Genomic DNA, 57,671 nt, shown 5'->3' with positions numbered 1-57,671 from the left:
CATTCGTCGTGGCCTCAACAAACGCGTTAAATTGTTCCTCTGTTGCGCAGAAAATATGATCAGTGGCAAAGCTTACAAGCTGGGCGATATCATTACTTATAAAAATGGTCTTCGTGTCGAAGTTGTGAATACCGATGCGGAGGGACGACTCGTGCTTGCCGATGGCTTGATGGCCGCAGGTGAAGCAGGTGCTAAACAGGTAATAGATGCCGCGACGTTGACTGGTGCCGCGCAAATGGCGGTGGGCAATGAGTTTAATGCGGTGTTTAGTATTGATGAACAGGCAGCGGCTCGCGCGCTGAACTGCGCAGCTCAAGAGAACGAGCTATTATGGCGTTTGCCTTTAGCAACATGGCACATGGAAAATACGCCTTCGCCTTTTGCCGACTGTGCTAATAGTCGTCCGCAAAAAGGTGGCGGTGCAGGTGGTGCGAGTAATGCGGCAGGCTTCTTACTGCGTTTCGCACCGAATGATGGACACGGTTGGTTGCACTTCGACTTGGCTGGCGCATATCAGAAGTCGTCAACCCCCATGTGGGCTGCGGGTGCGACAGCGATGGGCGCGCGCACGATTGCTGCTACGCTATTAGCTGATTAATAGGTGGTAAATAAGACGTCGTGTTAAACCTACCGATTGATGCAATTAAGCAACCTTTACTCGAGCGCTGTCCAGGCGCTCGAGTTGTTATAGAAGCGCCACCGGGAGCGGGGAAATCGACGGCTTTACCCTTACATTTATTGGCTTCTAATTCACTTCATGGGAATGATGAAGGGCTCATTGTTCTTCTACAGCCGCGACGAGTAGCGGCCTTGTCGATAGCACATTTTTTGGCGCAACAACTCAATGAACCCGTTGGTAAATCGGTAGGCTATAGTATTCGCGGCGACTCTAAACGGAGCCGCGAAACACGTCTAATGGTTATTACCGAGGGTGTATTTACACGTTGGCTACAGCAGGACCCAGAGCTTAAGAATGTCTGCACAGTGATCTTCGATGAGTTTCATGAGCGCAATATTCAAAGTGACTTAAGTCTCGCCTTAGTATTAGATTTGCTGCCATTACGCCCCGAGCTTAATCTACTGTTAATGTCGGCGACACTGCCGGGAGAAGCGCTGAAACGCTGGTTGAGTGATACCACAGCTGAGTATTTTGAGTTGCTAACGGTTGACGTAAAGCGCTTCGAACTCGATATTCAATATCGTCCTCCCTCTCGTATTGAGCGTTGGCTGGAAGAGAGCGTGTCTGTCATTGCGGAAGCTTTTCATCAAGCACGTAAAGGAGTGTTAGTGTTCTTGCCCGGAATGCGTGAGATCAAGTATGTTGAGCAGCGTATACAGGAAATACTAATAGGTGAGGATGTGTCTATTTTGCATGGTAGTCTAGCCGCCGATTTGCAACAGCGGGTTATTCGTTCGGGCGCAAGCAAACGCGTTGTTCTAACTACCAATATTGCTGAGACGTCACTCACGATTGATGGCATTGATACTGTGGTTGATACGGGACGAGAGCGACAGTCAGTGTATCAGCCTCAATATCGAGATAGTATTCTCACGACGGCCATGATCGCCAAATCCAATAGCGAGCAGCGAGCTGGTCGTGCTGCGCGGCAGCAGCCAGGCAGAGCCTACCGATTATGGAGTCGAGATACTCAGCAACGTCTAGCAGCGTTTAGCCCACCCGATGTAGCCACTCAAGAGTTAACTGATTTAGTTGCCCAAGTTAAAGCATGGGGAACAGAAGTAGATGAGCTCAATTGGTTTACTCCACCGAACGACGCGTTGGTCGAGGCTGCCAAAGAAACGCTGGCTGATATGGGGGTGTTGAAAGAACAACGATTAACGCCGATCGGACGGGAAGTCGTAGGCTTTGGGGCCGATATCAGACTGGCGTGCATTGCTTTACACGCACGAAACAATTTGACCGAAGCGAAGCAAAGAGCGCTCGCACAATGGTTAGCGACGTATGAACAAGCTGATAAACGTTACAGTGATAACAATGATATCGTCTCTACTCAACAGCACGCGCGCACCATGTCACACGGAACCATGTGGTGGAAACGCTTTGCGTATTGGTGCCAAGTTTTTGCAATCGATACGCAAGGACCGACGCAGTTTGAGGGTATTGAAGACGCCGTATTATTTGGGTTTGCTGATCGCATTGCGTGTCAAGATAGCGTTGATGAGGCGCAATTGATAAGCGGTGCGCGTATTTACAATGTAGAACACTCGCTCACAAATCGACACAGCACAGCCTACTTTATTGTTACTCAACTCAGCTTAAATGAAAAGCAACGGCATAATCGGTTGGTGGGTTATTTACCTATCGACAGACACTCGCTACTTGGTCATCCGGCGGTTCGTTTGGTCGAACGAGTTACTTACAATTGGACTAAAGATGGCGAGCGGCTCATTAAAGTCAGTGAACAGGTGTGTGGAGCCCTGATTTTTGATAGCCACCAAGAACCCGCCGAGTTAACAAATGAGGCGCTAACTGATGCGTTGACTCATTGGTTGCGGGCTGAAGGTCTTAAGGCCGTAGGCTGGAACGCGACCACCGATGGATTATTAGCCAGACTACAATTTTTATATCGCGCACGACCTGAACTGTTCAATATCGTCCCACACGAAGCTGAGCTGCTTGAGCACTTATCCGATTGGGCATTGCCGTATTGGCATGGCATGAAGAGCTTAAGACAATTAAGGATATGGCAACCGAATGAGGCGTTACTCAATACCTTGACTTACGATGGACAGCAATTATTGCACACAGAGTGCCCAACGCACTGGTTGGCTCCGAGTGGTCGACGCGTAGTCATTGATTATCCAAGTGGTACCGAAGCTGAGCGTTCGCCTAAGGTTGCAATAAAATTGCAAGAAGCTTTTGGGGAAGTTGCATCACCTACCGTGCTCAATGGACAAGTCGCGATTGCCTTAGATTTGCTCTCACCGGCCGGTCGTTTACTGCAACGAACACATGATTTAGCCTCGTTTTGGCGCTCTGGCTATCAGGAGGTTAAAAAGGAGATGCGCGGACGGTATCCCAAGCATCCATGGCCTGATGATCCGACGCAAGCGATTGCGACTGTTAAAACTAAGCGACAACTGAATGACAAGTAAACCTTGGTTAAACTACATTATTAAAACCGGCCTAAAGCTGGGGCTAATTGTGGTCGTTATTGCGACCTTCTACTTGATCTATCTGGATGCCACGCTCACACGAGTATTTGCTAATCAGCGCTATCAAGCACCGGCGCTTGTGTATGCGGCGGAGAAAACACTTCGTGTGGGCGACTCGATGAGTCAGCGGCAAGTGATTGATGTACTTGAACGCTTAAGCTACCAGCGCAGCGGCTCAACCGAGGCAACGGGTTATTTCTCGGTCTCAGGTGACAGGCTTATGGTGCATCGGCGACCTTTTGACTTTGCAGACGGCCCGAAAATGTCACAACGCGTTGAACTGAATTTTCACCGTGAAAAAATTGCAACAATCGTGAGTTGGCCCGATGGGCGCCAACTCGACAGTATTCAACTCGAGCCTCAGTTAATTGGGCGAATTAACTCGCTTAGCAATGAAGATCGCTTGTTGGTGGGTTTAGAGATGATTCCCAGCTTGATGACTGAGACATTGCTGTTGGTAGAGGACAAAAACTTTTACCATCACTCAGGCGTATCGCCGCTCTCGGTATTGCGTGCATTGGTTGCGAACATCCGTGCAGGACGGACAGTGCAGGGCGGTAGCACGCTGACCCAACAGCTTGTTAAGAACCTTTATCTTACGCGCGACCAAACATTATGGCGTAAATTTCACGAAGCGATGATGTCATTAGTGATAGATTATCGCTTTGATAAAAATACAATTTTAGAAACCTACTTCAATGAAGTGTACTTTGGACAAGACGGACGCCATGCAATCCACGGTGTTGGCCTTGCTAGCCAGTACTATTTTGGCCGTCAAGTACAGGAGCTCACAGCTGATCAGGTCGCGATGCTGATAGCGATGGTTAAAGGACCATCCTATTATGATCCGCGGCGGTACCCGGAGCGCGTACGAGAGCGCCGAGATTTAGTACTAAGATTAATGTACGAAAACAATTTGTTGTCTAAGTCTGACTTTATCGCTGCGATTGAGACAGATATCAAAGTTCGCGCTTCACGTCGATTAGTAGAAGATAGCTTTCCGCATTACCTCGAACGCGTAAAAGAAGAGCTCAGTCGAATCAAATTACCACCTAATTGGCAGGAAAACGGACTGAAAATTTTTACTGCATTGGATATTGAAGCTCAGCATCAGGCCGAACGAGTGATGGCGGATGGCGTTCCTGGAAGGGATATTAAGGATTTAGAGGGCGCGTTTGTCGTTAGCGATTACCGCAACGGCACGTTAGTGGCTTTAGTCGGAGGACGCAATGCTAATCAAGTGGGCTTTAATCGCGCGATTAAGGCCCTACGACCCATAGGCTCATTGATCAAACCGATTATTTACGCGACTGCGATGAGCGAATCTGAATCCATGGGTCTTAACAGTCATGTGGTAGATGAAGCCGTTACACTGAGCGATGAACGAGGCAAGCCATGGAAGCCACAAAACTACGATAGTGAGTTTTGGGGCGACATGACGATCTACGATGCATTAGTCTATTCACGTAACTTGCCCGCAGTTCGTATTGGCTTGCAAGTGGGCATTGAAACGCTGATCACGCAGCTCAGAAAGATGGGGGTGGTGACACCGATCCGAGACTATCCCTCGCTTACATTGGGCGCAGTTGAAATGTCACCGCTCGCGGTTTCACGCGTTTTCTCAAGTATTGCAAACGATGGTGTATTTCAGCCATTGAAAACCATCAACGCCATTACTACACATGATGGACTCCCTGTTTATGATAACCCTCAGCAAGTTAAAAAGCGCGTTTTGAGTGCTAAGGTTGCTTATCTGACCCGTTATGCGATGGCCGGAGTGGTGAGTAAGGGCACTGCACATGCCTTAGGTGAAGCGTTTCCAGGTACACCGATGGCCGGCAAAACTGGTACAACCAATGATTACAAAGACAGCTGGTTTGTATCGATAGATGGACGCTATGTGGTGACCGCTTGGCTTGGCACTGACGATAATCAAACGACATGGCTAAGCGGCAGTTCAGGCGCATTACCAATGGTGTCACGCTTCTATCAGCAGGTGAAACCAGAGCCGTTATCGTTGATACCCGTTGAAGGACTCACGTTTCAGAGTTTCCATAAGGAACAAGGGACTCGAATTCCGGATAGTTGCCAGCAAGCGGTGATTTTACCAGCACCGCCGACACCGCTTACCAACAATATGAATTGTGACGCTCAAGTAGAAGAGAAAAGCTGGCTCGAGCGTCTATTTGGTGGTTAAGCTGGGAGTTCGCTGAATGCGATCTTAGCGGCTGCCAACGTGTCTTCAATATCCTGCTCAGAATGAGCGGCAGACATAAAGCCACCCTCAAAAGCTGACGGAGCGAGGTACACACCTTGCTTAAGCATGCTGTGATAAAACGCTTTAAAGTGGGCCATATTGCATTCAGTCGCCTGCTTATACGAAGTGACTTGTTTCTCTTTAGTGAAGAAGAAACCAAACATCGAACCCGCGCGGTTAGTGGTAAACGGGATACCCGCTTCGTCTGCGAGTTGTTGCATGCCATCGAGTAATTGGTCAACACGCGCGTACAATTGCTCGTAAAGTCCTTCCTGACTCAATTGCGAGAGCGCGGCCAGACCTGCTGACATGGCAACTGGATTGCCTGACAACGTACCTGCCTGATAGACCGGCCCCGTTGGCGCGATGTGGTCCATAACTTCTTTTTTACCACCGAAAGCACCGACAGGCATGCCACCACCAATGACTTTACCTAAGGTAGTTAGATCGGGCGTTACGTTGTAACGCTCTTGTGCGCCACCTGGGGCTGCGCGGAAGCCACTCATAACCTCATCAAAAATAAGTACCGAGCTGTACTCGTCACAAATATCGCGTAAGCCCTCTAAAAAGCCAGGCACTGGTGGAATACAGTTCATATTACCGGCGACAGGCTCAACAATAATACAAGCGATTTGGTCGCCATATTGAGCAAAAATATCCTTAACCGAGTCAATATTATTGTACTCTACCGTGAGCGTGTGCTTTGCGAAATCCTCTGGGATGCCCGGTGAATTTGGGACGCCTAGTGTCAGCGCACCTGAGCCCGCTTTCACAAGGAGTGCATCGGCGTGGCCGTGGTAGTTACCTTCAAACTTGAGGATTTTATCGCGACCCGTATAACCGCGCGCCAAACGAATCGCTGTCATGGTTGCCTCGGTGCCAGAGTTCACCATGCGTACTTTCTCGATGGAGGGTACTAGCTCGCGGATCTTCTCCGCCATGGTGATTTCTACTTCAGTCGGTGTTCCAAAGCTTAAACCACGTTGCGCTGCCGTGATGGTGGCGTCTAATACGACTTGATTATTATGGCCTAGGATCATCGGACCCCAAGACCCCACGTAATCAATATAGCGCTGACCATCGGCGTCAAACATATATGCACCATCGGCGCGTTCAATAAAAATAGGGCTGCCGCCCACACCGTTAAATGCTCGCACAGGCGAGTTAACGCCACCTGGGATACTGATTTGTGCTTGCGTAAATAATTGTTCTGAACGACTCATGAACAGTTCCTTAAACTTGTTTGACAGATTTAACGCTTATCGCTGTACCAATTTACCGGACACTCATATTGATCGACCTGATCGACAACACCCAACGTGAGTGCGAACAGTGCCATCCGAATTAGGACACCATTGTCGGCTTGTCTGAATATCGCTAAATTCGGATTTTGGTTCAGATCATTATCTAATTCGTTTGCTTCCGAGCGTGAATCACGCGGTAACGGGTGCATGATGACGGTATTAGGCTTGTAGTGCTTAGTGTAAATATCTTGGTTTAACCGAAAGCGACCACGATACTGATCCGCATCTTGTGGCGACGCGAATCGCTCTTGCTGGATCCGCGTTTGATAAACGATATCCGCATCGACGATACCTTCCATCGTTTCTGTAATATGGAACGCATGACCTGCATTGTCGAGTGCGTCGAGCACTGACGTTGGCATCGATAACTCGCGTGGTGATATCAAAGTAAAGCGGACATTTTTGTACATGGTTAACAGTTTTGATAGCGAGTGCACTGTACGTCCATATTTGAGATCGCCGATCATACAAATGTGCATGTTATCGATAGTTTGGCCATGATAAGCCAGTTCTTTCTCTATGGTATACAAATCGAGCAAAGCTTGGGTTGGGTGCTCATTGGCGCCATCGCCACCATTAATCACCGGAACACGGCTGCCCTCGGAAAATTCAGCGACTGAACCTGATTTAGGGTGTCGCATTGCGATAACATCGCTGTAGCTACTCAATACGCGGGCTGTATCGTAAAGTGATTCGCCTTTAGCAATGGCTGAGCTCTCCATACCAGTCGTTTCGCGTACTTCACCACCGAGCAAGTTGAATGCCGTACCAAAGCTGACCCGCGTACGTGTTGAAGGCTCAAAAAATAAGTTACCAAGGATAGCGCCCTCAAGCACTTTCGTACGCTTTTGACGTCGTGCGTAGGGTTGCATTTTATCCGCAACGGAGAAAATGTATTCGACACTGTCGCGATCAAATTGGTTGACCGAGAGGATGTTGGAGCCGGTGAAATTCATATCTTATTAAGCCCTTTGCCAGCGGAAGTCACTGGACGCTCAGTATACCAGATATTGACTGCAAAAAAATCAGAACGGCTTGACGATCGCTAAAATGACGATGGCAAATAGTAATAGTACGGGGAATTCGTTAAACACCCGATAAAAGCGATGGCTGCGCTTATTACGATTATTTTTAAAGTCACTCAATAATTTAAAACAATACCCGTGATAGCCATACAGTAACGCGACCAGTACAAGTTTAACGTGCAGCCAACCGGATGCGGCGACCCATGCGCTGCCATACATCACCATCAAGGTAATACCAAAAACCAGCGTTAAAATAGCAAAAGGCGTGACAAAAAAGAGCAGTTTTCGCTCCATCACTTTAAATTGGTCATCGACCGCGGGTTGATTGGTCATCGCGTGATATACAAATAAACGCGGCAAATAAAATATCCCGGCAAACCATGCCACCATAAAAATAACGTGTAAGGCTTTAATCCAAAGCAAAGTGGACATAATGGGTACAACTCCTATTAAGCAAGTTCTCGTTGCAGAGCACGACGCACGATTTCCCAGGTGATAATACCGCAGGGCTCGCCATTATCTTGATCAAAAATATACACAGCACCTCGACGTTGACCACTGAGCTCATCCCATACTTCAGATAACGTCGAAGTGACTTTAAGACCTTTAATGGGCATGTAATTGAGAGAAGGGCTGTCGCCTGCACCAATATCGTAAGTCACGATACGGTATTGTGGCAGGTTGTCTTCATCGACATTCATTACGATGACGGTTTGATTGCTCGCTTTCTCTAGTACATCTAACAGCTCATTTTGGGTCGGTTCGAGCAATAATTTAAATTGTGTCTCCATGACGTGTTCGACACCCGTTTTTTGCAATGCGACCGCCACAGGGGGAATTTGATAAGGCAGATCTTGTAATTCTAACTGTGCAATAAAAACAGACTTTGACCTAAACAACTGGGATGAAATCAAATACGCAGGGACGATCACCAACATGGCCGGCACGATAATTTCAACACTGCCTGAGAGCTCCACGATGGCGAGTAGAGCGGCCATGGGCGCGTGAATACATGCTGCCAGTATACCCGCCATGCCGAGCAAAATATAAGAATCTAAATGTTCAGCCCCAATCAACTGATATTGCACGAGGATATTAACAAATAGTGCTGCGACCGCTGCGCCTACACCAAATGCGGCACCGATTAATCCACCTGGCGTTCCCATACCAAGAGCGATGGCACTTGCCACGAGCTTGGCTAATAGCAACGTAAGTAAAACAGCTTGCTGATCTTGAAATTGAACGACTTGTTGGATGGTGGATAGACCCGGACCCAAACTACTCGGGATGATCACGGCAAGAAATGCGGTAATGAGTCCTGCGAATAGCAGTCGGGTGAGCATGGCCGTGTCTTTTACTGTATCCATGACATCTAACATGAGTTTCTTAAATAAGACCCCGACAATCCCAACTGCTACGCCCAACAATATGACAAAACCGAACTGCGACTCAGGTAGTTCTTGACCTTTTAATAGGGTGAGCTCTGTCGCAGGACCGAAAATTTGATCGGTAATTATCGAGCCGGCGACCGCAGCGAGCATAACGGGAATAAAGATATGCACTTTATATTCGCGTAATACGACCTCCATCACCAATACCATCGCTGCGAGGGGGGTATTGAAAGAAGCGGCTATCGCGGCCGCAATCCCGCACGCAGCGAGCGTCCGGACGGCATTTTTAGGGGTATCAATATGATACCCTAACCAAGTACTTGCGGCTGCGCCTAAATGCACCGCAGGTCCTTCGCGGCCGACACTATAACCTGCAACGAGTGCGATGATGCCGCCAAAAAACTGATTGACCGTACTGCGCCACGGTAGCATGCCATATTGCTGCTTCATGCGATGAATAACGTAAGGAATGCCAAGGCGAACCCGTTTCGCCCGTGACAGTTTAAATAAAACGAAGAGCGCCAGTGCAGCACCGACAGGTAGGGCAAAACGAGAAAAAGTCGGTAAAGGCTGTTGCCAGTGAGTCACATTCCCGACAAGATAGGCACTTTGATCGATAGCAAATCGAAAAACGACAATGAACAATGCGGCAGCGATACCTCCGAGTAAGCCTAGTACGCAGATCGCGACAGTCGTTGTCGGGGCAGCGAGTTGTTTACGCGCCTTTTTAATTATCGCTTGCCGAGAAAATTGCATGTTCTATGGTCCTACACGCAGCTAACCGTTTGGTTTGTCAGTCTTATTATCTAACATACCACGATTGCTAAGAATAAACAGAAGTTAACAAATATGAAGCTTGGAAATTTGCTAAAACGACTGAAACAGCGTGTCGGCGCGCTGGCTTTCTATCTCGGTGCCATTTTGCTGCTATGTGTGAGTATTTACTTCGCTTATTGGGTCGGTGGACAGTCAGCTGAAGTTAAAGATAAAACGCTAGTACAACAGGACGAACGGCTGGACCAGCTCTACCAACAGATTGAGGCGTTGGAATATCAAACTAACGTACTGAGTGTAGAACTTGATATCGAGCGATCAGCAAATGAAGAATTGCAAGCGGAGTTATCTGAGTTACAAAATGATAACTACGCATTGCGACGTGATGTCGCCTTTTATCAGAAGATCATGGCACCGGAACTCGAGCAAGGTGGAGTGGTGATTGAGTCATTTGCGTTGACGCCTAATGCAAATAAGCGGCATTTCCACTTTTCTCTCGCCTTACTACAAATCGAACAGCGCCGACAGTTTGTGGAAGGTCATATCACCATCGAACTGCAGGCGCGAACTGGTGAAAAAACCGTTAAGCGTTACAATTTACTTGAGTTAGCGAATATTGAACCCCACCCTCATCACTTCTCAATGCGCTACTTCAGTTTGCTTGAGGGCGATTTTATTTTACCGGAGGGCGTACTTCCTGAGCACGTAGATGTTAGAGTTACGCTCACTGAGGGTGGACGAGGACAATTAGAACGTCGGTTTTACTGGACACAAAGCTTACGTCAAAACCGGTCGCTCGAATTAGAAGCGAATCAGGATTCTTGACCTCACCGCCCGATTTAAGCGAAAATTGCGTATTGAATACGCTCACCAAGGTGATGTTATGGCAGTAGAGCAAGCGATGCCGATCGAGTTCTCTGAACAAGCGGCGGCTCAAGTGAAAAAATTAATTTCCGAGGAAGAAAACCCTAACCTGAAGCTACGTGTTTATGTGACGGGGGGTGGTTGTTCGGGGTTTCAATATGGCTTTACCTTTGAAGAGCAGATAAACGCGGGCGATATGCAGATTGATAAGGATGGCGTTACACTCGTTGTTGATCCTATGAGCTTACAGTACCTAGTGGGTGGCGTTGTCGATTACGAAGAAGGTCTGCAAGGCTCGCGCTTTTTCGTTAATAACCCCAATGCAACGACCACCTGTGGTTGCGGCTCAAGCTTCTCAATATAACGAATAGGCTGAATTCATTTCAGCCTTTAGGTAGAATGCTCCCATCCATTCCGATTTGAGGGAGTATTATGAGTTTATACGCAAAGCATTTAGAAACGGTAACGCAGCGCTTTGATAAAGCGTTAGAAGACAATCAGTTTGAGTCTGTATTAGTTTATGCAGGCCAGCCGCGCGTTGCCTTTTTAGATGACAACCCTGCACCTTATAAAGTTAATCCCCTATTTAAGTACTGGGTGCCGGTGCTCGAAAGCCCTAAAAGTGCTGTGTTTTATAAAAAAGGTACCGGTAAGCCTACCGTTTACTTATTTCAAGCACGCGACTTCTGGCACTCGCAGGCCAAAATTCCAGAAGAAGATTGGCAACAACACGTTGATTTGAAAATCATCGATAGTTTGGATGCCATGGTCGCCGATCTTGGCGATGGACTTGAGAAGTCTGCATTTATTGGCGAAGACTTTGCTGAACCTGTCTGTAACTGGAATGTTAAAGCACGCAATCCACAAAGCTTAATTGACCACTTGCACTTTCATCGCGCGATTAAAACCGAGTGGGAAGTGAACAACCTACGTGAAGCCAATAAGCTTGCTGCTAAAGCGCATGTGGCAGCTAAAGAAGCCTTCTATGCGGGCAAAAGTGAACTTGAAATTCATGCGGACTACTTAGCCGCCATGAACTTCCGCGAGTCTCAGGTTCCTTACAACAGTATTGTCGCATTAAATGAACATCCTGCTATCTTGCACTATGATGTTTACGATACTGAAGCGCCGGCTGTGAGCCGTTCATTTTTGATTGATGCGGGTTCGTTGTATAAGGGCTACTGTGCAGATATCACGCGTACGTACGCAAAAGAAGAAGGTTTCTATGCCGATCTCATTAATGCCGTCGATGCTGCACAACAAGAACTTCTGACGGAAATCAAACCCGGCGTGAGCTATTACGACTTGCACGTGTCCATGCACCATAAAATCGCAGCGATTCTCGAGCAGTTTGAGTTCATCACTATTGACGCAGCGTCAGCTTATGAAAAGGGCATCACCAGTGCCTTTATGCCACATGGTTTAGGGCACTTTATTGGGTTACAAGTACATGATGTCGGTGGCTTCTTGAAGAATGATAAAGGTGATAGTTACCCGCGTAACGAACGTCATCCATTTTTGCGCTTGCTTCGCGATGTGGAAGTAGGGCAAGTGTTTACTATTGAGCCGGGCTTATACGTTGTGGATCAGTTGCTGGAGGAGTTCGATGGTAGCTCAGATATCAACTGGCAGCGTGTGGATGAGCTTCGTCCATACGGTGGTGTACGAATCGAGGACAGTATTGTGGTTGGCGAAAGCGACAACGAGAATTTGACGCGCGATGCGTTTAAAGCTCTCGGTGCTGAGTAATACTAAGCGTTAACCCGCTTTCCTAAAACGGCCAGTTGACTCGCCCCAGTTACAGCGGGCAGGTTAGCTGGCTTTTTATTGTCAAAACACCAACCCAACCAAGCAAAAGCCATCGCCTCAACGTGCTGAGGATCGACACCGTACTCAGCGCTGTCAGCGACTGTAACTTGATCGGGCAAGCATTGTGCGATGCGTTCTAACAAAAACGAATTAAATGCACCACCACCACATATAATTAACTTATCGGGGCATTTGGGAAGCCACTGAAAGCTGTTTGCTACGCTTTTTGCGGTCAGTTCGACGAGTGTGCGTTGCACATCTTGTGGACGGTAGTGCTCATCAATAAACGAGTCTAACCAGGCTAAATTAAAGTGTTCTCGGCCACTACTCTTGGGGGGTGAAATGCTAAAAAAGGCGTCGTTGAGTAACCTATTCAGTAGCTCGATGTTCACCTTGCCCTGTTGAGCCCACTGACCGTGGTCATCAAAACGTTGTCCTTGGTGGCGTTCGATCCACTGATCGAGCAAGGTGTTTGCAGGACCTGTATCAAATCCAATAGCAGTACCACTTTGGGCATCTAAATAGCTGATGTTAGCGATACCACCGAGATTTAACACGGCTATCGGCGTTTGAGCCGTATCGGCAAAAATAAACTGATGAAAAGCAGGTACTAACGGTGCTCCTTGGCCGCCTAATGCTAAATCTCGTGCTCGAAAATCGAAAATAACCGGTATGCCGACTCGGGCTGATAACCAATCGGCATCATTGAGCTGTATACTGTAACCAATATCGTTGCGCTGCTTAGGAGGCGCATGCCAGAGGGTCTGACCATGACTGGCAACGGCAGTGATTGCCTCGGGCGAGATCTGAGTGTTTTCTAGCAGTTGCAAGGTCACCTCTGCACATAACGCTGCGTATTCTCGGGCGAGGTTTTGATAATCGGTAACGGATAAGTCAGGACGACAAGCGTGTTCGAGCCGACTTTTTAGTTCGTCTGGAATGGATACTGCGTGTGCATTAATAAATTGAACTTCATCGGGCTTGATGTCGCACAACACGGCATCGATTGCATCCATGCTGGTGCCGGACATCAAGCCGATATATAAGCTCATTAGCGCATAGCCAGGTAGATTCGCTTGTTGTCGTTGAGTACGGCGACCAGCTGTTGGGCATGCGTTCTAAATGCCGGTAGCTCTGACTCTGAAAGCGACTTAGCTTTAGGTAATTCCACTGTGCGCGGGTTACGGTGCGTACCGTTAACCAAAAACTCGTAATGCAAATGCGCGCCAGTCACGCGCCCCGTTGAACCCACACGTCCAATGATCTGACCCTGTGATACACGATCACCCGTTTTGACGTGTTTACGACTCAAGTGCAGGTACTTGGTGACGTAGCGCTCACCGTGTTGAATAAAAACATAGTTACCATTAAGCGAGTTGTAGCTGGCTTTGATAACTTTTCCATCACCTGCGGACATGACTGGTGTTCCCACCGCGGCCACGTAGTCTGTCCCGTTATGAGGACGCACCCGACCCGTAACAGGGTGTAAGCGACGCGGGTTAAAGTTAGAACTTACATACGTAAAGTTGACCGGCGAGCGTAAGAACGTTTTCCGCATTGCACGGCCTTCTGGCGTGTAATAACGACCATTCTCAGTATTCAAAACTGCTTGGAACAACTCGCCTTGGTTAACAAATTCAGCAGCTAAAATCTTGCCGTAACCGACGAACTCACCGTCGACAAACTCACGCTCGAAAAGCACGCTAAATTCATCGCCCTTACGAAGATCTAAAGCAAAGTCGATATCCCAGCCAAAAATATTTGCCACGCTCATGATTTGGTTATCGGTCATGCCGGCACCCATTGCGGCATTCCAAAAGCTACTATCGATAACTGCATGAGCGAACTCGGTACGAGTTTCGACTTCACGTGTTTCAATTTCAGACACAAAGTCATCATTTTGTCGGGTGATAATGAGTGTTTGTAGACCACTGATATGATGAACCAACTGCACCAATTCATCGTTGTCATCTGTCGCAATACGCAGCTCATCGCCCGGGTGCATGTTGCGTAGCTTTTTAGCTTCATCGCCCGAGTTAGTAACTCGATATAATTGTTGCGCTGAAAAGCCGAGGGTATCGAATATTTTCGCTAAACTGTCACCACTTTTGACAACGTAGGTTTGCCAGAACAGCTCAGGTTGTTGGTTGTCGACCTGCTGTTCCGGTTCAAATACCAGCTCAAGCTGATAGCGTTGTCCGGGTAGGAGCTCTTCAGGTTTAGTGCTATTTTTTGAGGCAGTCGCCTGCTCTGTCGGCACAAACAGCAATAAGAATAACAGCGCGCTCACAGAGCTAATAAGCACTCTATGAGAACGCGGTAAATCAACAATAAATTGTTTGATTTTGTGTACTACTTGAACATTCATTTGGGTGCGCACTTCGTTATTTGGTTAAACATCGCCCAAAGCGATTTTCTTGAGGATAATATGAAAAATTCAAGAATACCAGTATTAAAGAGGTTAAAACAGGGCTATAAATGGCGTAAACTAGCACTTTTACACTTTATTCACGACGTAGGAGATTGGCTCAATGACCCCTCAGGTGGCCGAAGCTTTAGCAGAAATTACACGCGGTGCCGATGAAGTCCTTATCGAGAGTGAACTTGCTGAGAAGCTAGAGCAGGGTAAACCTCTGATTATCAAGGCTGGCTTTGATCCGACAGCACCGGATTTACACTTAGGCCACACGGTCTTAATTAATAAACTGCGGGTATTTCAGGATTATGGTCACAAAGTGATTTTCCTGATCGGTGATTTCACTGGCATGATTGGGGACCCTACGGGTAAGAATGTTACACGTAAGCCTCTCACCCGAGAGGACGTGTTGGCTAATGCTGAAACTTATAAAGAACAGGTTTTTAAAATTCTCGATCCGGCGAAAACAGAGATTCGCTTTAACTCAGAATGGATGAACAACCTTGGTGCAGACGGAATGATCAAGCTCGCGGCACGTCAGACCGTGGCCCGTATGTTAGAACGCGATGACTTTAAAAAGCGTTACCAAGCCAATCAATCGATCGCTATTCATGAGTTCCTTTATCCGCTGGTGCAAGGCTGGGATTCTGTTGAACTGAAAGCCGATGTCGAAATGGGCGGAACCGACCAGCGCTTTAACCTGTTGATGGGACGTGAACTGCAGAAAGAAGAGGGTCAGCGCCCGCAAACGGTCATCATGATGCCGCTACTCGAAGGGCTCGACGGTGTTCAAAAAATGTCAAAGTCGCTGAATAACTATATTGGTATCACCGAGCCAGCCAATGAAATGTTTGGTAAAGTGATGTCAGTATCGGATGAGCTTATGTGGCGTTATTTCGAGTTACTGAGTTTCCGGCCATTAGAGCAAATCGAGGACTTCAAACAACAAGTCGCTAATGGGGAAAATCCGCGTAATATAAAAGTATTGCTCGCTAAGGAAATCATTGCACGCTTCCACAACGAGGAAGCAGCGGATAAGGCCGAGCAGGACTTTATTCAACGCTTCCAGAAAAATGCGATTCCGGACGATATCGAAGAAGTAGAGGTTGAAGCAGGCGATCAAGGTATTGCGATCGGTAATGCATTGAAAGCGGCTGGTTTGGTGTCATCGACATCGGATGCGATGCGCATGATTAAACAGTCGGCGGTTAAGCGCGATGGTGAGAAAATCACTGATACCAAACTGATGTGCACCAAAGAAGATTCAGGTGTATATCAAGTCGGAAAGCGCAAATTTGCTAAAATTATCTTTGTTTAATTCGCGATGGCGATAAAAAAAGGCTTGCCCAGAAGGCAAGCCTTTTTTGTGTGCGAGCACCTAATTTAAACGGTGAAGCTCTTAATGGAGTCTTGTAACTCATCCGCCAACTTAGCGACCTCATTAGAGGCTTGCGCAGTTTGTTTAGAACCCGACGCAGTTTGCTCTGCAATCGAGACAATCGCTTCAAGGCGTTCACTGATGTCGTGAGCCGTGCGGCTTTGCTCTTGTGCCGCGCTGGCAATGTGGTTACTGCTATCAGCTGCTTGGTGAACCGATTCGGTAATAGCATTCAATGCTGAGGCTGCGTCATCCGTCTGCTGTACGCTTTGCTCAGCTTGTGCACGACCACGTTCCATAACCTCAACCGCGCGTTGAGAGTCGGTCTGAAGTGATTCGATCATACTTTGGATCTCTTCGGTTGACTCTTGTGTCCGGCTTGCCAAGGTCCGTACTTCATCGGCAACCACCGCAAACCCGCGACCTTGCTCGCCTGCACGTGCCGCTTCAATTGCCGCGTTAAGCGCCAATAAGTTGGTCTGGTCTGCAATGCCCCGGATAACATCCAAAATGCCACCGATGTTTTTGCTGTTTTCCGAAAGCTGGTTAATAACCGACGATGCACCTTCGATTTCTTTTGCCAATTGTTCAATCGTTGAACGGTTTTGCTCAGAAATGCCCCGTACACGCTTGGCCTCCTGATCAGAGTGTTGAATCTCTGCCAGAGCTTGGTCAGCACCGCTCGCCATCTCGCTTGCTGTACTGTTCATTTCCTGAGTGGCCGTCGCGACTTGCTCGATCTGGCTACGTTGTTCTTCTATAGAGCGCGTGGTTTGGTCTGATACGCTCGAAGACTCTTCCGCGGCAGTCGCGAGCTGAGTTGCACGGTTAGCAATACCCTCAATCAATTTGCGCAGGTTGTCAGTGAGCTTGTTGGTATTTTCGGCCAATGTGCCAAACTCGTCCTGTGAGTCATAAGAGACACGCTCAGTTAGGTTACCTTCGGCCATGATATTGAGCATGTGGTTAACTTTGCTGAGTGGGTTGCTGATACTGCGTACTGTTATCCACGATATGATCACGGCTAATGCGATAGAGACCACAGTCAGAATACTGTTGATCCAGCTAGAAGTAGAAATAGAAGACTCAACGTTAGTACGGGTCTCGTCCGCAATGTTGCGCACTGCCGCTTGCAACTCGTTTGCAAGCTCGATTAAACCATCTAACTCCTGTTTTGACTTAGCGAGTGTTTGCTCTTCCGTCGCACGTGTTTTTAGGCGGTTCACGATATTATCAGGATAAGAACCTGCACCTTGAAGGTTGCCGAGCGCTCCGCGGATAAGTTCAAGCCCATCGGTGACCAATTGCTCGGTATCAGCGGTTGCAGCGGACTCCAGACTTTCTAAGCGAGGGCGTAATGAATCGATGTTAATACCAATTTCGCTTTGAATCACTTCGGCACGGTCAATCGCATCAGCTTTACTAAGGTCATACATGAGTGTGACCAGTGAGGATAAAGACGACTCTATTGAGCGAGCAAGCTGTTTTACTTCGGGAACCTCTGACATATCAGAGGTGTCTAGCATCATAATAGAAGCGTCGTCGATATTGAATGCGATTTGGTCTAACTGATCGTTCGCCGTTTGCTCGAGTTCAAGGTATTTACGTTGTTGAGCAAACAACGTATCAATCGAGTCTACATAGCGGCTCGCATCGGCTTCAAGCTGCTCAACCAGTTTGGAGTAGCCCTCACCCCGAATCAAGCTCATGGTTTCATCTAAGGACGTTGAGAATTGTTGACGCGTGCTATCGAAACTCTTTGTATGAGTGTTCAATTGGTCAATGGTTTCATCGTAATAGGTCTCGCTTTGCAAGGCGCCTAACTGAAGTACATCCACTTTGAGTCCGGCAACGCTCTCGAGTGCTGGAACGGCTTTATCATTAAGACGTTCAACCGATGAGCCTATGCTGTTGATATTGAACAACGAACTCAAGCTGATAACGAGCAAAAGCAAGGTAATAAGCGCGAAGCCACCAATAACCCGCATTGCGACAGTAATTTTCATAAGACAATCCTCAGCATCGCTATAACTACGATTGGGATTGGGACGGTTGTGTGTAGTATCTTTGTTGTTCTAAATGAAACAGCGTCATGTACTGACCCCATACGCAACCGGTGTCCAACCCAACATATTTCGTGTTTTGAGTTTCTCCCATCAGTGCTGCCCAATGTCCGAAGACAACACGCTCACTCCTCTGGGACAATTCAAACCATGGTTTCCACTGAGCATCCGTGTCTTGTTGTGGATGGTTTTTACGGCGAAAATCCAGTTCACCGGTATCGCTGCAATAGCGCATGCGCGTAAACGCATTGATTATAAATCGGTATCGGTCAAATCCGCTGAGACTTGAGCACCAATTGTTTGGTTGATTAGAAAACATGTGTTCAACCAAGCTTGGCATCGCATCACTTTTGAGTGATTGCGTAACTTCTGATGCCAATGTTTTGGCTTGCGCGGTAGACCAAAAAGGATAAATACCTGCATGACTCAATAACGTATTGTGCTGCTCGAAATGATGCAGCAAGGGCTGCTCTCGTATCCAGTCGATATAGTCTAAGCGACGGGTAGATGAGACGATCGCATTGAGTTTGTCTTTAGGGTTAACTTCACGTGAGCCCATTAACACAGCGAGCAAGTTCAGATCGTGGTTACCTAGCACGGTATTAACCGCGGCACCGCTATCTACAAAAAAATCTAAAGCAGCCTTAGAGTCCGGACCTCTAGCAACAATATCTCCGACGCACCATAGTGAATCCGTTTTGCTGGAGAAGCCGACTTCATCAAGAAGCTCCATTAGCTCTGCGTAACAGCCTTGGATATCGCCAACTAAATAGGTCGCCATTACACTAGTGGATAATATTTGGAATAGCTAGGCGAAATGACGGAATAGCTACTTTGAACTGTTCGCCGTGCTCAGAGAGCATTACATAATGGCCTTCCATCATCCCAACGGGGGTCGCTATCACAGTGCCGCTGGTGTATGTGAACGAGTCACCTGGGGTGATGCACGGTTGTTGACCAATAACGCCTTCGCCTGCGACTCGAGTTACTTTACCCTCTGCGTCGGTAATGCGCCACTCGCGGCTTTTCAGGGTAACGTCATGAGCAGCATTGTTGCTGATGGTAATGGTATACGAAAACACGTACTGACCCTGGCTCGGGTTTGATTGTGCCGCGATATATTGTGTAGTAACTTCGATTTGAACCTGTGTTTTTACCGTCATAGGGACTTCTGGTTATCCGTCAGCCAATCAGAGATTCGACAATAGTCTGCAACCGAAAGTGTCTCGGGACGAGCACTTGGGTTTATTCCGAGTGTTTCTAATTGCGTATCATCAATGAGCTTTTTGAGATTGTTTCTAATTGTTTTACGTCTTTGATTAAAAGCTGTCAAACACAATGATTGTAATTGACTGACGTCTTTAACTGGATGAGGACTCACAGAATAAGGACGCAGCCTAACCACCGCGGACTCTACCTTGGGTGGCGGTGTAAATGCCTCGGGCGGTACATCCAGTACCTTTTGTACCTCGCAACGCTGTTGCACACTGACGCTGATGCGGCCATAGGTCTTACTGCCAGGCTCCGCTGTTAAGCGATCCACAACTTCTTTTTGCAGCATGAAGTGCATATCTTCAACATGATCACTGAACTGTAGTAAATGAAATATTAGTGGTGTGGAGATATTGTACGGTAAGTTGCCAAAGACGCGTAGCTTATGTTCGGGAGAAGCGAACTCTTTAAAGTCGACTTTCATGGCATCAGCGCGAATCACTTCTAAGTGTTTGCTGAGAAACGGATGCGACTCTAAACGATCCGCCAGATCACGGTCGAGTTCGACTACACGTAAATGCTCACAGCGCTCAGCAACAGGTTCCGTCAAGGCCGCAAGACCGGGTCCAATTTCAACTAGGTTTTCGCCATTCAGCGGATGAATCGCATCGACGATCGATTCAATGATGTTCTCGTCATTTAAAAAGTTTTGACCAAACCGCTTACGCGCTCGGTGCCCTAAGTGAGTTTTGCTCATAGTTTTGAGTTATTTACCATATCAATTGCTGTCTGAATCGCGAGCTGACAACTGCCCGGATTAATGTCTGGGCTGCCCGCCATATCCAAAGCAGTGCCGTGATCCACTGATGTGCGGATATAAGGCAGTCCTAAGGTGATGTTCACGGCTTTACCAAAGCCCTTATACTTTAACACAGGCAGCCCTTGATCGTGATACATAGCAACAACCGCCGAAGCTGATTCTAAGTATTTAGGCTGAAATAATGTATCAGCAGGGTAAGGGCCCGAGACGTGCATACCATCTCTTTGAAGTTTTCTGATTACTGGCGCAATAATGGCTTCGTCCTCGTGACCGAGATGTCCACCTTCACCCGCATGCGGATTTAAACCACACACTAATATATTGGGTTCCTGCTCACCAAATTTCTGCTTCAAATCATCATGTAAAATACTGATGATTTTCTCCACGCGCTCCGCTGTGATGGCTTTTGCCACGTACGCAAGAGGAATGTGAGTGGTTACTAGCGCTACGCGAAGTCCCTCTGTTGCAAGCATCATAACAACGTCAGACCGGTCGGCCTTGTTAGCAAAGAACTCAGTATGACCTGAAAAAGCGACACCCGCTTCATTAATAATGCCTTTATGTACGGGGCCGGTAACGATAGCGTCAAATTCTCCAGTTAAGTTGCCATCAGATGCAATCGTTAGGGTTTCTACGACATATTGACCGTTGGCAACATTTAACTCACCAGCAATAGCCGGCGTGGCCAGCGGAACATGTTTAATAAACAGCTGACCAGGCTGCATGGGTGAGGTAGGTCGAGTCCCGTCGTAGGGCACCAAAGTCAATGGTAAGTTGAGTTCCGTCGCTCGCTGTTTCAGCAAGTCGCTATCGGCTATGGCAACAATATCCGCATTCCAATCCTGTTGCGCGATCATTACGGCTAAATCGGGGCCAACCCCGGCGGGTTCGCCGGGGGTAAAGGCAAGCAGTGGACGCATGTTACTTAGCTACTACGCGAACGTATGCACGATCACGCATTTCTTGGCGCCAGGTGTCGACTTCCTCACGATACTTACGAGAGAACAGCATTTGATAAGCTTTGTCTCGCTTACTTTCTTGCGTCGCGTCAAGGGTACGACGATCCATCACTTCGACAATGTGCCAACCAAATTGAGTCCGGAAAGGCTCGCTGATGACGCCCTTCTCAAGTGTACTGACTTGTTGTTTGAACTCTTCAGCGTAACGATCAGGACGTGACCAACCTAGGTCACCACCTCGTGATGCAGAGCCCGGATCGGCAGAGTGCTCCTTAGCAAGTTCAGCAAAGGTCTTCTCGCCATCCATGATTTGCTGACGAAACTCGCTTAGCATCTCTTTTGCTTTATTATCCGACAAAATCACTGATGGCTTGATGAGAATATGACGTGCTTCAACTTCTTGCACTTCAACAACTTGTTCACCACGTTTATCCGCGACACGTAAGATATGGAACCCGACGCCACTGCGGATAGGACCGATGATCTCGCCTTTGCCTTTACCTTTGACAACTTCAGCAAACAGCGTTGGCATCGTGTTTTCAGTCATCCAACCTAAGTCACCGCCGTCCAAGGCATTTGAGCCTGATGAAGAGCGGATAGCCAGTTGCGAAAAGTCATCACCTTCGTTTAAACGGTCGATGACGGCTTCCGCTCGACGTTTAGCCGCTTCTTGCTTTTCACTCGACGCCTCAGAATCAACGCCAATCAAGATCTGCTGCAAACGGTACTCGGTAGGTGACGAGTTATTTTGTTCAATTAGATTAACTAAGTTTTCGACTTCTTGCGGCGTAACCGATACGCGACGTTGTACCGAGGCACGCTCAACCTGACTGGTGATAATTTCAGTTTTAATCTGTTCACGGAAAGCTGGCCAACTTTGGCCCGATGCAACCGTGGTCTCACGCAACTCATCAACACTCATACCACGGTCTTGTGCAACACGTGAGATTGCTTGATCGAGTTGTGCTTCAGATACCTCGATACCCATACGTTCAGCCATCTGCAGTTGCAGTTCTTGCTGAATTAATCGCTCGGTTGCTTGGGTACGCAACACTTCGTCCGAGGGTGCATTAGCCGCTGAAAAGTTGTCTGATTGTTTGACTTGTTTTATTAACTGCTCAATCTGGCTTTCCAAAATGACACCATCATCAACGATAACGGCTACGCGGTCTAACACTTGCTGTGCTTGAGCCACCGTTGCTGTTACGCACATCATCAAAGCGATGCTGATTGAAGTGCTGAATTTAACTAACTGTTTCATTATTTGTACCACTAGTTACTTAAGTAAAAAGGTCGTCTGTAGCCGTAAATGCTTTTTTCAAGCATTTCGATAAGACTGCTTCCGTCGCTTGAAAGGCCGCTGATAATAAACTGTAAGCTGACACCATTGTCAAACTCTGGTGCCGCAAATGTGTTTTGCATCATGCCAGCGTTAGCGGTGCCAGCCATTGCCGGTTCAAGATTAAGGTTAATACGACGATACGCACTAACTCTTAATGCCCAGCAACAACTGCTATATTGAACACCTAAAATAGCGTCGTTAGTACGACTATTAACTAAATCGTAGTAAACGTTGGCTGCGACCTGCCATTGATTGTTAATTTCCCAAACCGCTTGCGCCCCGACTTGCTCAATATCGCTGTTCAAGATATTCGTTGCTTTGCGATGATTAATCTGGACGAGGTTTTTATTATCAAAACGATACTCTACAGCGGTCTGACTCTTTCTCGTCTGGTTTAGTTCCGTGTCGTACTGTATTGCGCTTTTCACACTCCAGTTGGGTGTTATCGCCCAAGTTAAGTCGGCAACCCATTCGGTATTGCTCGAAGTGCGCGCGGTGTTCTGTTCCAACAGTTCGGTACGGCTTTCATCAAAATAGTAGATTTGACCAAACGCAAAGCGTAACAACTCACGTTCACGCTGATCAAAGATACTTGTGGTGGCACCATAGGTGATCTGGTTGGCTTCTGCAATGCGATCTAAGCCCGAGTATCGCTGCGCCCGGAAAAGACCATAATAGTCATCTTGCATCAAGGTTGTATCGTAAATGCCAATATCTGACTGGTCTTCGTACGGTACATATAGATACTGAACTTGAGGTACTAAAGTTTGGCGATACGATCCGTCGTCACCATCAAAAAAGCGCTCAAGGTGCAAACGACCGCGAAGTCGTGCGCGTGGAAGCGAGCGTGAGACTGAATCTGACAACTCAGTGCTCGGGCGCTCCTGACGATAGTGCGTGTAGAGATAGGAAAATTCGGCTTCACCATCATAAGCTGGCGCTTCGACCGAATAACTTAAGCTCGGCTCAAGGTGCGCACGCGTTGCGTATTGATTAGCGTCATCTTGGTTTTGAAAGTAAGTGAGCTCGCTTTCGACAGCCCAATTAATCCCCGTATAGCTACCTTGGTCGTAACGCATCGATAGTTGCGGGAGGGTTCGGAACGGGCTTTGATACTGGCCGAGCAACTCATAATCTTCAGTGCGTATACGGGCAAAGAAATTGTCGTTCAAGTAATCTACTTGTGCGACACGGTACAAGTGTGTGTCCGCTCTACCTGCAAAATCGCTCCCAAAGTCATTGAGGTAGTTATCATCAGAAATCTGAGTTGCGTCGACATAGGCGCGCCAGTGATCGCCAAATTGTGCTTGCTGATCGATATGCCATAAATAACGGTCAGCATTATCGAGTCGTAGCGAATCATTTTGTAAGTATTCTAGATTAATTTGACCACCGTAATTATCAGTCAGGAATCGATACTCTGACTTCAACATCGTGCCGCGTTTACTGATATAAACAGGCGCTAAGGTGGCGTCCATGTTGGGCGCAATATTAAAGTAATAAGGCACCTCGACCTCTAAGCCATTAATAGACGAGGTGTCTATCGTCGGGTAGAGAAAGCCTGTTTTGCGTTTGTCGTTCACCGGGAAGGTAAAATACGGTAGATAAATCACCGGGATATCGAAAAGCTCAACTTTAGCACCCCAAGCCTCGCCAAAGTCTTCATCTTGGCTGATCTCAATACGATCCGCTGTGAGCTTCCAAGCGGGATCATCGGTTGGGCAGGTGGTAAAGCTCGAAGAAAACAGGTTGACATGTTGCTCTGATAAACGCAGCAACTGAGCTTGCCCCCGCGCTTGCGTACTTTTCATTCGATATTTAGTATCACGTAACTCTGCGGTTGATGACACACCGTTGTAGTTGAATGAGTTACCTTTTACTTGAATATAACCATCTGAAAACAACACGCCTTGATTGGCATCAATGGTTTGTTTTTCTTGATTAATCCGTGCAGACTCCGTGAGGAGCCATTGACCGTCCTGACGGATGCTGACGTTGCCGGTGAACAGAGCTTCGCCGTTGTTACTGACGTTCGAGTTATCTGAATGCACTAAGATGCTGCCCGGCAGTTGCTCGGAAACGTCAAATTTGGGTTCCTCGAAACTCCACTGACTATAACGCGCTGAGCACACACTCGTGAGCGCCTGCTGAGCAGAAACTGATGCGCTGAAGAGTGTAAATAAGACAGCGGATGCTTTGGCAACTTTGTAACGCAATGGCAAGATACTAATCCGTTTTTAGTTGTTAATTAATGATTAGGCATAAGCTTGGTATAATAAAGCAAATCTGCGTATTCTGCTATTTTAGTAAGATTAATTTGGCACTTATTTCGCCAAATATTGGCATAGAGAGGGGGCACTTTGGAAGATTCTCGTGAGATTGGACTGGCAGCATGGTGTGAGGCGCAGACAGGACATCCGCAATCACAACTTGAAGTGGTTTCTGGCGACGCGAGTTTTCGGCGGTATTTTCGCGCATCAGATGGTCAACGTAGTCTCATTGCGGTCGATTGTCCTCCTGATAAAGAAGATATGCGCCCATTTTTACTGGTTGCCGATGCGTACCAAGCCGCTAATATTCCTGTCCCTACGGTGCTCAATGTTGACTTGAAGCAAGGCTATATGCTGCAAACGGACTTCGGTCACACCGTGTTACTATCAAAATTACAGCAACGCAATGCGCGTCAGTACTATCAACAAGCATTAGCCATTTTGCCTCGTGTGATGCAGGTCACCGAAACTGCCGAGGGGGCTTTACCAAAGTTTGATCGAGCCTTGTTGGATCGTGAGTTGGCATTATTTAAAGATTGGCTGTTAATGCAGCATATTGATATCGACTGGAATGATCAGGACGATGAGATCTGGCAGCAATTCTGCGAGCAAATGGTCAGTAATGCATTTGCACAGCCACAAGTCGGTGTGCATCGAGACTATCACTCGCGCAACCTGATGGTGACCCCACAGGGGCTAGGCGTTATTGACTTCCAAGATGCTGTGATAGGACCGATGACCTACGATGCGGTCTCGCTGTTGCGTGATTGCTATATCGAGTGGCCAGACGATTTAGTCAGTGAACTTGCTGAGCAATTGAGAGTCGACTTACAAGCGACTGGGCAGTTAGCATCAGACGTTACGCCTCAACAATGGCAACATTGGTTTGATTGGATGGGACTCCAGCGGCACACCAAGGCAGCGGGTATTTTTGCTCGACTCGCACATAGAGATGATAAAGCAGGCTACTTAAAGGACGTGCCTCGTACTTTGGGATATTTACAAAAAGTAAGTGCCAAGTATGCTCAGCTTAATGAATATCACCACTGGTTAACGCAACGTATTATTCCCGCGTGGGAGCAAGCATGAAGGCGATGATTTTAGCGGCAGGGCGTGGAAAGCGGATGCAGCCGTTAACCAACTTAACACCGAAACCACTGTTAAAAGTCGCCGGTAAACCACTCATTGAACACATTATTGAGAAACTGGTCGACGCCGGGATTACCGAGATTGTGATTAATCATGCTTGGTTAGGCGATCAACTTGAAAACAGCTTAGGTGATGGCTCACGCTGGGGCGTTAAGATCGACTATTCACCCGAGCCGGAGGGCGGTTTAGAAACCGCTGGGGGTATAATCAAAGCGTTGCCTTTACTCGGCCGTGATCCCTTTTGGGTAATCAACGGTGATATCTTTATCGACGCTGACTTACGTGACTTACCAACAGAACTCGCGTCTGGTGACTTGGCTCACTTAATGCTTGTAGAAAACCCTGAACATAACCCAAAAGGTGATTTTGCATTGAAGGACGGGCGTGTGAGTGAAAAAAAACCAGAGGACGACGGTTACACTTTTGCAGGTATTGGACTTTATTCGCCCGAACTTTTCGCCGACTATGCAGCGGGCTTTCGGCCTCTCAAGCCTTTGTTGGTGCACGCGATGAGTAAGCAACAAGTGTCCGCCTGTGTATTAAAGGGACGTTGGACCGATGTGGGAACACCCGCTCGATTAAGTCAATTAAACCAAGAAGTAGAGGACAAACAATGATTTGGGGAAAGGTGATTGGCGGGTTGGCTGGCTACCTATTTTTAAGATTGCCAGGTGCTATTATCGGCGTACTGATTGGTCATTGGTTCGACCGAGGAATGGCGCAAGACTTTGCTAGTCGAGGTGGTTTTGGTCAATTCATGTACGGCAAACGGGATGCAGGGAAAGACGCATTGTTTCTTTATACCTTATTCGCCGTCATGGGTCACCTTGCTAAAGCAAAAGGACGAGTAACCGAGCGTGATATCGCACAAGCCTCAGAATTGATGAAACGCTTTAGACTCGATGCTGAAGCCAAAGAAGAAGCGCAAGAAGCGTTTCGTGAAGGCAAGCAGTCGACTTTTCCAGTGAATGACACGATGAAGCGTTTCCGCGAATCATTCTACGGTAATCGCGAAGTCTCTCAGCTGTTTATGGAGCAGTTGATGGCATTGGCGCTCAATGACGGCGTATTAGATCGCGCTGAACATGAGGTGCTTATCAACGTTGGTAAGGCATTGGGCTTCCGACGGTTTCAAATTGACCAGTGGTTAGCCATGCAGAAAGCGGCTTTTCGCTTTCATCAGCATCGCCAGCAAGGTGGTACAGGAAAACAACAGTCAAAGCCGTCGCGGAATGAGTTGCAGGATGCTTACGAGGTACTGGGTGTGAAAGCCGAACAGCCCGATGCAGAAATAAAAAAGGCATACCGTAAGCTAATGGCGCGTCACCATCCTGATAAGTTAGCTTCAAAGGGGTTACCCGAGCATGTGATGAAGGAAGCACAGAAGCGAGCTCAAGATATTCAGCAGGCTTACGAGGTTATAAAAAAGCACCGCGATATGCGTTAATGACTAAAACCCCTGAAACTTGAGCCATCCTTTTATAACACTGTGCAGTTCATGAGTCGCTTCGGGCACTTGGGTGAGTAAAACCCGAGGACGATAGCTAAGTTGTTGGTATTTGTTGCTCATGGTCTTATGCATGGGCCATTGTGCAGTAACCCAACGGTTCGCTGACGCTGTCTTTATGTCTAAAACCGGAAAGGGCAGTTTTGCTATTTCGGTGCTTAACAACTCGTTCAGGCGTAGCTGTGGGATGTAGACATCGACCAGAATGACAGCGTCGGGAGCGGCAGAAGCGTTTTGTTTAATCCAATCAAGCCAGAGCGCGCCGCTGATACCTTCAACTATCCACACTGTAAATCCCGGTTGTTCGCTTACCTTGTCATATATTGCGTCAAGGCGCTTAAACAGTAAGTTGCGATAAGGTTGAAGCGCATTCTCGTCGGGTTGGTAATAACCTAAGTCAGCGTTGTAATGGCCCAAAGAGTCGGGCTCAATCAGCGTCTCAGGTGGCGTAATAGCCCAGCTGCGCCAACCCATTTCTGCGGCTTGATGATAGCTCGATTTAATCAACGGTGACTGAAGCGGGTGTAGCCCCCAGGCAGGAAGTGCAACAAACTGTCCTCGCTCGAAGCTTTTTAATGGCTCGCGCTGTAGCGCTAAATACGACACATCATTGGTTTCAGAATCGGTCAACCAAACGACTTCGTGAGGAGGGACAAAACGGGCACGGTCATCCTGTCCGTAGCAAACCGCAGACCCTAACACGACCACTAGGCATATGACGAATCGAAGTATGTTCATACACCTTTATCGTCAGCAGTGGTCAAGTCTTTAGGTGTTTAACCAAATGGACTGGGGCTGCTAAAAGTGACCGGTTGTTCTGTGAGCGGATGAGCTATCTTCAACTCAAATGCGTGTAGTAATAATCGCTCGGCGGCATCGAATGCTGCGGAGTGAGCGTAAAACTTATCACCTAGAATAGGACAGTCCAACGCGAGCATATGCACGCGTAGTTGATGCGAACGACCCGTATGTGGAGACAGCTTAACTAAGCTAGTTTGCGACTGTTGCGCTAATACTTGATAAAACGTTTGGCTCGCCTTGCCGTTAACAAAGTCGACTTGTTGTTTAGGTCGGTTTGGCCAGTCACAGCTGAGAGGCAAATCGATGCAACCATGATTGCCCGGCAAATGCCCCCATACCTTGGCGAGATAGGTTTTTTGTGTTGTGCGTTGTTGAAACTGTTTGCTGAGATGGCTTTGTGACGCTTTACCGAGTGCAAATACCATCACACCCGAGGTCGCCATATCCAGCCGATGTACGACTCGTATCTCTGGAAAAATACGTGCTAAGCGCGTGTACATTGAATCCCTGTGTTCGATCGCTTTGCCAGGTACGCTCAGTATTCCCGCTGGTTTATCGACCACAACCAACGCATTATCTCGATATATTATCTTGAGATAAGGGTCGGTTGGTGGCTGATAATGAAGTAACGCCATTAATGGTGATTAACCAAAATACGCACTGCAAACAATGAAAGCTGCGGTTGCTCAAGTGCTTCTAACAACGTTTGCTTGCGCAGTTCGATGGCACGAATTTCAGAGTCACGTACCGAAGGATTGCGCTGCTTAAGCTTGGTCAAACGATCAAGTTCCTTTCCTAAACTTTCGTTAATACGCGTGCGAATTGCAGCACTTTGTTCCACAAGCCATGCCTCAGCAGAACTGCGCGCGACCTCCAAATGCGACTTAGTCACGTCACGCAGTTGTTTTAATATCTGACGCGAGGTTTTTTTATCCATAAAGTCAGCCTGCTTGGTTAACGCATCGCGAGGCACTTTGCTGGTCAATTCGCGTCCTTGGCTATCGAGCAGTATACGGTGGTTTTGCAGTGGGAAGAACTCCTGTGCTACCGCATTCTGAGGCGCGTTAATGTGCGCGCTAAAGTCTACTTCCATGAACCAAGCCCCCTCTGGAAGGGCTTTGTTATTCAGCTTAGTCACGCACACGCTACCGAAGTCTTGCTGAGTCACGATATCCAAAGCTTCTTGCACATGCGGATGATCCCAACTTAAGAATTCGACGTCCTCGTAATTAAGTGCGGTGGTGCGGTCAAAGGTGATAGTCATCCCTTCTTCTTGCAAGCCCGGAATGGCCTCGACACGCATATGCTCGCTTGGTTTGACGAAGGTTCGCGTCTCGTCGAGTTCCTCGGCGTCAATTCCAAAGCGTTCCCAAAACGTGGTCATAAACTCGCTCAGGTGCGCTGTATCGCTCGTTTCCTCGATTGCCGAAATAACGGCTTCGGCCTGTTGGGGGCGACACGCATTCAATTCTTGTAGCTTATCGCGCCCTTTTTCGACTTCACTCATTAACTGCTGATGAAGCTCGGCGCTCTGCTGCAGTATCTCTTGCGGGAGCGGTTGGCAACTGAGTAACGACTTTTTAATTGGTTGAGCAAACTCATCGTACATGCGCCGACCCACCGGGTTGCATTGTTCGAATGCATTCATCGTGTGATACCACGGCAGTAAAATACCTTCGTCGGAATCCTCTAAGTACGGCAAGTAAATTTGGATGTCTTGAGTCTGTCCGATACGATCAAGCCGACCAATGCGCTGCTCCAATAAGTCTGGATTCCCAGGTAAATCAAAGAGAACAAGCTGATGTACAAATTGGAAGTTACGACCTTCACTGCCAATCTCCGAACATAATAGAATTGGACTACCGTTATCGTCGTCGGCAAAAAATTCAGCAGCGCGGTCGCGCTCAAGTAATGACATCCCTTCGTGGAATACAGCAGCGTTAATCCCTTCGAGCACACGCAATGCTTCAGCGAGCTCATTCACCGTTTTCGCGCTGTGACAAATAAGCAATGTTTTGTCATCACGGTTACTTTTTATATGATCGATAAGCCAGGTAACACGCGGGTCGCCTAACCACCAAGGCTCACGCATGTCATCCTCGGGTTCAGGTAATTTTACCGAATGAAAATGGCGTGCCGGGAATCCGCCTACATTTTGGCGACGGTTTCTAAACATCACTCGTCCAGTACCGTGCTCATCAAGGAGTTCGTCTAATGCCTCACCGCTCAGGTTATTTGCTTGCTCGGCGAGTTCGCGATAGTGGGTTTGCTCTTCTTCGAACGCGTTGAAATCGTTAAAGCGGTCTGGATCAAGTAACTGCAGACGCTTAAAGTGACCTTCGTTACCTTCTTGCTCAGGGGTTGCTGTCAATAACAATAAACCGGGGATGGCTTTCGCTAGTTGAGCAAAGTGCTCATAGCCTGGTGTGTTGTCATTAAGGTGATGGGCTTCGTCGACCACCAACATGTCGAACTCGGCCCCCATGAGTGCGTCATGCCACTGCTCATCGTGTAGGATCTTGTTGTTGATAATCACTAATTGTTCAGTAGAAAATGGATTATCACTATCGAGTTGCGCTTCTCGGATTCTGGCTTCATCAAATACACTGAAATCGAGTGCGAAACGGCGCCTCATTTCAACTAACCATTGGTGACGAAGGCTGTCAGGAACCGCTACGAGCACGCGCCGACTGCGTCCAGTAACATGCTGGCGCTTGATAATCATGCCGGCCTCAATGGTCTTACCAAGACCGACTTCGTCAGCGAGCATGACGCGTGGATGATAGCGGTTGGCTACGGTGGAAGCGACATAGCATTGGTGCGGTAACAAATTGACTCGCGCACCGAGTAAGCCGGTAACGGTACTTTGTTGCCATTGAGCAAGTTGTTGTTGACCTTGCATGCGCAGAAGATAGAGATCGTGTCGGTCGGCTTGACCGGCAATAAAGCGAGTTAAAGCTGGATTGGTGTCTATTTGATGGGCCAACTGAGACTCTGGCACCATCACTTCTTCACCTGAATCCAAGCGCTCACCAAAATAAATGGCTAAGCCTTGGTGTTCTTTTGCCTCGGTGACTACAAAACGCCACTGGTCAGCGTGTGTTGCTTCTTGTCCTTCATTCAGCACAAATCGAGCGAGCGGTGCGTCGGATTTAGCGTACATTCGTGTTTCACCCGTGCTGGGGAACATCACGGACACCTGGCGTCCATCCACGGCTGTGACTACGCCAAGGCCTAAATCTGTTTCAGTTTCGCTTAACCAACGTTGCCCTAAACTAAACTCGCTCACTTCGTCCTTCCTATGCGCTAACTTTAAAGGTCGGCAATAGTAATGGGGAGATTAGAAAAAAACAATGCGACTGTCATCCCTGTGTCACGAATTTTGGTCTACGCTTTAATCAAACGATAACAAAAGGTGTACGCTATGACCGCAAATGTTAGTCAACCCTCCCAAGCTACTAAGTACTTCGTTTTAGATACCAATATTCTGTTGCATGACCCGCTTGCCTTTCTAAGCTTCGATGAGCATAACGTCGTTATTCCCATGGTCGTGTTAGAAGAGTTAGACAATATTAAGGATCGCAACAAAGACGTGAGTCGAGATGCGCGCGTCGCGATCCGATCACTGGAGGAGGTGCTGAAAGATGCAACACCTGAGCAAATTGTAGAAGGCGTGCCATTGACGCAACTCAGTGGCGATCACCAAGCGAACGGGACACTCGCCATTTTTCCAGATTATGAGCTAGAGCAAAGCGCGTCGGCTTTGGCGCTGAACGAAAATGACCACCGCATTATTCAAGTGGCGTTAGAACTGCAAATTAAGTTTGCGGGTAGCACCGTTACACTGGTGACAAAAGATATCAATATGCGCTTAAAGGCGAAGGGCGCAGGCGTAAAACATGTTGAAGATTATCGCACTGACCAATTAATTGACGATATTCGCCTACTTACAAAGGGTTTCTACCAGTTTGAAGGGGACTTTTGGCAGCAAGTAGGCGACGTTAGTACGTTGCAAGAGGGGCGAGATGCTTATCATACGGTCTCGCGCGAACACATGCCGCAAATCTTCTACAACGAATACTTTATCGATGAAACAGAGCATTTCGCAGCACGAGTGGATACCTTTGATGATACCTCTGTAACGCTTATGGACTTGGGACATGAGCGCTTGATGGGCTACAGCGCTTGGGGAATTCATCCTAAGAATATATATCAAGCGATGGCGATGCACGCGCTACTTGATACAAGCTTAGACATGGTTATTCTGACCGGCCCCGCGGGTAGTGGTAAGACGTTATTAGCGCTGGCCGCAGCCTTAGAAATGGTCGTCGAAAAGGGAATCTACGAAAAAATAATTGTTACGCGCAATACGCCTGAGATTGCTGAGTCGATAGGCTTCTTGCCAGGTACCGAAGAAGAAAAAATGGCACCTTGGTTATCGGCTATAACCGACTCGCTTGAGGTATTGCATAAAAATGATGAAAGCATGGACTCGAGTCTTAATTACATTATGACGAAGGCGAATATCCAATTTAAATCATTAAACTTTATGCGAGGGCGGAGTATTCAAAATGCGGTGGTTATACTTGATGAAGCTCAAAACTTAACGGCATCACAACTAAAAACCATCATTACTCGGTGTGGGGAGAATACAAAACTCGTTGTTTCAGGAAACTTAGCGCAGATTGATAGTTACTACTTAACTGCTGTCACCTCAGGACTCACCTTTATCGTGGAACGTTTTAAGGATTATCCAGGCAGCGCTACCATCAACTTAAATGGTGTGGTCAGAAGTAGTCTCGCTGAATACGCCGAAGAGCATTTGTAATTTAGTTAGCGGGTACCACGGTGTATTGCTGGGTATCGATAAGAAACTGCACATCGTTCGAGAGCTGTCCCGCAGGTGATACTGCGGGACCTGCGACATCCAGTAAGATAAACTCGGTACCATCGTGCGAGAGCTTAGCATCATTAGGCTGCCTTGCCATTTGGATACCAAAAATGGCGTGCTTGGGTAAGTACACAACAATCATTTTAGCTTGTGGAATGATTTGCCGAAGTAAGGCTAGCGTTAAGCTGACCTTGCTATCGCAGTCTCCACGATTATTAAGCAATAGGTGGTTGGGAGGAGTAAAGCCGTCGCCGCGACTCGATAAATCATCTTCTAAACTATCGTAAGGGATCGCTTGCACAAAATGAGCGACATAATTTACATAACTGCGTCGGCTGTTGTCTTTTAATTGGTTGCCGATGGCAACAACGAGGCTGCTCAGTAGTGGTTGTGTTTGCTTAGCGATAGCAACAGCATCAGGGATGATACCTGTTTCTCCAGGCGGTAAGGTCAGTGAACGATAGGCGTTGGCAGACAGGTAATCTTGCCATTGCTCGGTAAAGAATTGTTGTGCTTTTGCGAGTTGTTGCTGATAGCGTTTTTCTAACTGTTCGTTTCGTGCTGTGCGCGCTTTTATGGTCATTTGCTCTTGTCGAGGAGAAAGAAAGGCTTGCACACCATACCAACGTTGTCTTTGTATATACTGATTGACTCGGTAGTTTAGCTCTCGCAGCGCTCGTCGACGGTCATAATTGCGGAACTTGGCAAAAGGGCGAATGAAGGCGTGTCGGTCGACGTTAAAGGATAATGACGCGGTTTGATTATTAGGCATTTGCCATTGATAAGCGAAACGGAGTTCGCCATCATTTGACGACTTCTCGAAGCTTAACTGCTCAGCAAGTACGGTATGCGAATAGGATGCACAGAGTATCGTCAAGAGAGCGAAAAGGATGCCGTGGGCAAACTCTGACACTCTCTTGCCAATACCGGTTTTCATTAGAACTTCATTTCAGTGATGGGACTTTCTTGGAACTTCAGGTCAACCTGATACTCCACGCCGCCTGCTCTGATGAAAAAGTAGGTCTTGTCGCGCTTGAAAATCTCTTGCAGAGAAATGACGCGCACGCCAGGCCGACGTTCGGCACCCCAGTCGCTCATCTCTACGCCAGAGCGCGATACAAGGATATTTTTATAGCGGTCACCAGTGACTAGCAGCAACTTTTTGTTCTCGTTGCGCAATAAAATGGTATTACCTGTGACTGAAAACGGTTCTTCATTGCCTAGCACGACACTCTCCCAAGCCTTCTATTTTTAGTGATCACTATAACGAATTATAATGATTTGGCAACATAGCTACTGTGAGCGTAAGTAGTCTTCAACGATGAGGAGAGCGGCCGCACTATCCACTTTACCTTTTTCGAGACCACGGTAACCTTCTCGCTCGAACAGCGCTTCTCGAGCGGCCGTAGAGGTCAGACGCTCGTCCTGGAAATCGACAGGAATATTAAAGCGGCCGTGAATACGATTGCCAAACTTTTTGGCGCGTTGGGTGAGCGGCTGCTCGGTGCCATCCATATTGAGCGGTAAACCAACAACAATTCTTTCAGGCTGCCATTCTTTAAGCAATTGTTCGACGACATTCCAATTGGGAATGCCGTCCTGTGCTTTTAGCGCTTTTAATATCGAAGCAGTTCCAGTTATCGACTGGCCGACAGCCACACCGATACTCTTAGTGCCAAAATCAAAGCCGATAATTGTCATGCGTGACCTACGTCCGGTCCTAGCTTCCAAATATCAAAGCCGAGCTGTTCGGTGGCCTTCTCCCATCGCTGGTTGATAGGGGTGTTAAACAGTATTTCGGGGTCGGCGGGTATCGCCAACCATGAATTTTCAGCTAGCTCTTGCTCTAGTTGTCCCGCTTCCCAGCCAGCGTATCCAAGCGTCAGCAGAAATTGTAGAGGCGCTGCTGACGAACCCAAGGCCTCCAAAATATCACGTGACGTGGTGACCATAATCTCGTCGCTCAACTTAAGACTGCTGCGCCAGTTTTGTTGTGGCGGATGAATCACAAAGCCTCGCTCCTGACCCACTGGACCACCTTGATAGACTGGACCTTTAAGGCTATCCGCGCTATCCGGGTAAACAATTTCAAGTTTGTCGAGTAACGAGTTAACCGTTAGCTCTGCAGGTTGATTGATGATCAATCCCATCGCACCGTCTTCATTGTGCTCGCAGATATAAGTCACGCTACGACGAAACAGCGGATCATTCATACTGGGTGTAGCAATTAAAAAATGATTTTGTAAGCTTTCCATAAAGCACTCCTCACTCACGATACGACTTATATCGGGGTTTATTCAGCAAATTCAACGACGCTGCTGTAGATCGTGCTCAATAGCTGCGAAGAGTTGCGCTGCGATATTGATGTCGTAGGCGTTTTCGATCTCTCGCATACAAGTTGGACTCGTCACATTGATTTCTGTAATACGTTCACCAATGACATCGAGACCAACGAGATATAAACCTTTTTGTTTAAGTGTTGGACCGATAGCACGCGCAATGCGTTCGTCACTTTCGCTCAACGGTTGCGGACGCCCACTACCGCCTGCCGCGAGGTTGCCGCGTGTCTCACCAGCAGAAGGAATGCGAGCCAGTGCGTAAGGCACAGGTTCACCATTAATAATTAGAATCCGCTTGTCGCCGTCTTTAATCTCTGGCAGATATTTTTGTGCCATGGCATAACGTTGACCTTTCTCAGTCAGTGTTTCGATGATGACACCTAAATTTGCACCGTCTTCGTTCACTTTAAATATTGATGCACCACCCATCCCGTCTAGCGGTTTAAGAATAACGGTACCGTGCTTCTTGTGAAACGCCTTAAGTTGCTCAGCATTGGCAGACACCAAACTATCGGTGATAAACTCAGGAAACCAACTGGTATAAAGCTTTTCATTACAATCTCGCAAGCTTTGCGGGTTATTCACTACCAGCGCACCTTCAGCTTGCGCCAAATCAAAGATGTGGGTTGCATAGAGGAACTGACTATCAAACGGCGGGTCTTTGCGCATCATGATCACATCAAAGTCGCCGAGCGGTAGCTTCTCCACATCGCTTAACTGATAAAAGTCTGTCTTTTGGTCTTTGACGGTGATCTTACGTGCCATCGCATAGGGGCGACCTGAATCAATGAGTAGATCGGCCATCTCAATATAGTAACTCTGGTAACCCCGCGCTTGTGCTTCGAGCAAGAGTCGGAAACTGGTGTCCTTTTCAGTTTTTACGTGTGCGATAGGGTCCATAATCATGGCTAACTTCATGGCAGTGTTCCTTATTCGTTGCTGGCGTTAAGATCACCAAATTCATACTGGATGGCTGTTAAAGCAGTCATCGCAGCGGTTTCTGTTCGCAGAATACGTGGTCCTAAACGAATCGGTTTAAAGCTGTGGTTGCGCGCGTGCTCCACCTCGATATCAGTGAAGCCTCCTTCAGGACCAATAATCAATTGGATGCGTTGGGCTGTGCGAGCGCCTTGAATCTGATTGAGAGGTACCTGCGCATAGGGATCGAGAGTTAAGCGTAAACCGTCAAAAGGTGTCTGTACAAAGTCATCCACTGACACCGCGGGAAGCACGGTAGGGATATGGCTGCGACCCGACTGCTCACAAGCAGAAATGACAATTTTCTGCCATTGTTGCTGCTTCTTCTCGAGTCGGTCGCCGCTTAATTTTACGCCGCATCGCTCACTGAACAGCGGGGTGATGGCATTAACACCGAGTTCCACCGATTTCTGTAGCGCGAAGTCCATTCGGTCGCCCCGTGAGACGACTTGGCCTAAGTGAACATATAAAGGCGATTCTGTTGTATTAGCTTTTGCATCAATAATTTTAACTTGCGCGCTTTTTTTGGCGACTAAAGTGAGTACCGCAGTGTAATTAAACTCATCGTTACAGAACAACTCGAGCGCTTGGCCCTCTTGCATGCGAAGCACTTTTACTGTGTGCTGAAAGGCGTCGTCACTGAGTGAAACGGTGCTGTTGACCACGAGTGGTTCGGGATGAAAAATACGTGGAACTCTCATACGACTCAATTGATTCCTTATTTATAAACAGACTTTTGGACGTCTAGAAGTAGAAATTTTTTTGTTGATCGGTTAAATTACGCCGTCAGTACTAGTTATTTTAATCAAAATAAAGGAATGGTAGGCATATGTCACGTCACCTGTTTACTTCTGAATCGGTTTCAGAGGGCCATCCTGATAAAATTGCGGACCAGATTTCTGATGCCGTACTGGATGCAATTTTAGCAAAAGATATCCGCGCCCGTGTGGCGTGTGAAACCTATGTCAAAACTGGCATGGTGTTAGTGGGCGGGGAAATATCCACTTCAGCTTGGGTCGATATTGAAGATTTAACCCGTCAAGCCATCCGCGATGTCGGCTACACGCACTCGGACATGGGCTTTGATGCCAACTCCTGTGCGGTGTTGAACGCGATTGGAAAGCAGAGCCAAGACATTAATCAAGGCGTTGATCGTGAGTCGCCTGAAGCGCAAGGCGCAGGTGATCAGGGCTTGATGTTTGGCTATGCATCAAATGAGACATCGGTATTGATGCCTGCCCCTATTACCTATGCTCACCGCATTGTTCAGCGCCAGTCAGAGATGCGAAAAAACGGCACCTTAGATTGGCTCCGCCCGGATGCCAAAAGTCAGCTGACGTTTGTTTATGAGAATGGTAAACCGGTAGCGATTGATACAGTTGTCCTGTCTACCCAACATCGTGAAGACATTGACCAAGCCACATTGCGTGAAGCGGTGATGGAAGAAGTCATTAAGCCAGTACTCCCCGAGCAATGGGTTAGCCGTGACACTAAGTTTCACATTAACCCAACGGGTCGATTCGTAATTGGTGGCCCAATGGGTGACTGCGGTTTGACGGGTCGTAAAATCATCGTCGATACCTACGGTGGTATGGCGCGTCACGGTGGTGGTGCGTTCTCCGGTAAAGATCCGTCGAAGGTCGACCGAAGTGCAGCCTACGCGGCTCGTTACGTGGCAAAGAATCTAGTTGCTGCAGGTTTGGCGGAGCGTTGTGAGATCCAAATTTCGTACGCAATTGGCGTGGCCGAGCCGACATCAATTAGTATCGAAACCTTCGGTACATCGCCGCATAGCGAGGAAAAACTGATTGCATTGGTGCGCCGACATTTTGATCTGCGTCCTTATGGATTAATTCAAATGCTCGATTTAGAACGACCTATTTATCGTGCTACATCGACCTATGGGCACTTCGGTCGAGATGAATTTCCGTGGGAAAAAACAGATAAGGCCGGTGCATTAAAGCAAGATATCTAATGCACGGGTGTTGAATTTTTCGCCCATAAATTTGCTTGAAGCCCCCGAATTGTGGACAATACGCGCACCAACTATGGTTCATCTAATTGCGTGTCACCAATCGGGGGTTTTTCATGTCTGAACGTCGTCATCTCGCCAATGCTATCCGTGCCTTAAGTATGGATGCAGTCCAACAAGCCAACTCAGGTCATCCTGGTGCACCAATGGGCATGGCAGATATCGCTGAAGTACTGTGGCGAGATTATTTAAAGCACAACCCAAACAACCCCAATTGGGCCGACCGCGATCGCTTTGTGCTATCAAACGGTCATGGCTCGATGCTCATCTACTCGTTGCTTCACTTAACCGGTTACGACCTCAGCATCGAGGACATCAAGCAATTCCGTCAGTTGCATTCAAAAACTCCAGGCCACCCAGAGTATGGCTACACGCCGGGCGTAGAGACAACGACAGGGCCTTTGGGTCAAGGCGTCGCGAATGCGGTAGGCATGGCGCTAGCGGAAAAGACCTTGGCGGCACAGTTTAATCGCGATGAACATAATGTAGTTGACCACTACACCTATACTTTCTTAGGTGATGGATGCTTAATGGAAGGCATTTCTCACGAAGCGTGTTCATTAGCGGGTACGCTAGGCTTAGGCAAGCTTATCGCATTTTACGACGATAACGGTATCTCGATTGATGGTGAAGTCGAAGGCTGGTTTACAGACGATACTGCAAAACGTTTCGAATCATATAACTGGCACGTGATCCGTGATGTTGATGGGCATGATGCCGATGCCATTAAACAGGCGATTGAAAGCGCACGTAGCGAGACGCAGCGCCCGACATTAATTATTTGTAAAACCGTTATTGGTTTTGGCTCGCCTAATAAGCAAGGGCAAGAAAGTTGCCACGGCGCGCCACTAGGTGATGACGAAATTGCACTCGCTCGCAAGCAATTGAATTGGTCGTATGATCGCTTCGAAGTCCCACAGGATGTGTATCAAGCGTGGGATGCAAAAGACAAGGGTGATGCGATTGAGGCCTCGTGGAATAAGCATTGGACGGCTTATGAACAAGCTTACCCAGAACTTGCTGCTGAGCTTAAACGTCGCTTAGCGGGTGAGTTGCCTGGCGACTTTGAAAACGAGTTGCAGGCTTACATTGAACAATTGCAAGCTAATCCCGAAAACCCCGCAACGCGCAAAGCATCATTAAATGTATTGAATGAGGTGGGTCCAAAGCTACCTGAACTGCTTGGTGGTTCGGCTGACTTAGCAGGGTCTAATTTAACCTTATGGCAGGGCGCTAAAGGTGTGACAGCCGACGACGCGAGTGGAAACTATGTGTTTTACGGGGTGCGTGAGTTTGCGATGTCGGCGATAATGAATGGAATTACGCTGCATGGTGGCTTCAAGCCTTACGGTGCAACCTTCTTAATGTTTATGGAATATGCGCGCAACGCAGTGCGTATGGCCGCATTAATGAAGCAGCCCTCGATTTTTGTTTACACTCACGACTCAATCGGTTTAGGCGAAGACGGACCGACTCACCAGCCTGTTGAGCAATTGGCTAATCTGCGCTTAACACCTAACCTCAATTGCTGGCGCCCGTGTGATGCAGTCGAAACCGCGGTTGCTTGGCGCAGTGCGTTGCAAAGCAACGATAAACCAACGGCGTTGGTGTTTAGCCGTCAGGGCATGCAGCAGCAAAGTCGTGATAATGAACAATTGAATAACATTAGCCGCGGTGGTTATATTCTAAAAGATTGTGATGGCACACCGGACTGTATTTTGATTGCGACAGGCTCCGAGGTTGACTTAGCAGTTGCAGCACACGAGCAACTTTCGGCAAAACAGATGAACGTGCGCGTAGTCTCTATGCCATCTACGGACGTGTTTGATGAGCAAGACGTCGAATACCGCGAGCACGTGTTGCCGTCAGCTGTGCGTAAGCGCGTTGCAGTTGAAGCGGGTATTGCCGATTATTGGCGCAAATACGTTGGCTTAGACGGCACGGTTATTGGCATGAACTCCTTTGGTGAGTCAGCTCCGGCTAAAGCACTTTTTGAACACTTTGATATTACCGTGGAAGCGGTTGTTCGCGCGGCGAGCTAAACGAGGTTTGAGTTGACGAAAAAAATCGCAATAAACGGTTTCGGCAGGATCGGGCGTAGTTTTCTACGCTCATTTTATGAGCGTGGCTGGCAGCACCGCTTCAGCATTGTGTTGGTGAACGAGCCCGCGCCATCGGAGGCAATGGCGCACTTGTTGAAGTATGACTCGTCTCATGGTCGCTTTCAGTTTCCAGTCACGTTGTCTGGTGACGACCTTACCGTTGCAGGCGATACGATTAAGTTGAGCCATGAAACCGAAATTGAACGCGTTGACTGGCGCACCTACGGTGTCGACATCGTTGTTGACTGTACGGGCGTGTTTGGCAGCCACGCGGACGGCGAACGCTATGTAGATGCGGGCGTTAATCGGGTGTTGTTCTCGCAACCCGGCACGCCTGATATGGATGCGACCATCATTTTTGGCGTCAACCAAGATATATTATTACCCGAGCACCGCATCGTATCGAATGGGTCATGCACAACCAACTGCATCGTACCCGTGATTAAACTACTCGACGACGCGTTTGGTATTGAGTCGGGGGCCGTCACGACGATTCACTCAGCCATGCACGATCAACAAGTGATAGATGCTTACCACCCCGACTTGCGTAGGACACGTGCCGCAGGACGTTCAATCATTCCTGTCGACACCAAGCTGGCGCGTGGCATTGAGCGCATTTTGCCGCATTTGGAGGGGCGTTTCGAAGCGATCGCTGTGCGAGTGCCTACTACGAATGTGACAGCAATGGACTTGAGCGTCACCTTACAAGCCGATGTAAACGGTGAGCAAGTCAACCGCTTGATTCACGATGCCGCCTCCAATGGGCTAACGTCGATACTCGACTATACTGAAGAACCATTGGTGTCGATCGACTTTAACCATGACCCACACTCGTGCATTGTTGATGGCACACAAACCCGTGTGAGTCATCGTCGATTGGTGAAATTATTATGTTGGTGCGATAACGAGTGGGGTTTTGCCAACCGCTTGTTAGAAACGACTGAATTAATGACACAGCAATAATTGTATAAAACTCAAATGAGTAAGGGGATTCAATGTCTGTCATAGCGATGACTGATTTGGACTTACAAAACAAGCGCGTATTGATACGGGAAGATTTAAACGTTCCTGTTAAAGACGGAAAAATCACCTCTGACGCGCGTTTAAGAGCTGCATTGCCGACTATCAAACTGGCACTCGAAAAAGGTGCAAAAGTGATGGTGATGTCGCATTTAGGACGCCCAACAGAAGGCGAGTACGAAGCGCAGTACTCTATGGCTCCGGTAGCTGACTACTTAAATGAAGCACTTGAACAGCCTGTATCACTAGCCAAAGAATATCTTGATGGTGTTGAAGTAACACAAGGGCAAGTGGTGGTATTTGAAAATGTTCGCTTTAATAAAGGCGAGAAAAAGAACGATGATGCCCTAGCTCAACAACTGGCAAATCTGTGTGATGTGTTCGTAATGGACGCTTTTGGTACCGCGCACCGTGCGCAAGCATCGACGCATGGCGTCGCAAAGTACGCACCTATCGCATGTGCAGGCCCATTACTTGCCGCAGAACTTGATGCATTAGGCAAAGCGTTAGATAACCCTAAACGCCCTCTAGTGGCTATTGTCGGTGGCTCTAAGGTATCAACTAAACTGACTGTTTTAGAATCATTATCTAAGGTTGTTGATCAGTTAATTGTGGGTGGTGGTATTGCCAATACCTTTATCGCAGCACAAGGCCATAATGTCGGAAAATCTTTGTACGAGAAAGACTTAGTACCTGAGGCACAACGGTTAATGGCTGCAGCCAAAGCAAAGAATGCAGAAATTCCGTTACCTGTTGATGTCGTTACCGGTCAGGAATTTAGTGCGGATACATTAGCTGAGACTAAATCTGTTGAAGCGATTAGTGATTCCGACATGGTCTTTGACGTGGGTCCTGAAACTTCAGCTATGCTGGCGGAAAAGTTAAAAGCCGCCGGGACAATCGTTTGGAATGGTCCGGTGGGGGTTTTTGAATTTGAAGCCTTTAGTAAAGGCACAGCCGCGATGGCTGACGCTATAGCGAATAGTAACGCATTTTCGATTGCAGGCGGTGGTGATACCTTGGCAGCAATTGATCAGTTCGGTATCGCTGATAAGATAAGTTATATATCTACTGGCGGGGGTGCTTTCCTTGAATTCTTGGAAGGCAAAAAGTTACCCGCAGTCGACATTTTAGAGCAGCGCGCAAAAGACGCATAAACGCACGCCGAAAACTAAGGAGAATTACATGGCCATTGTGTCACTGAGACAAGTACTCGATCACGCAGCAGAGAATGGATACGGTGTTCCTGCTTTTAACGTAAATAACTTGGAACAAATGCGTGCGATCATGCAGGCAGCGGATAAGACCAATAGTCCCGTAATCGTGCAAGCTTCGGCCGGTGCGCGTAAATATGCAGGTGCTCCATTTTTACGTCACCTTATAGAATCTGCCGTTGAAGAGTGGCCGCATATTCCTGTGGTTGTGCATCAAGATCACGGTACTTCACCTGCAGTTTGTCAGCGCTCTATCCAATTAGGCTTTAGCTCAGTCATGATGGACGGCTCGTTACTTGATGATGGTAAAACGCCCGCAGATTATGACTATAACGTGCGTGTAACCAAGCAAACGGTTGAAATGGCACACGCTTGTGGTGTCTCTGTTGAAGGTGAGTTGGGCTGTTTGGGCTCACTTGAAACGGGCGAAGCGGGTGAAGAAGACGGCGTCGGTGCCGAAGGTAAGCTATCTCATGACCAGCTACTCACTGATCCGGAAGAGGCAGCGGCTTTCGTTGCGGCAACTGATGTGGATGCGCTAGCCATCGCATGTGGCACGTCACACGGCGCATACAAGTTTACCCGCCCACCTACAGGTGACATTCTATCTATTGACCGAATCAAAGAGATCCACCGTCGTATTCCTAATACGCACCTAGTTATGCACGGTTCATCTTCGGTACCGCAAGACTGGCTTCAGATCATCAACGAGTTCGGTGGTGAGATTCCAGAGACGTATGGCGTACCGGTTGAGCAAATCAAAGAAGGCATTAAGAACGGTGTTCGCAAGGTCAATATCGACACTGATCTTCGCTTGGCATCCACGGGCGCAGTACGTCGTCATTTGGCTGAAAACCCAAGCAACTTCGATCCGCGCAAGTATTTGCAAGCGGCTACAGATGCTATGCAGAAAATCTGTGAAGATCGTTACTTGGCATTCGGTTGCGAAGGACAGGCTGACAAGATCAAGCCAATTACGTTGGAAAAAATGTTCCAACTTTACGAAGCGGGTAGTTTGAAGGCTGTTGTAAAGTAACGTAAAGTAGAGTGATTACTCATGAACGAGCCGAGTGATCGGCTCGCTTTTTAAGCGGGGTTAATGTGCGTTTATCAGTTTTATTTGCAAGTTTGCTTTTACCTTTCGGTGTCCAGGCGCAAACGTTTATGTTTGACGATGCCGAAGACATGGACACGACAACAGAAGAAGCATGGGAAGCCAGTGCTGAATTCGGTCTGTTGTTTACTACCGGTAACACCGAAACGGAGAGCTTAAAAGCTAAGCTTAATGTCGCTAAAGATATTAGGAACTGGCGTCATAAAGGTGTTTTGGATTACTACACGGCAGAGCAAGAAAACCAAGACACGGGTGAAACGACCGAAACAGCGGACCGTTTATTTCTCTCGGCTCAGTCAAACTACAAGTTTGACCCAGAGAGCAGGTCTTCGTTGTTTGTTTTTGGCTCATACGAAGAAGATGTCTACAGTGGTTATGAATATCAAAGCACTGTCGCGGTGGGTTATGGTGCACGCTATCGCTACAGTGAAAATCTGTATGCAGACTACGAAATCGGTCCTGGTTACTCGTATGTGAAGCCTGTCGATGAGAATCGCAATCCGCTTGAGGCCGAAGGCTCAGCAATTTTACGTTTGGCCGGTAGCATGACTTGGGACATTTCTGAAAACTCGCGCTTCAATGCGTTGGTCTCGTCGGAAATAGGTGAGGAAAACACTAAGAGCCGTGCCGAGGTCTCAATTTCATCAAACATCAATTCATCGCTTGCGCTGAAAGTGTCTGTTTCAGGTACGCACAACTCTGAAGTCGCCAGTGAGGATATTGAGAACTTAGATACAGAAACCGCGGTGACTATCGTCTACACGTTCTAAAAGCAAACTGATAAATGCTTAAAAAAAACCCCTTGCAGTCTTACTGGAAGGGGTTTTGTCATATTAGTGTCATATTTTTGTAGTATATTTTCCACATAACGATAATTCGTCTACTTTGGAGACTAGGCGAGTAGACAATATCGTTGCTCAGCATAGTCGAGCTGTTGAATGAACAATACATTCAACGTCTGTTTAAATCGAGGCTATATCGGTTGTTAGCGGTTTTATTTAGGGGGCGATTTCGTTACTATTCGCGCCAGCTAACATCGGCTAAAATCCAAGGACCTGTTATGTCTGTAAATTCGTTTTTAGGTGTATTCGCAAAGTCACCTATTAAACCGATGATTGAACATATCGATGAAGTACATCGTTGTGCGGAATCGTTGAAAGACTTCTTTCAAGCGGTTTATAAAGGCGACTGGGACGCTGCTGAAGAACAGCGCAAACGTATCGTAACGCTTGAACAAGCGGCGGATAAGCTAAAGCGTGATATCCGTTTAAACCTCCCCGGTGGACTCTTCATGCCTGTTGAGCGAACTGACTTGCTAGAGCTTGTGTCTCAGCAAGATCGCATCGCGAACAAGGCAAAAGATATCTCTGGTCTTATTACAGGCCGTCAATTGCAAATTCCAGCTCATTTAGTAGAAGGTTTTAACAGCTACTTAAATCGCTGTATTGACGCAGTTGCTAAAGCACGTGACACCATCGGAGAATTTGATGACCTGTTGGAAACAGGTTTTCGAGGCCGAGAGCGTACTTTGGTCGATAATTTCATTAAAGAGCTTGATGAAATCGAAGCAGATACTGACGAGCTACAAGTCAAATTGCGTCAGCAATTCCGTCAAGTTGAAAACGACATGAATCCGCTCGATGCAATGTTCTTGTATCGTATTCTCGACTGGGTAGGCGATTTAGCCGACCTATCTGAACGTGTAGGCGCACGCTTCGAATTGATGTTAGCGCGAGTCTAAACGGGAGCTCTCAATGGATATTATCAGTTCTTACGGCTTAATTCTGATTGTCATGGCCGGGATTTTCGGTTTCTTCATGGCATGGGGTGTGGGTGCAAATGACGTTGCAAACGCAATGGGAACCTCGGTAGGTTCTAAAGCACTAACCATTAAACAAGCGATTTTAATTGCAATGGTGTTTGAGTTTGCTGGCGCCTACCTAGCCGGTGGCGAGGTGACCTCAACCATTCGTAAAGGCATCATCGATTCTGCTTACTTTGTCGACCAACCCGAATTGTTGGTGTTTGGTATGATTTCTGCGTTGTTGGCCGCCGGTGTATGGCTATTGATTGCCTCTTTCCTAGGTTGGCCTGTTTCGACCACGCACTCGATTGTTGGTGCTATTGTCGGTTTTGCGGCAGTGGGTGTGAGTGTCGACGCTGTTTCGTGGGGTAAAGTAGGTGGTATCGTCGGAAGTTGGGTTATCACGCCTGCGATATCGGGCTTTATTGCCTACTTGATCTTCATGAGTGCACAAAAGCTGATCTTCGACCAAGAAAATCCATTAAAACGCGCTAAACAGTATGTACCTTTTTACATGGGGTTAGCGGGTTTTGTACTCTCACTGGTCACCATTAAGAAAGGTCTTAAGCACGTTGGCTTAGGCATGGGAACATTAGAAGGTTTTGCCTGGGCTATCGGTATTGCTGTGGTGGTATTCATTATTGGTAAAGTGGCTATTGGGCGTCTTAAGTTCAATGAATCTGCTGATAAAGACATGCACTACACGAACGTAGAAAAAGTGTTTGCGGTACTCATGGTCGTCACCGCATGTGCGATGGCGTTCGCTCACGGTTCAAACGATGTTGCTAATGCGATTGGTCCACTGGCTGCAGTCGTCAGTGTTGTCAGTAGCGGTGGCGAAATTTCCAGCCAAGCGCAGCTGGCATGGTGGATCTTGCCTCTCGGTGCATTTGGTATCGTAGCGGGTCTTGCAATGCTCGGTAAACGCGTTATTGCAACCATCGGTAAAGGCATCACGCACCTAACGCCGAGCCGCGGTTTCGCAGCAGAATTAGCTGCAGCGTCAACGGTCGTACTGGCATCAGGTACAGGTTTGCCAATCTCAACGACACAAACCCTTGTTGGTGCTGTGTTGGGTGTGGGCATGGCGCGTGGTATCGCCGCATTGAACCTAGGTGTTGTGCGCAATATCGTGGTGTCGTGGGTCGTTACCTTGCCTGCGGGTGCGATTATGTCCATCATGTTCTTCTACATGTTAAAAGGCATCTTCGCCGCTTAATCACATTATCTTCTGAGAAAAAGCTCGCCGATCGGCGAGCTTTTTTTTTTGCTTTCTTTCAAACTTTTTTCCAGTCACTATCGACTTAGTTATCAAACAATAGGCGATGGAAATTCGAGTGTTTACAAAAAGCGATAAAAAACTCGTTAGTCAAGCGCTCAAGGGTAATCAAACGGCATGGGTGGAGTTAGTAAAGCGATACGAAAAGCTCGTTTATCACTATGGCATACGCATGTTACCGAGCCCCGATGATGCGTTCGATCTCTTGCAAGATACATTTAGCAGCGTGTTTCGCAGTCTGAGTGACTGGAATCAAGACGATAAGTTTAAACCCTGGTTAATGACTATCGCGCATCGGCGCTGTGTCGAATTTTATCGACGTAGGCGCCCCGAAATAACAAGCGATGAGGCACAGCACGAGTTAGTAGATGAATCCGCTTATACACAGCCGGAGGAGCGGTTGAGCGATTCACAGCAGCAAACTGCGTTGATCAGAGCAATCAGAACCTTGCCACTACCTCAACGCATGGTGGTTGAGTTGAAATTCTTTCAACACCTTACCACTCGGGCTATCGCGAATCAGTTGCAAGAATCGGAGAATACAGTCAAATCACGGTTGTATAGTGGAGTCGAGAAGTTAAAGCGTGAGCTGGAGGTGGTTAATGGCTAATCACGACAAAAATTACGAATCAGTGTTCAGTCAGTGGCTAAACGGAGAATTGTCAGCGTCCGATGAACATGAACTGGAGGCACAATTGGCCGACCAAGCACCAGAGCTTCATGAACGCATGCAGTCGGTGCGCTGGATGCAACAGCAGGCTGATAGTTATCAAAGTAATGAGGTGCCACATTGGAACCGAGCTGCGGTTGGACCACAACCGAAGGCTCATCGTTGGGCCAACCCTTGGAGCTTTGCGGCATTTGCTTGCTCGTGTGCGGCGTTGGCCGTGTTATCTGTATTCGTGATGAAACAGCAGCTAACAGCGCAGTTTGATGCACGAGTTGCAGCGGTTGTTGATGAAAAACTAACGGTGTTTGAACAGCAACAAAATATTGCTCTTGCTAAGCAAGAGAAAACGCTAAGGGCAAACTTTAGAGAACAGCTATCAACGTCAACCGCGCAGTTGGCTACCTATATTATGGCGACCAACCGTGCCGAGCGGAAGGATGATATGAGTCAACTGGTTGAGTACGTAAATGAGACACGCAGTGAAGATCTCAACTTTTACACTGCACAATTGCGCCAAGTCGCACAGAAACCGATTCTATTAAAAGAGGAGAATCAATGATGAAACGTTGGTTACTATCACTCAGTATTGCCAGTGCGTTGATGCTACCAGCCGCATCTGCCGTTGCTCAACAAGCTGAACATCAGGGTCTTAAAAATCAAATTGAGATCTTTAAGGACATTCTTACAACCGCTGCAAAGCAGCAAGCCGGTGAGGAAAACTCGCGACTTGAAGACGTTGAGTTTACCTACCTTAAGGGACAAGGCGTGGTGTTTTTCGTTCGCTCCGCACGGATGCCGTGGCGCTTTGTTGCACCTGATGTGCCAGAGCCGCCACTGCCACCTGAAATGCCCGAGATGAGTGGTTTTGCCAAAGATCTGCAGCTTGATCGGGTGGTAGAAGAAGGCTTGCGTACAGCGCATCGCGTGCTGAGTCAGTTCAGTGGTGAATATTCTGACGAATGGTTTGAACTAGTTGAACAAAAACGAGAGCTTGCATGGGAGGCACGGGATCTCAATCGCGAAATGCGAGACATCGAGTTTCAACGTGATATGCAGGATAAAGATGCATCGAACGAAACCATAGAACAACGCGAAAAAGAACTTGAGGCAAAGTTAGCTGAATTGAAAGAAAAGCAGGCTCAGTTAGACGTTGAGTTGGCAGAAATGAAAAAGATGTTGAAAGCGAAACAGGATAAAGTCCGCAAAGAGCGTTTACTCACTCAAGAGAAAAGTATCGAGGCGATTGAAAACGTGTTCTCCAATGTGCTCTGCGATTACGGCATTACGTTAAAATCGTTGCCCGATGATGAACAGGTTAGCTTAGTGATACGCGATGCTTCGATGAACAAAGATAAACGATTAGACAATGTATACGTTTTTGGTAAATCAGCTATTAATAGCTGCGATAGCCAGCCTGACGAACTGTTGAAGCAAGCACAAAAATATAAGTTCTAAGGGTGTTCTTTGCGTAATCTCCTTTGAGGCAGCCGTGACAGGCTGCCTTGTTTCGAGTAAAATTCGCGCACTGAAAGTAACCAGCGGATTTTATTTAACATGTCATATGCGTCAGAGGGGTTAAAAGTCAGCGACTTTAGCTTTGACTTGCCCGACGAACTCATCGCTCGATATCCACAACAACAGCGTACTGCCAGCCGAATGTTGCGAATTTCTGCTGAGCATAACCGCATTGAACACGGTCAATTCACGGATATTGTGGATCAACTAGAAGCGGGTGATTTACTCGTATTCAACGACACGCGCGTGATCCCTGCTCGTCTGTTAGGTGAGAAGACGTCGGGTGGTAAAGTTGAAGTGCTTGTTGAGCGCATGTTAGATGACAGTCGGGTTTTAGCGCATGTACGAGCCAATCGCGCACCTAAGCCAGGCGCCGAGTTTTTACTCGAAGGGGCGGTAAAAGCGACGATGTTGGCACGCCATGATGCGTTGTTTGAGCTTGAGTTTAATCATCAGGAAACCGTTCTCGAGTTACTCGAAGCCCATGGTCATATGCCCCTCCCTCCCTATATCGATCGCCCAGATGAAGAATCTGACAAAGAGCGTTATCAAACCGTTTATAACCGAGAGCCTGGTGCAGTGGCTGCTCCAACGGCAGGGCTGCATTTTGATGATGCTATTTTGCAACAGCTTAAGGATAAAGGCGTCGAATTTGGCTATGTGACTTTGCATGTTGGCGCAGGTACCTTCCAACCTGTACGTGTCGATTCGATTGAAGAGCACGTTATGCATAGCGAGTATGCCAAAGTCGACGCAAAGGTGTGCGAACAAATTAAAAAGGTGAAGCAAGCGGGAAAACGTGTAATTGCTGTAGGCACTACGTCGGTGCGTTCACTTGAGTCGGCGGCGCAAGCGACTGAAGAACTTATTGCTCCATTTTTTGATGATACGGATATCTTTATTTATCCCGGTTATGACTTTAAGGTCATTGATGGCTTGGTAACAAACTTTCATCTACCTGAATCCACCTTGATCATGTTGGTATCCGCATTTGCCGGTAAAGAATTGATTATGAACGCCTATCAACAGGCGATTGAGGAAAAATATCGCTTTTTTAGTTACGGCGATTCGATGCTAATTTTACGATAAGAATTGAGACTGTAGTAATGATGAAATTTGAATTAGATACAACGCACGGCCGAGCGCGACGTGGACGCATGGTATTTGAGCGCGGCACGGTTGAGACGCCGGCATTTATGCCCGTGGGCACATTAGGCACCATTAAAGGTATGACGCCTGAGGAAGTCGAGGCGACAGGTGCGCAGATTTGCTTAGGTAACACGTTCCACTTAATGCTACGTCCCGGCACGTCAGTGATTCAGCAGCATGGTGACCTACACGATTTTATGAACTGGGATAAACCCATTTTAACGGACTCTGGTGGCTTTCAGGTCTTTAGTTTAGGTGAATTGCGCAAAATCGATGAAGAGGGTGTGACGTTCCGTTCGCCGATCAACGGCGAGAAAATCTTGCTAACGCCGGAAAAATCCATGCAAGTTCAGCGCGAGTTGGGTTCTGATATTGTCATGATCTTTGACGAGTGCACGCCTTATCCAGCCACTCAAGCGGAGGCGCGTAAATCAATGGAGCTGTCTTTGCGTTGGGCTCAGCGTTCGAAAGATGCGCATGAAGGCAACGATGCGGCGTTATTTGGTATTATCCAAGGCGGAATGTACGAAGAACTACGTGATATCTCGTTAGAGGGACTCACGGATATCGGCTTTGATGGTTATGCGGTTGGCGGTCTTTCCGTTGGTGAGCCTAAAGAAGATATGATGCGCATCCTTGAGCATACTGCTCCGCAGATGCCTGAACACAAGCCGCGCTATTTAATGGGCGTTGGTAAACCAGAAGATTTGGTTGAGTCAGTTCGTCGCGGTATTGATATGTTTGACTGCGTGATGCCGACACGTAACGCGCGCAATGGTCACCTGTTTGTTTCTAATGGTGTGATTAAAATCCGTAATGCGGTTCATCGCAATGATACCTCACCGCTCGATGAGCAGTGTGATTGCTACACCTGTCAAAATTACTCGCGGGCGTACCTCCATCATCTAGACCGTACCAATGAAATGCTGGGTGCGCGTCTCAATACGATCCATAACTTGCATTTTTACCAACGTGTAATGCAAGGCATGCGTGATGCACTTGATGCCGGTACATTTGATGAGTATGTGGCTGCATTTTATGCTGCGCGAGGTCAATCAGTGCCAGCGTTAGATTGATCATGTAGCTTGTCGACAAATGCCCGTACCTCTTTTGAGTTGGGCTTCATTGCGAGTGCGTTAGTAGCGGCTCGCAATGCCTCACGCTCCCACATTTCAGTTTCTGCAGACTTCTCTTGATGTAACAAGGTCAGCTGGTGATAGAGTTTAGCTAACGCCAAGTGATACTTCGCCGTTCTTTCTTCAGGCACTTCGCTCTCTAAATAAGTGGTCGTTTCGAGCAACAATGCCATCATTTCCGAGCGACTCAGCAAGGGTTTAATAGCGACCAATAGCTCGGTCATTTCGGCTGCAACTGAGGTACTGTGCTGCTGTTCTTTAAAAGAATTTTTAAAGTAGTTTAATGCAATCAATGATTGTTGTTTTGCGCGTTCTAATTGATTATTTTTGATAAGTTCACGCGCATAATGGCTATGGGCAAGCGCTTGTTCTATTTTGCTACCGACTTCGAGCTCTTCGGTGCTTTTTGATGACACATTGTCGGCAAAATGGAAGTGAATCACGCCGATTGCAATCGTCGTCATGACGGCTGAAACAAGCAGCGTAATGGCGGCAGGCACGAGCCACGGAAAACGCCGGAACCGATAATCAGTTAACTGCTGTACGAGCAACTGGGCGCTACTGGTGCGATCGTTTGGATCACGGTGCAAACAATTAAGAATAATACCACGCAGCCGACGAGGGCACCGATCAGCGTAATGCTTTAATTGCTTTTTTGGTTCGTCCGAGGGGGCTTGTCCCGTTACAAGAAAAAACAACAGGGCACCGAGTCCGTATATATCAACGGCTTTTGAACGGCCCGATTCGGTCTCATTACCACGTTGTTCGGGCGCAGAAAACAGCGGACTTACCCCAAAACCTTTATGACGGTTAGATGAAGCGCGGCCGGCAATGCTTAAGTCAATTAATGTCGGTATAGACTCGTCGCTCGAATCATATTTAACAATAACATTGGTCGGATTAATATCGTTATGAATCAGGCCTTCGCTGTGCATGTGACTCACGCCCTCTGCCAACTGCACCACCAATTTGACCGCGTCGTTAATACTGAGTTGACCTGCTAGTTCAGTAACACGTGGCCCCTCGATAAGCTCCATGACCATATAGAGTGATGAATGATCTTCGGACGGCTCACCAACGTCATAAACGCCACATAAGGAAGGGTGATTAAGTTTTGCGAGTGCGCGAGCCTCGGCAACGAGTCGTTGTCGCGACAGAAAAGTAGGATTTTTGATGAACTTAATCGCGACCATGCGCTGAAGCAACTCGTCCCAAGCCTTAAAAACGACACCACTCCCGCCGCTACCCAAAAAGTCGCGGCAGCGGAAACGCTCCGGAATTGAGTACGGGAATTGTAGTCCGTTTTTATTATTGGTCGAGGCTTCGTCCAAATCAAAAGTCCTTAATCTATTTGGGGTTACCTGTTTTGAGTGTACAGACAGAAATACAAGCCGGGCAATCAGAGACGGTTACTTGACGTGTGTTATAGTCTATTGGCGTTAATTGACGTCAGAAAAATTAAATGCATGTTTAGCTTAACAATTGCTCACTTTTAGCTATGCTGACTGCATAACAATAAAAACGAAAATTATTATGTTAGATACGATAAGTCATAGAATTGTGCCCAGTTATAAGCAGAGCGTTGAAATCAGTGGCACCCTAATGGGTGAGCCGTTTGCATTTTCGGTTACGCTGTTAGGGCAACAGCACCCCCATTACCTCATCTTAGGCTTAGATCATCAAGCTCGATGGGAGATGGTATTACCCGCCGTTAAAGAATGTGAAAGCTTACGTCTTAAAATGGTCTCTGATGAGGGTGAACTGATAGCCGCGCGTGTTCGCCTTATTCATGCTAGCCATTTTCCTGAAAAGCTATTATTCGTCAGTTATCCCGAACACGGTGTTGTTCGACCTTTACGGCACTCTCCACGTATTGTTGCTGACCACCCGGCCCAATTGCAGGTAGCGAACTACTTTCCTTTTATTAATGGAAAGGTCGTTGATATTGGGCGAGGTGGCGTTGGTTTTGAAACGCACCAACAGTTACCCAGTTTAATGAGTGACCTTCAGGATCGCGATGTTAAGTTACACTTAAGTCACGACGACACCCATGATTTTGAATTGAGTGGGCGTATCCGATTATTAAAAGAGCATCGTCCCAACGTATGGCATGTTGGCATTAAATGTGAGCTCAGTTCAGCGGAGTGTGAGTCCATCCTACTGCGCTTAGCAACTCATCGTAACGCGATCGATCGTGTGATCAAAAATGATCATTCCCATGAATCGTGTTCGAATAACACTTTACAAGTTTAGTTTCACTCGGTACAATTCACCACCAATTGAACCCTAGCGGTTATTTTTTAAACAACATAGATAATTTTTTCCGAGGTGATGTTTTAATGCCAGTCGTTAAAGTGAAAGAAAACGAGCCGTTTGACGTAGCACTGCGTCGCTTTAAGCGCTCTTGTGAAAAAGCAGGTGTTCTGTCTGAAGTTCGTCGTCGCGAACATTATGAAAAACCAACAGCAGAACGTAAGCGCAAAAAAGCTGCAGCAGTTAAGCGTCATGCCAAGAAATTGGCTCGCGAAAACGCGCGTCGCACTCGTTTGTACTAAGATACACGAGTAGCAGACAGCGATATTCACTTTTCGCAGCTTGCACTTAAACTTAATTCGTTAAGTTACGTGTTGGAAGCCGTGTCCTACGAGACGCGGCTTTCGTGTTTGTAGACGAAGATAAAAGATAAGTTGAGGGCATGGCAGGACTCATTCCGAAAAGCTTCATCCACGACCTACTTGAACGAGCTGATATCGTCGAAGTAGTGGATAGCCGTGTACCTCTGAAAAAAGCAGGTAAGAACCATCAGGCCTGTTGCCCCTTTCATAATGAAAAAACACCTTCGTTTACAGTCAGTGCAGACAAGCAGTTCTATCACTGCTTTGGGTGTGGAGCACATGGTAATGCGATCGACTTCATTATGGAGTTTGATGGCTTAAACTTTCCAGATGCAATCGAAGAGTTAGCGTCCAGTCTGGGTGTGCAAGTTCCTCGAGAAGAAGGTCAAGACCCGCAGAAACAGCATCAACAACAGGCACAACTGAAGAACGATACAGAGCTGATGGCGCAAACAACGCGTTTTTTTCAGCACCAATTGAAGCACCACGCTAACTCAGAAAAAGTGATTAATTATTTAAAGCAGCGTGGCCTTTCGGGGGATATCGTCAAACGCTTTCAAATTGGCTACGCCCCTGATGCTTGGGATGGTCTTCTAAGTGCGCTCGGTAGCCAGTCGCGCGCAAGACAGCAATTAATCGATCTCAAGTTAGTGAATGTTAATGATCAGGGACGAAAATTTGATTTTTTCCGCGATCGTGTGATGTTCCCTATTCATGATAGACGCGGTCGCGTTGTTGGTTTTGGCGGGCGTGTTATCGATAGCGATGGTCCGAAATATCTTAACTCGCCTGAGACACGGCTGTTTCACAAAGGACAAGAGCTTTACGGCTTTTGGAATATGCAGCAGCAGCTGCGTCGACCTGAACAAATTTGTATTGTGGAAGGTTACATGGATGTGGTCGCGCTCGCGCAAGCAGGGATCGATTATGCGGTAGCATCACTCGGAACCGCGACTACCACTGAACAATTACAGCGTTTGTTCCGTACATCAAATAGAGTGGTGTGCTGTTATGACGGTGACCGAGCAGGGCGCGATGCGGCATGGCGGGCGCTAGAAAATGCACTGCCACTATTAAAAGATGGCATTGACCTGAGTTTCTTATTTTTACCGGAGGGTGACGACCCCGACTCAGTTGTTCAGCGGGATGGAAAAGAGGGCTTTGAGCGCTATTTGAAAGAGGCTAAATCGTTTGTCGATTACTTCTTTGAACACCTCGCTGAAGATGTGGATGTGAACACGGAGTCAGGTCGCTCGGCTTTACTGAGCGAAGCTAAGCCGCGCATTGAACGCATTGCCAGTGATTTTTATCGTGAGTCACTGATGCAAAAGCTGGCGCAATTACTGAGACGAGAAACATCGCAGTTGGAACGCTATGTTGACACACCACAACAACGTAAGGCGAAGCCTGAAGCGATAAAAATGACGCCTTTGCGGCGCGCTGTTGCATTGATCGTCCAGTATCCTCAGCTCGCGAAGGCAGTGCCCGTTAAAACTGAGCTGGGTGAGTTAAAACTGCCAGGCATGGATTTATTTATGGCGTTGCATCAACAGTGCAACGAACGCGACATGACCACTGCGCAAGTGTTAGAGCATTGGCGTGACACGCCCTATCAAAAGGCGTTAGAGAAGCTGGCCGTTTGGCAGCATGGTCTTGATGAACACAATATGGAGCAGGAGTTTAAGGATATCTTTGTTTATTTAATTGACCAATATGTTGAACAAAGAGCCGATGAACTCCTCAAAAAGGGACAACAAGCGCCCTTGAATAAAGCGGAAAAGCAAGAATATTTAATGCTGGTGAAGCATTTAAGAACACGTAACTGACTCGGCTATAATCAGCGTTTTGGTAGCTTAAAATTAGCCATTATGCTATAGTTTAAGGTCATTTTGGGTACTCTCGTAGAAAGTGACAGGTGGAATCTCTGTATGCAGCAGAATCGGCAATCACAGTTAAAAGTTCTCATTGCAAAAGGCAAAGAGCAAGGTTTTCTTACGTTTGCGGAAGTGAACGACCACTTACCGCAGGAAATCGTTGATTCCGATCAAATAGAAGACATCATTCGCATGATAAATGACATGGGTATCCGTGTCTTTGAAAGTGCGCCTGATGCAGATGATTTGATGATGTCCGAAAGTGCGGCGGACGAGGACGCGGCGGAAGAAGCTGCACAAGCACTTGCTACTGTGGATGGCGAGATAGGCCGAACCACGGACCCGGTACGCATGTACATGCGTGAAATGGGTACTGTTGAGCTTTTAACGCGTGAGGGCGAGATTGACATCGCTAAGCGTATCGAAGAAGGCATCAATCAAGTTCAATGTTCTGTTGCTGAGTACCCCGAAGCAATTAATTTCTTGCTGGAGCAATGGGATTCTTACGAAGCTGAAGAGTTACGACTGACAGAAATCATTGTCGGCTTTATTGATCCCGATGAGGTCGATGAAGCGCCCGTCAGTGCAACCCACGTGGGCTCCGAGCTTTCTAATGAAGAGCTCGAAGATGAGGACGACGATGAAGACGACGACGATGATGAGGACGAAAACGATAGCGGTATCGATCCTGAATTCGCACGTCAAAAGTTCACTGAATTGCGTGAGCAGTATGATGCGACACGTCAGGCAATTACCAAACACGGTCGTGAACATCCAAGTGCGCGCGTCGAAATTGATAAGCTCAGTGACCTGTTCAAGCAGTTCCGTTTAGTACCTAAACAGTTTGATCGCTTGGTGCAAGATATGCGTGCCATGATGCAGCGTGTTCGTGTACAGGAACGCCTCGTCATGAAAGCGGCCGTCGAGCAAGCCGGTATGCCTAAGCGTGCTTTCATGAAAGCATTTGCGGGCAATGAAAACAGCTTAGCGTGGGTCGACGAACAGATTTCTGCCGGTGTCGACTACGCATCAACATTGCAAGAAGCACGCGTTGAAATTGAACGTTGCGTGACCAAATTAAATGAGATCGAAAAGGAAACCGGTCTTACCATTGCCAAAGTTAAAGACATTAATCGCCGCATGTCGATTGGTGAAGCAAAAGCACGTCGAGCCAAGAAAGAAATGGTTGAGGCGAACCTGCGCTTGGTTATCTCGATTGCCAAGAAATACACGAACCGCGGTCTACAATTCCTTGATTTAATTCAAGAAGGTAACATTGGATTGATGAAGGCGGTCGATAAATTTGAATACCGTCGCGGTTACAAATTTTCGACTTACGCTACTTGGTGGATACGTCAGGCGATTACGCGTTCAATTGCCGACCAAGCGCGTACGATCCGTATTCCAGTGCACATGATTGA

At 47.6% G+C, this 57,671-nt stretch carries 51 protein-coding genes (1 of these 51 cut by a window edge); 28 read left to right on the top strand and 23 right to left on the bottom strand.

Going from position 1 to position 57,671, the window contains the following annotated elements; all coding sequences use genetic code 11:
- The 3 genes in view from pepB to mrcB are tightly spaced (at most 20 nt apart) and all read left to right on the top strand, a layout consistent with a single transcriptional unit that may run on beyond the window.
- A protein-coding gene (pepB, locus tag B2X00_RS08220; protein ID WP_290487104.1) for an aminopeptidase PepB crosses the window boundary here: on the top strand, positions 1-598 show its 3' end. The gene continues 701 nt to the left of window position 1, outside the view; the window shows 598 of its 1,299 coding nt (coding positions 702-1,299); its start codon lies off the left edge, out of view; it ends in the stop codon at positions 596-598.
- A 20-nt stretch (positions 599-618) separates the two neighbouring features.
- Entirely contained in the window at positions 619-3,117 is a 2,499-nt protein-coding gene (gene hrpB / locus B2X00_RS08215; protein ID WP_290487103.1) for an ATP-dependent helicase HrpB, read from the top strand.
- Positions 3,107-5,374: a penicillin-binding protein 1B gene (mrcB, locus tag B2X00_RS08210; protein WP_290487102.1), complete on the top strand. Its 2,268-nt coding sequence runs from the start codon at positions 3,107-3,109 to the stop codon at positions 5,372-5,374. Before hrpB ends, mrcB begins: the two co-directional genes overlap by 11 nt.
- On the opposite strand, the gene hemL is transcribed toward mrcB, so the two are convergent.
- From hemL to B2X00_RS08190, 4 genes are all read right to left on the bottom strand, one after another.
- Entirely contained in the window at positions 5,371-6,657 is a 1,287-nt protein-coding gene (gene hemL, locus B2X00_RS08205) for a glutamate-1-semialdehyde 2,1-aminomutase (RefSeq protein WP_290487101.1), read from the bottom strand. The genes mrcB and hemL overlap by 4 nt on opposite strands.
- A gap of 29 nt (positions 6,658-6,686) precedes the next feature.
- Entirely contained in the window at positions 6,687-7,694 is a 1,008-nt protein-coding gene (locus B2X00_RS08200; protein WP_290487100.1) for an aspartate carbamoyltransferase, read from the bottom strand.
- Between the two features lie 69 nt (positions 7,695-7,763).
- Positions 7,764-8,195, bottom strand: a complete 432-nt coding sequence (gene hemJ / locus B2X00_RS08195) for a protoporphyrinogen oxidase HemJ (RefSeq protein WP_290487099.1) — start codon at positions 8,193-8,195, stop codon at positions 7,764-7,766.
- Between the two features lie 17 nt (positions 8,196-8,212).
- Positions 8,213-9,910 (bottom strand): chloride channel protein, encoded by a 1,698-nt coding sequence (locus B2X00_RS08190; protein ID WP_290487098.1) that lies wholly within the window; start codon positions 9,908-9,910, stop codon positions 8,213-8,215.
- 93 nt (positions 9,911-10,003) lie between these two features.
- Between B2X00_RS08190 and B2X00_RS08185 the strand changes: the two genes are divergently transcribed.
- From B2X00_RS08185 to pepQ, 3 genes are all read left to right on the top strand, one after another.
- Positions 10,004-10,753 carry a DUF6776 family protein gene (locus B2X00_RS08185; protein ID WP_290487097.1) on the top strand — a complete coding sequence of 250 codons (750 nt, stop codon included), beginning with the start codon at positions 10,004-10,006 and terminating at the stop codon, positions 10,751-10,753.
- Positions 10,754-10,811: 58 nt separating this feature from the next.
- Positions 10,812-11,156 carry an iron-sulfur cluster insertion protein ErpA gene (erpA, locus tag B2X00_RS08180; protein WP_071464244.1) on the top strand — a complete coding sequence of 115 codons (345 nt, stop codon included), beginning with the start codon at positions 10,812-10,814 and terminating at the stop codon, positions 11,154-11,156.
- Positions 11,157-11,224: 68 nt separating this feature from the next.
- Positions 11,225-12,541 carry a Xaa-Pro dipeptidase gene (gene pepQ, locus B2X00_RS08175; RefSeq protein WP_290487096.1) on the top strand — a complete coding sequence of 439 codons (1,317 nt, stop codon included), beginning with the start codon at positions 11,225-11,227 and terminating at the stop codon, positions 12,539-12,541.
- 2 nt (positions 12,542-12,543) lie between these two features.
- Here the strand turns inward: pepQ and B2X00_RS08170 are convergent, their stop codons facing one another.
- Entirely contained in the window at positions 12,544-13,653 is a 1,110-nt protein-coding gene (locus B2X00_RS08170) for an anhydro-N-acetylmuramic acid kinase (RefSeq protein WP_290487095.1), read from the bottom strand.
- On the bottom strand, positions 13,653-14,969 hold the full coding sequence (locus B2X00_RS08165) for a peptidoglycan DD-metalloendopeptidase family protein (protein ID WP_290487094.1): 1,317 nt from the start codon (positions 14,967-14,969) through the stop codon (positions 13,653-13,655). The genes B2X00_RS08170 and B2X00_RS08165 overlap by 1 nt, the downstream gene beginning before the upstream one ends.
- A gap of 163 nt (positions 14,970-15,132) precedes the next feature.
- Between B2X00_RS08165 and tyrS the strand changes: the two genes are divergently transcribed.
- A complete protein-coding gene (gene tyrS / locus B2X00_RS08160; RefSeq protein ID WP_290487093.1) occupies positions 15,133-16,335 on the top strand; it encodes a tyrosine--tRNA ligase in 1,203 nt (400 codons plus the stop codon).
- A gap of 65 nt (positions 16,336-16,400) precedes the next feature.
- Here the strand turns inward: tyrS and B2X00_RS08155 are convergent, their stop codons facing one another.
- From B2X00_RS08155 to B2X00_RS08125, 7 genes are read right to left on the bottom strand one after another with little or no spacing between them, the layout of a single operon-like run.
- Positions 16,401-18,401: a methyl-accepting chemotaxis protein gene (locus B2X00_RS08155; RefSeq protein WP_290487092.1), complete on the bottom strand. Its 2,001-nt coding sequence runs from the start codon at positions 18,399-18,401 to the stop codon at positions 16,401-16,403.
- A gap of 25 nt (positions 18,402-18,426) precedes the next feature.
- Positions 18,427-19,239: a symmetrical bis(5'-nucleosyl)-tetraphosphatase gene (locus B2X00_RS08150; protein ID WP_290487091.1), complete on the bottom strand. Its 813-nt coding sequence runs from the start codon at positions 19,237-19,239 to the stop codon at positions 18,427-18,429.
- Positions 19,240-19,243: 4 nt separating this feature from the next.
- Positions 19,244-19,621 (bottom strand): Co2+/Mg2+ efflux protein ApaG, encoded by a 378-nt coding sequence (apaG, locus tag B2X00_RS08145; RefSeq protein WP_290487090.1) that lies wholly within the window; start codon positions 19,619-19,621, stop codon positions 19,244-19,246.
- A complete protein-coding gene (gene rsmA / locus B2X00_RS08140; protein WP_290487089.1) occupies positions 19,618-20,427 on the bottom strand; it encodes a 16S rRNA (adenine(1518)-N(6)/adenine(1519)-N(6))-dimethyltransferase RsmA in 810 nt (269 codons plus the stop codon). Before rsmA ends, apaG begins: the two co-directional genes overlap by 4 nt.
- Positions 20,424-21,410, bottom strand: a complete 987-nt coding sequence (gene pdxA, locus B2X00_RS08135; RefSeq protein WP_290487088.1) for a 4-hydroxythreonine-4-phosphate dehydrogenase PdxA — start codon at positions 21,408-21,410, stop codon at positions 20,424-20,426. The genes rsmA and pdxA overlap by 4 nt, the downstream gene beginning before the upstream one ends.
- A gap of 1 nt (position 21,411) precedes the next feature.
- Positions 21,412-22,710 carry a peptidylprolyl isomerase SurA gene (gene surA, locus B2X00_RS08130; protein WP_071464234.1) on the bottom strand — a complete coding sequence of 433 codons (1,299 nt, stop codon included), beginning with the start codon at positions 22,708-22,710 and terminating at the stop codon, positions 21,412-21,414.
- An 11-nt stretch (positions 22,711-22,721) separates the two neighbouring features.
- Complete coding sequence (locus B2X00_RS08125; RefSeq protein ID WP_290487085.1) at positions 22,722-25,013, bottom strand: LPS-assembly protein LptD; 2,292 nt, start codon at positions 25,011-25,013, stop codon at positions 22,722-22,724.
- Between the two features lie 138 nt (positions 25,014-25,151).
- Between B2X00_RS08125 and B2X00_RS08120 the strand changes: the two genes are divergently transcribed.
- Genes B2X00_RS08120 through djlA form a run of 3 tightly spaced genes read left to right on the top strand, consistent with a single transcriptional unit; the run spans position 25,152 to position 27,657 of the window.
- Positions 25,152-26,150, top strand: coding sequence for an aminoglycoside phosphotransferase family protein (locus tag B2X00_RS08120; protein WP_290487083.1), 999 nt, complete (start codon positions 25,152-25,154; stop codon positions 26,148-26,150).
- A complete protein-coding gene (murU, locus tag B2X00_RS08115) occupies positions 26,147-26,827 on the top strand; it encodes an N-acetylmuramate alpha-1-phosphate uridylyltransferase MurU (protein WP_290487081.1) in 681 nt (226 codons plus the stop codon). The genes B2X00_RS08120 and murU overlap by 4 nt, the downstream gene beginning before the upstream one ends.
- The gene (gene djlA, locus B2X00_RS08110; RefSeq protein ID WP_290487076.1) at positions 26,824-27,657 is read left to right on the top strand and encodes a co-chaperone DjlA; all 834 of its coding nucleotides are present in this window, start codon (positions 26,824-26,826) and stop codon (positions 27,655-27,657) included. The genes murU and djlA overlap by 4 nt, the downstream gene beginning before the upstream one ends.
- A 3-nt stretch (positions 27,658-27,660) precedes the next feature.
- Here the strand turns inward: djlA and B2X00_RS08105 are convergent, their stop codons facing one another.
- From B2X00_RS08105 to rapA, 3 genes are read right to left on the bottom strand one after another with little or no spacing between them, the layout of a single operon-like run.
- The gene (locus B2X00_RS08105) at positions 27,661-28,455 is read right to left on the bottom strand and encodes a DUF3530 family protein (RefSeq protein ID WP_290487074.1); all 795 of its coding nucleotides are present in this window, start codon (positions 28,453-28,455) and stop codon (positions 27,661-27,663) included.
- A gap of 38 nt (positions 28,456-28,493) precedes the next feature.
- Positions 28,494-29,153 carry a pseudouridine synthase gene (locus B2X00_RS08100; RefSeq protein ID WP_290487073.1) on the bottom strand — a complete coding sequence of 220 codons (660 nt, stop codon included), beginning with the start codon at positions 29,151-29,153 and terminating at the stop codon, positions 28,494-28,496.
- Positions 29,153-31,807: an RNA polymerase-associated protein RapA gene (gene rapA, locus B2X00_RS08095; protein WP_290487071.1), complete on the bottom strand. Its 2,655-nt coding sequence runs from the start codon at positions 31,805-31,807 to the stop codon at positions 29,153-29,155. The genes B2X00_RS08100 and rapA overlap by 1 nt, the downstream gene beginning before the upstream one ends.
- A 135-nt stretch (positions 31,808-31,942) precedes the next feature.
- Here rapA and B2X00_RS08090 point away from each other — a divergent pair, with 135 nt between their 5' ends.
- Positions 31,943-33,346, top strand: coding sequence for a PhoH family protein (locus tag B2X00_RS08090; RefSeq protein ID WP_290487069.1), 1,404 nt, complete (start codon positions 31,943-31,945; stop codon positions 33,344-33,346).
- A gap of 1 nt (position 33,347) precedes the next feature.
- On the opposite strand, the gene B2X00_RS08085 is transcribed toward B2X00_RS08090, so the two are convergent.
- From B2X00_RS08085 to B2X00_RS08060, 6 genes are all read right to left on the bottom strand, one after another.
- Complete coding sequence (locus B2X00_RS08085; protein ID WP_290487066.1) at positions 33,348-34,346, bottom strand: hypothetical protein; 999 nt, start codon at positions 34,344-34,346, stop codon at positions 33,348-33,350.
- Complete coding sequence (locus B2X00_RS08080) at positions 34,346-34,636, bottom strand: hypothetical protein (RefSeq protein ID WP_071464224.1); 291 nt, start codon at positions 34,634-34,636, stop codon at positions 34,346-34,348. Before B2X00_RS08080 ends, B2X00_RS08085 begins: the two co-directional genes overlap by 1 nt.
- A gap of 66 nt (positions 34,637-34,702) precedes the next feature.
- Complete coding sequence (ruvX, locus tag B2X00_RS08075) at positions 34,703-35,110, bottom strand: Holliday junction resolvase RuvX (RefSeq protein ID WP_290487064.1); 408 nt, start codon at positions 35,108-35,110, stop codon at positions 34,703-34,705.
- Positions 35,107-35,664 carry a YqgE/AlgH family protein gene (locus B2X00_RS08070; RefSeq protein WP_290487062.1) on the bottom strand — a complete coding sequence of 186 codons (558 nt, stop codon included), beginning with the start codon at positions 35,662-35,664 and terminating at the stop codon, positions 35,107-35,109. The genes ruvX and B2X00_RS08070 overlap by 4 nt, the downstream gene beginning before the upstream one ends.
- Positions 35,665-35,715: 51 nt before the next feature.
- Positions 35,716-36,666: a glutathione synthase gene (gene gshB / locus B2X00_RS08065; protein ID WP_290487060.1), complete on the bottom strand. Its 951-nt coding sequence runs from the start codon at positions 36,664-36,666 to the stop codon at positions 35,716-35,718.
- A gap of 11 nt (positions 36,667-36,677) precedes the next feature.
- Positions 36,678-37,427 carry a 16S rRNA (uracil(1498)-N(3))-methyltransferase gene (locus B2X00_RS08060; protein WP_290487129.1) on the bottom strand — a complete coding sequence of 250 codons (750 nt, stop codon included), beginning with the start codon at positions 37,425-37,427 and terminating at the stop codon, positions 36,678-36,680.
- A 128-nt stretch (positions 37,428-37,555) separates the two neighbouring features.
- Here B2X00_RS08060 and metK point away from each other — a divergent pair, with 128 nt between their 5' ends.
- The 13 genes from metK to tgt all read left to right on the top strand — a co-directional run bounded on the left by metK (position 37,556) and on the right by tgt (position 51,701).
- Positions 37,556-38,701, top strand: coding sequence for a methionine adenosyltransferase (metK, locus tag B2X00_RS08055; protein ID WP_290487058.1), 1,146 nt, complete (start codon positions 37,556-37,558; stop codon positions 38,699-38,701).
- Positions 38,702-38,814: 113 nt separating this feature from the next.
- Positions 38,815-40,800 (top strand): transketolase, encoded by a 1,986-nt coding sequence (gene tkt / locus B2X00_RS08050; protein WP_290487056.1) that lies wholly within the window; start codon positions 38,815-38,817, stop codon positions 40,798-40,800.
- Positions 40,801-40,812: 12 nt separating this feature from the next.
- Positions 40,813-41,823: an erythrose-4-phosphate dehydrogenase gene (epd, locus tag B2X00_RS08045; protein ID WP_290487054.1), complete on the top strand. Its 1,011-nt coding sequence runs from the start codon at positions 40,813-40,815 to the stop codon at positions 41,821-41,823.
- Positions 41,824-41,855: 32 nt separating this feature from the next.
- Positions 41,856-43,037 carry a phosphoglycerate kinase gene (locus B2X00_RS08040; protein WP_290487052.1) on the top strand — a complete coding sequence of 394 codons (1,182 nt, stop codon included), beginning with the start codon at positions 41,856-41,858 and terminating at the stop codon, positions 43,035-43,037.
- Positions 43,038-43,065: 28 nt separating this feature from the next.
- On the top strand, positions 43,066-44,130 hold the full coding sequence (gene fba / locus B2X00_RS08035; protein ID WP_071464215.1) for a class II fructose-bisphosphate aldolase: 1,065 nt from the start codon (positions 43,066-43,068) through the stop codon (positions 44,128-44,130).
- Positions 44,131-44,258: 128 nt separating this feature from the next.
- Positions 44,259-44,978: a DUF481 domain-containing protein gene (locus B2X00_RS08030; RefSeq protein ID WP_290487050.1), complete on the top strand. Its 720-nt coding sequence runs from the start codon at positions 44,259-44,261 to the stop codon at positions 44,976-44,978.
- Positions 44,979-45,268: 290 nt separating this feature from the next.
- Positions 45,269-45,949 (top strand): TIGR00153 family protein, encoded by a 681-nt coding sequence (locus B2X00_RS08025; RefSeq protein ID WP_006954248.1) that lies wholly within the window; start codon positions 45,269-45,271, stop codon positions 45,947-45,949.
- Between the two features lie 13 nt (positions 45,950-45,962).
- Positions 45,963-47,231, top strand: coding sequence for an inorganic phosphate transporter (locus B2X00_RS08020; RefSeq protein ID WP_290487047.1), 1,269 nt, complete (start codon positions 45,963-45,965; stop codon positions 47,229-47,231).
- A gap of 118 nt (positions 47,232-47,349) precedes the next feature.
- The gene (locus B2X00_RS08015; RefSeq protein WP_290487045.1) at positions 47,350-47,901 is read left to right on the top strand and encodes an RNA polymerase sigma factor; all 552 of its coding nucleotides are present in this window, start codon (positions 47,350-47,352) and stop codon (positions 47,899-47,901) included.
- On the top strand, positions 47,894-48,520 hold the full coding sequence (locus B2X00_RS08010; RefSeq protein WP_290487043.1) for a hypothetical protein: 627 nt from the start codon (positions 47,894-47,896) through the stop codon (positions 48,518-48,520). Before B2X00_RS08015 ends, B2X00_RS08010 begins: the two co-directional genes overlap by 8 nt.
- The gene (locus B2X00_RS08005) at positions 48,517-49,416 is read left to right on the top strand and encodes a hypothetical protein (RefSeq protein ID WP_290487041.1); all 900 of its coding nucleotides are present in this window, start codon (positions 48,517-48,519) and stop codon (positions 49,414-49,416) included. The genes B2X00_RS08010 and B2X00_RS08005 overlap by 4 nt, the downstream gene beginning before the upstream one ends.
- A gap of 99 nt (positions 49,417-49,515) precedes the next feature.
- Positions 49,516-50,565: a tRNA preQ1(34) S-adenosylmethionine ribosyltransferase-isomerase QueA gene (queA, locus tag B2X00_RS08000; protein ID WP_290487039.1), complete on the top strand. Its 1,050-nt coding sequence runs from the start codon at positions 49,516-49,518 to the stop codon at positions 50,563-50,565.
- A 20-nt stretch (positions 50,566-50,585) separates the two neighbouring features.
- Positions 50,586-51,701 carry a tRNA guanosine(34) transglycosylase Tgt gene (gene tgt / locus B2X00_RS07995; RefSeq protein ID WP_290487128.1) on the top strand — a complete coding sequence of 372 codons (1,116 nt, stop codon included), beginning with the start codon at positions 50,586-50,588 and terminating at the stop codon, positions 51,699-51,701.
- On the opposite strand, the gene B2X00_RS07990 is transcribed toward tgt, so the two are convergent.
- Complete coding sequence (locus B2X00_RS07990; RefSeq protein ID WP_290487037.1) at positions 51,677-53,092, bottom strand: serine/threonine-protein kinase; 1,416 nt, start codon at positions 53,090-53,092, stop codon at positions 51,677-51,679. The genes tgt and B2X00_RS07990 overlap by 25 nt on opposite strands.
- A gap of 202 nt (positions 53,093-53,294) precedes the next feature.
- Here B2X00_RS07990 and B2X00_RS07985 point away from each other — a divergent pair, with 202 nt between their 5' ends.
- From B2X00_RS07985 to rpoD, 4 genes are all read left to right on the top strand, one after another.
- Entirely contained in the window at positions 53,295-54,014 is a 720-nt protein-coding gene (locus B2X00_RS07985) for a hypothetical protein (protein ID WP_290487035.1), read from the top strand.
- Between the two features lie 86 nt (positions 54,015-54,100).
- Positions 54,101-54,316, top strand: coding sequence for a 30S ribosomal protein S21 (rpsU, locus tag B2X00_RS07980; RefSeq protein ID WP_006954239.1), 216 nt, complete (start codon positions 54,101-54,103; stop codon positions 54,314-54,316).
- A gap of 140 nt (positions 54,317-54,456) precedes the next feature.
- Entirely contained in the window at positions 54,457-56,202 is a 1,746-nt protein-coding gene (dnaG, locus tag B2X00_RS07975; protein WP_290487027.1) for a DNA primase, read from the top strand.
- Between the two features lie 102 nt (positions 56,203-56,304).
- Positions 56,305-57,671 (top strand): RNA polymerase sigma factor RpoD (gene rpoD / locus B2X00_RS07970; protein ID WP_290487025.1); only part of this gene is annotated, 1,367 nt, incomplete at its 3' end.

Source organism: Idiomarina sp. UBA3162 (assembly GCF_002364475.1).
Lineage (GTDB): Bacteria > Pseudomonadota > Gammaproteobacteria > Enterobacterales > Alteromonadaceae > Idiomarina.
This window is presented reverse-complemented; position numbering and strand designations above follow the sequence as displayed.

Excerpts from the sequence above, each read along its gene's own strand:
- rpsU (WP_006954239.1), top strand. The coding sequence starts at position 54,101 with ATGCCAGTCGTTAAAGTGAAAGAAAACGAGCCGTTTGACGTAGCACTG.
- B2X00_RS08165 (WP_290487094.1), bottom strand. The coding sequence starts at position 14,969 with ATGAATGTTCAAGTAGTACACAAAATCAAACAATTTATTGTTGATTTA.
- ruvX (WP_290487064.1), bottom strand. The coding sequence starts at position 35,110 with ATGACAATTATCGGCTTTGATTTTGGCACTAAGAGTATCGGTGTGGCT.
- fba (WP_071464215.1), top strand. The coding sequence starts at position 43,066 with ATGGCCATTGTGTCACTGAGACAAGTACTCGATCACGCAGCAGAGAAT.
- pdxA (WP_290487088.1), bottom strand. The coding sequence starts at position 21,410 with ATGCGTCCACTGCTTGCCTTTACCCCCGGCGAACCCGCCGGGGTTGGC.
- djlA (WP_290487076.1), top strand. The coding sequence starts at position 26,824 with ATGATTTGGGGAAAGGTGATTGGCGGGTTGGCTGGCTACCTATTTTTA.
- surA (WP_071464234.1), bottom strand. The coding sequence starts at position 22,710 with ATGAAACAGTTAGTTAAATTCAGCACTTCAATCAGCATCGCTTTGATG.
- B2X00_RS08150 (WP_290487091.1), bottom strand. The coding sequence starts at position 19,239 with ATGGCGACCTATTTAGTTGGCGATATCCAAGGCTGTTACGCAGAGCTA.
- B2X00_RS08105 (WP_290487074.1), bottom strand. The coding sequence starts at position 28,455 with ATGAACATACTTCGATTCGTCATATGCCTAGTGGTCGTGTTAGGGTCT.
- B2X00_RS08190 (WP_290487098.1), bottom strand. The coding sequence starts at position 9,910 with ATGCAATTTTCTCGGCAAGCGATAATTAAAAAGGCGCGTAAACAACTC.
- B2X00_RS08020 (WP_290487047.1), top strand. The coding sequence starts at position 45,963 with ATGGATATTATCAGTTCTTACGGCTTAATTCTGATTGTCATGGCCGGG.
- tgt (WP_290487128.1), top strand. The coding sequence starts at position 50,586 with ATGAAATTTGAATTAGATACAACGCACGGCCGAGCGCGACGTGGACGC.
- pepQ (WP_290487096.1), top strand. The coding sequence starts at position 11,225 with ATGAGTTTATACGCAAAGCATTTAGAAACGGTAACGCAGCGCTTTGAT.
- rsmA (WP_290487089.1), bottom strand. The coding sequence starts at position 20,427 with ATGAGCAAAACTCACTTAGGGCACCGAGCGCGTAAGCGGTTTGGTCAA.
- B2X00_RS08005 (WP_290487041.1), top strand. The coding sequence starts at position 48,517 with ATGATGAAACGTTGGTTACTATCACTCAGTATTGCCAGTGCGTTGATG.
- B2X00_RS08100 (WP_290487073.1), bottom strand. The coding sequence starts at position 29,153 with ATGGCGTTACTTCATTATCAGCCACCAACCGACCCTTATCTCAAGATA.
- metK (WP_290487058.1), top strand. The coding sequence starts at position 37,556 with ATGTCACGTCACCTGTTTACTTCTGAATCGGTTTCAGAGGGCCATCCT.
- B2X00_RS08090 (WP_290487069.1), top strand. The coding sequence starts at position 31,943 with ATGACCGCAAATGTTAGTCAACCCTCCCAAGCTACTAAGTACTTCGTT.
- B2X00_RS08060 (WP_290487129.1), bottom strand. The coding sequence starts at position 37,427 with ATGAGAGTTCCACGTATTTTTCATCCCGAACCACTCGTGGTCAACAGC.
- murU (WP_290487081.1), top strand. The coding sequence starts at position 26,147 with ATGAAGGCGATGATTTTAGCGGCAGGGCGTGGAAAGCGGATGCAGCCG.
- gshB (WP_290487060.1), bottom strand. The coding sequence starts at position 36,666 with ATGAAGTTAGCCATGATTATGGACCCTATCGCACACGTAAAAACTGAA.
- B2X00_RS08170 (WP_290487095.1), bottom strand. The coding sequence starts at position 13,653 with ATGAGCTTATATATCGGCTTGATGTCCGGCACCAGCATGGATGCAATC.
- erpA (WP_071464244.1), top strand. The coding sequence starts at position 10,812 with ATGGCAGTAGAGCAAGCGATGCCGATCGAGTTCTCTGAACAAGCGGCG.
- B2X00_RS08025 (WP_006954248.1), top strand. The coding sequence starts at position 45,269 with ATGTCTGTAAATTCGTTTTTAGGTGTATTCGCAAAGTCACCTATTAAA.
- B2X00_RS07985 (WP_290487035.1), top strand. The coding sequence starts at position 53,295 with ATGTTAGATACGATAAGTCATAGAATTGTGCCCAGTTATAAGCAGAGC.
- B2X00_RS08200 (WP_290487100.1), bottom strand. The coding sequence starts at position 7,694 with ATGAATTTCACCGGCTCCAACATCCTCTCGGTCAACCAATTTGATCGC.
- dnaG (WP_290487027.1), top strand. The coding sequence starts at position 54,457 with ATGGCAGGACTCATTCCGAAAAGCTTCATCCACGACCTACTTGAACGA.
- B2X00_RS08030 (WP_290487050.1), top strand. The coding sequence starts at position 44,259 with ATGTTTGACGATGCCGAAGACATGGACACGACAACAGAAGAAGCATGG.
- queA (WP_290487039.1), top strand. The coding sequence starts at position 49,516 with ATGTCATATGCGTCAGAGGGGTTAAAAGTCAGCGACTTTAGCTTTGAC.
- hemJ (WP_290487099.1), bottom strand. The coding sequence starts at position 8,195 with ATGTCCACTTTGCTTTGGATTAAAGCCTTACACGTTATTTTTATGGTG.
- hemL (WP_290487101.1), bottom strand. The coding sequence starts at position 6,657 with ATGAGTCGTTCAGAACAATTATTTACGCAAGCACAAATCAGTATCCCA.
- tkt (WP_290487056.1), top strand. The coding sequence starts at position 38,815 with ATGTCTGAACGTCGTCATCTCGCCAATGCTATCCGTGCCTTAAGTATG.
- B2X00_RS08155 (WP_290487092.1), bottom strand. The coding sequence starts at position 18,401 with ATGAAAATTACTGTCGCAATGCGGGTTATTGGTGGCTTCGCGCTTATT.
- apaG (WP_290487090.1), bottom strand. The coding sequence starts at position 19,621 with ATGACGGTAAAAACACAGGTTCAAATCGAAGTTACTACACAATATATC.
- mrcB (WP_290487102.1), top strand. The coding sequence starts at position 3,107 with ATGACAAGTAAACCTTGGTTAAACTACATTATTAAAACCGGCCTAAAG.
- B2X00_RS08085 (WP_290487066.1), bottom strand. The coding sequence starts at position 34,346 with ATGAAAACCGGTATTGGCAAGAGAGTGTCAGAGTTTGCCCACGGCATC.
- B2X00_RS08010 (WP_290487043.1), top strand. The coding sequence starts at position 47,894 with ATGGCTAATCACGACAAAAATTACGAATCAGTGTTCAGTCAGTGGCTA.
- tyrS (WP_290487093.1), top strand. The coding sequence starts at position 15,133 with ATGACCCCTCAGGTGGCCGAAGCTTTAGCAGAAATTACACGCGGTGCC.
- B2X00_RS08070 (WP_290487062.1), bottom strand. The coding sequence starts at position 35,664 with ATGGAAAGCTTACAAAATCATTTTTTAATTGCTACACCCAGTATGAAT.
- B2X00_RS08185 (WP_290487097.1), top strand. The coding sequence starts at position 10,004 with ATGAAGCTTGGAAATTTGCTAAAACGACTGAAACAGCGTGTCGGCGCG.
- B2X00_RS08040 (WP_290487052.1), top strand. The coding sequence starts at position 41,856 with ATGTCTGTCATAGCGATGACTGATTTGGACTTACAAAACAAGCGCGTA.